Raw genomic sequence first — 57,671 nt, 5'->3', positions numbered from 1 at the left:
CAAGCGACAACAGCGGAGTTGACCCAACAGCTTGCAGAAGCCAAGCGATCCATTCCGCCAAGCGAAAGCACCGAAACAGGTGGTGAAAGAGAGAGCGAAGCGGGGATTGATGCTCAACCTAGCTAGGGCCTGGTAGCGCATCTACGAAAATTGAACTGCGGATGAGGCTTGAGCGCCTCCAGCTGCCTGCTATCCAGTCTGTTGTCGTGGTTGAGAAATATCTGTACGAAGGCTTGAGTCTCGCGATATGGCCACCATATTGACATTGCCCACCAACGGGTATGACGAGATGCGCAACCATGGCGAAGCTTCTTAAAAGTGACCTGCGGTATGAGTACAGCTGGAAAGCAACGGAAGGGGATAACCCTCATCTCATCCATGAAGATGCGAAGCACCTAAGCCGCAAAGAAGGCTACGAGATGCTCAGCTACCTGAATAACCTCGGCCTGTCGTCTGACAAAAAAGGAGTGGCATACGGAGAGGGGCCGGACTTGACGAAGGAAAGCCGCCTGTACGCCGAGTGGATGCTCAAAGAGCATTTCAAGTCGACCGCCCCCGGGCGTGGCAAGGTCACTGAATGGCTCAATGCCAACTGGTGGGAGCTGAAGAAGCAGTTCAAGGCTCTGAAGCCTGAGCGAAACGCAGCCAAGATCTAAGAGTCGCAGGTAGCCCGCTTTACAGGTGGGCTACCTCATCCTGTATCTCTTCATGTTCATCCAGCACGCAGCCGCTGTGCTTCTGTTGTCGCCGTTGCCATTCCTCACCCCTCACGACTGCCGCGATCGTAGTCATGGACGATCAAACTTGAAACTCCGGCAGGGGCTGACGATCTAGTCAGCCATGGTGGTTCACCGCAGAATTGGCTAACAAGGTAATGTTTGCTAAGGAGCCGGTCGAGCTGATCAGCCCTGTGCAGAGATTTGATCTGAGACCTGCATGGCTTCCGAGAGCGCTTCGAGCGCATCGAGCAGGCGCTGATCCTCTCTGGCATCCCCCGTATTAGGTCGATGCGATTGGCAATGTCTCATCAAGGCATCAAAATCGTTGCGGTTGGGGTCAAACTCAATAAACATCTAAATTCTCCAGGTTCTCGCTTCAGCGATCGCCAGTATAAACGAGCACCCGCAGCACTCTGATGCCAGGTCGAAACTTTCCGCACGACCTTTAGGAAAGGACAGTAATTGGACGTTAGCTTGGAGACGGCTGTGTGGGCACGCGCTTCTGAGCACTACGGTTCAGGCTTGGAGCGCATCTTGGACTCTGCAATTTTGAGCTACAAGAGAGCTCCTGGGCTTGAGCCGCCATCGCGCCTTTATGCACAAGATATTGGCATCCAGGGGGTGGAGGCGCTGCTCAGCGCGTTGCTTCGAAACCGGGCCGGCCGTTTTCACGTGCTCAGCCCTGGCATTGAAATACGACACTCCCTGCGATTACATCTGGTTCACAACTTGTGTCGCCGCCTTCTCGATGATGGCCAGGCCTCAGAGGCAATGCGCGATCGGTACTTTGCCATCGACTTAGGACTGTAGCTTGGTGAGGGCACCAGCTAGTTGCCCGATACCCCCTGCTGCTGACATCTGCGCGGAAATCCGTGGGTACTGTGACTGCTGTCATGCTGATGCGGTGACTGCGGCACTATTGGTCGAAGATCCACTGCTCACGGCATTGACCTTGTGCAGTGCAACTAGGAGTTAAGCTTGGATATCCCAGTTCCGTTCAACCTCGTCGTCAAGGCTGCAGACTGGATTTGGCAGCGGGTGACCAAGGCGTTGCTGTACAAGACCTACGCTGCGTCACATGAAAAATGGGCTATTCGTCATCGGCTGGGAGCGCGGTGGGATACGCTAGGAAATCACTTGGAGTACTCAGTACGGCTAGCAATGCCTACGGATCCTGAGCCACGGATCTCACGTCTGGCGCTGCGCTCCATCGGAGAGAGTCTCGCTAAGGTTGACCTGTATTTCGAGGCGATTGGCGCAGGCATCCGCTATCAGGAAAAAGTATCGGTATGCGATGTAGATGCTCGTCCCATCGTCTGGAACCTCACAAATATTCCCGTACAAGCATTTGTGGGCGGTGAGGAGGGAGGCATTGCATTCTCAGTAGAGGAGATCCAGCTGCGGCATTGTGTGATCCAGCCAGCAACTGGCTCTGAGTTACCTGCCCAGGACTCCGTGCAGTCCTTCATGACCCACAGCTGGCTCTTGAACGATCAGTGGAGGTTCCGCTGGAATAAGCGCTGGAATTGCAATGCGATCAAATTTGCCAAGAGCGAGATCTCGCTTTACTGGCGCTTCAGGTTCGGCCTACCCGGACACCGTGTCTATACGCCCTTCGCTTACCCCAAAAGGAAATTCAGCGTTCGCCCTGCATTGCAGGCGCTGGGTCGGTTAATGGCGCTGCCAACCATTGTGAGGGCGCAATTCTGGATGGCTATTTGGTCTGGTCTCTGGGTGATGGACGACGATGACAGACTTTGCTTACGGTGGCGTCACAACAAAGTCGAGAGCGAGTCCCAGGACGGTTGATGCTGCACTTGAAACGCTTTGTTCGGCCTCAGGCAATCAACTACTTCGGGAAAACGCTCGCGCCTGGCCAGACTATCGTCTGCTGATCACGATGGAGAACATGATGGAAAGCCCGACTGCTACACGAAAACAGTTGGAGGTGACGGTCAGCAACCCGTTCATCCCTCCTGCGGCATATCGCGCGAAATAGCGTGTGCGGTAGCAATGAGAACACACCCTGTTGGCCTCCGATAAGCGGCGATGACAAGGAAAGGGACGTCTACCCAGCAAGCGGTAAGATCAAGTAGCCTTCCGTTCACTTTCATGGCATACAGCCATCGCATACCGGAAAGGATGGTAGGGGTCATGCTGGCCGAGCTACCTCCTGTGATTAAACCAGAAGGGCAACGCTGTGCACCTATCAGCTTTCAAAATCAAACCTCTGCCATTCACATGTTGTGCCTGGCTATCCCGCAGAGCCGCATAGGGGAGGACGCCGCTCGGAAATTATACAATCCACGTTAACACACACAAGGAAGCACATTTGAAAATTGGAATTTACAATTACGAAGGCGCCGAGCTTGAGTTGATCCAAGACGAGGCACTGCTTAGTGAAAGCAACTCATTTACCCTAGTGGTAGGAAAAAACGGTATAGGTAAAAGTCGGCTGATTTCTGCGATTGCGAAGGAACTCATACAGCGCTATGACTATGATTACGACGATGAAGAAGAACCTTTGGTAATAGCTGTTTCAACAAGCCCGTTTGATAAATTTCCGATTATTTCCAGATTCAAGCTCAAAAACCATAGCAACTTTCGCTACATTGGCCTGCGCGGAGACGGCTCAGCTTTCACGTCATCTTCAATATCCTTAATGTCTTCAGCCGCTCGCGGCTTACTCGGTGGCGCTTTACACGGCAACCACGGCGTTAGCTTTCTGGAAGTTTTCGCCTCATTGCATTTCAGGCCAAGATCAACTTACATGCTGAAGCCTGTCTTTGATAAGGCTGCTGACGAGTTCAAAGCCACGAGTGAAAAAGAGTATTTTTTCGTCGAGCCCGTTGAAAGCACCGGCCCGATACGAGTTGACAAAAGATACCAGGCTATTTTCGAGGCGCTAGGAACTGAGGAGCAGTCCTCGGTTGAGTATGCGATGGATCATGTCGCCTCATACTATTACTCTCGCAAAGCTATAGAGCTTGAGTTTAACTTTGCAACCAGCACGGCTTACATCAACGGTAAAAAATTACCGCCTTACATTCTCAACTCGATAGTCATTCTTATGAAGCTCGGGCTAATACGGCTAATGGATCTTATCTTGGAGAAAGAAAACCATGGCCCAATCAGTCTGCGCCGAGCTAGCTCGGGTGAGCAGTGCCTGTTGATTATAATGCTAGGGATCGCAGGTCATATTAGAAACGGCTCAGTGATTTTGATTGATGAACCAGAAATCAGTCTTCACCCGCGTTGGCAAGAAGAGTTCATGCCAATGTTGATATCAGCTTTTTCGAAATATTCAGATTGCCAGTTCATCGTCGCCACCCACTCGCCACAGATCGTGTCTTGTGCCACGTCAGAATTTTCCTACGTTTTGGAACTGGAAAGTGGAGTGCTACACAAGTCTAAGGATTTCAATAACAAATCTGCCGACTTCCAGCTTGCGGAGCTTTTTGGAGCCCCTGGCAGGATGAACGAATATGTTTCTCGTTTAGGATTTGATTTGATTGCAAAAATAAGGAGTCGAAGCAAAATAGATGCTGAGATTTTGGACGGGCTAAATAGGTTGCTAGCTTTCAAGCCAAACCTATCAAGCGAAGATCCAGTCAAGAAACTCATCATATCAGTAGAGGAACTGGTTAGTCATTATGCCTCTCATTAATTCACCGGTAATCTTTAGTGCTAAAGTCGCTCTAAAAGTAGAAGAGATCAAGAAGGATAAGGAGCTCAGCCACACTCGATGGAGCGATGACGACCTCGAAGATATGCGTCGCGAAGTAAGAAACCATTACCGAAGAGAGCAGAAACTTTCTTGCGCCTATTGCCGCTCAGATATCGGCGCGATCGCTGCAGCCAATTCCCCAGTTGAGCATATTCTGCCCAAATCAAAATATATTCAGTTCATGTTCGAACCCAAAAATCTTTGTGTGATCTGTGCAGACTGTAATACATATAAAAAAGATAGTGAAAGCCTCCTGGATTCCCCGCTAGATAGGAATGCTATCAAAATCTACCCCCTGCAGTCGCACCGCTACAGGTTAGTGCATCCACACTTAGACGAATATGCTGAGCACATTAAGAAAGTCCAATACCTATATATTTCTATCTCCAAGAAAGGGCGCTACACGATATACGCGTGCAACCTAAATAGGATTCTCGAAGAGTTGGGCGTCTCTGAAGAGCTCTTTGAAGATTTGGGCACAGCCTTGGAACGAGCACGCTTTGGTGACTCCGGATAAGAACCTCCGTATGAACAGCATGCACTAGGGCGAAGATCATCTATGGACGCTTCCATTGATCTTTTCCGAAAAGGGGCTGTCATAAGGCCCCTTTACTCATGAGATTTTACCTAGTTAATCAAGTGCACCATCACGGGGGTTGCGTGCAAGCCTAGCCTCATGTCATGTTTGGGCTAGATCGACGCGGATACAGCGGATTTTCACTCATGGTTCTTAGCGACGAAGACTTTTGAGAGTGATGCAAGATTTCGACTCTGCAGGGTGGTGGATGAAGGCGCGTTTGGCGCTGAAGCGTGGAGCTCCTGGAGTCGCCGATTCGAAGCAGCAGTGCTGCCGACTCATCGCAAATGGCCGCAGATAATAGCCAACTAATCGACGATAATTCGAACTTTGCACAGCCACATGCCCGGCCTGAGAAACAACCAAAGCGGAGCGAGCCTTCAGATGAACGCCTTGTCCCCCGATCAACACGACCGTTACCTAGAAATACTCGACGAAGCAAAGAGGCTGTACAGCGGCGATTCTGATGCAGCCAAGCGCTGGATGTCGCGTCCGCTGCAAGCGTTTGGCGGCAAAGCTCCTGCCGCCATGATCACAACCAGGTTGGAAACTGACACGGTCATCGAGGCGCTTGGAGCACGGGTTTAGTGCTTGAGTTGCTTATACGATGCCCTCTAGGTGGAAGTTTGGAGATTGAGCCGGGGGGGGGGCAGAAATGGCTCGCTTCGAACCCCAAGCGCATCCGTCGCAAGCGAAGGTAAGTGGGTAATCTGTCGTTAGGGCTCTGGACTCTAGCTGCAGTCTTGATGGTTCTCTACGACCTAGCAAATGTTGAGCTCTGGGGGATCCTCGTACGAGATCGGCTGGGCAACGTACTGCCCAAGGTCGGTATCTAAAAACTAAGGTTTACCTTAGTTTTTGCGTTTTTTGTCACGGTTAGCTAGAGAATCTAAGCTATGGCTTAGTTTTTCCCCAGCTGCACCAAGGCGATCGAGTGAACGGATCGACCACGAGAGCCGTAGATTCCCATCTGCTTCGCCTTCGACCAGACCTCACGATACGCCCAGTGCAGAGGAAAGAATCAGGCCCAGTTGATCATTCCTCGGTGGGCTAAGATCATTTAGCCCAGGGCATAGTGAAGGGAGGACGGTTATGGCAGTGGTGTTCTTTCTGCCTTGGGTGGCGGCTACTGAAGAGCTGCGGATCGCTGACATGTGCTTGGTGCCTTACGAACGTGGGCGGCTACCTGGCGAGCTTCTAGGCATCCCGCAGGCAGCTTTCGACGGTGTCCTGGGCAACTACGGCGACCGGGGATTCGGTTCTCAGCCCTCTCATCCAGTCCATCAGGCAGCGCTTGTCATCTGGAACGATGACACACCTGGCATGGAGGTATCGGACGCTCAGATCCAGCAGCGCTTGGTGCAGAGTTCCTATCTTGCGTTCTCAGCTTTGGCAAGCCGATCGCTATGCTCAGCGTCCGAGTACTACAACGCAGACACACTCCAGGTTGTCGCGCAGCGATTTGATATCGCCTCACCGGCTCACTCCTGTATGACCACCCGCCGGCGTGACGGTGGAACGCAAAACATGCTGGCGGGGAGTGGAGGGCTCAAATTCATTCGGCCGTATCACGTCGACAATCGCGCGGGGATCTCGATCGACACGCCACTGCTCGAAGCACTGCTCAAGCTACCTGACGGGGAACTAAAGGAACGCATAGACGAGGCGATCGTGTCCTTTCTCAGGGCCAACACCGATGCCCCATCCATGGATGAGCGATCCGAGCTGATCCTGATGAGGGTTGCCATAGACACGCTGCTCAACGTCCCACATGACAAAGCTGCCTTCCGCAGGGCCATCAACGAACACTTCGATGAGCTACCGAACCCGCCTATCTGGCATAAAGGGAGTCTGGACGAATCTTGGTGGCGCGAGCACTGGGACAAAAACGTAAATCGTCCGCTCGACGCCTGGGTTCATGATTTCTGTGCCGCTCGCAACGCCGCAGCTCATGGCCCCGCAAATGGAGAGAAGGGAAGCATCTGGCCTCGCCATAATCACCTCATTTTCTCCACCTGGTTATTGCCCCTGATCGTCAAAAAGCTGCTTGTCCAAGCGGGGCTTTACGAGTTCAGTGCCGAGGACAAGGTCGCCCGGGCGGGGTTTGAAGTCTTTCTGGCCCACGATCTGCTGGCAGCCACCGACGAGCATGAAAACAAGGTCTGGTGGCAGGTAGCTGAATCCGCACTTTTCCTGCCACTCTTCGCAGAACGATTACGCCAAGCCTGTGAATGAGGGCTGCCTCAGCAGCGATCGCAATTCTGAAACAAGTGCTAATCCAGTTCACACCTCAATAGAGATCAATATGTCCTTCACTCATGCGCATCAGACAGCAATGGCGCAGCAACGCAACAGGGGGCGGTGCCTCCATTACGAAAATGGGGCCCGCTGCGACACTATCATCTCCGCGCATTCAATTCAGAAGGGTGGCCAGCTCAACCTGATCGTAGAGCAAGGTCATGTCTACCAGCTGTCCGCCGATCTCACCACGTTGAAATCCACCGGGGGTAAGCCTCAACTGAAGAAAGTGGGCATCAACAAGGTGTCCACTTTCCGCGGCATGTGCAAGCACCACGACAATAGGTTGTTCGCACCGATCGATGACAGACCACTGGCATTCGATCACGAACAGATAGCTCTCTATGCCTACCGCAGCATTTGTCGTGAGTATTTCGTCAAAGAAAATGCCGCACGCTCTCTAGCAGCGATGATCGACCACCCTGACGTACCTCAGGCAAACCGCCAATTGCTGGTGGACTCAGCTCAAGGGCAGGCATTTGGTTTTCAACACCTCCACCGACACAAGCTCATCTACGATGCGGCGATCTCACAAGGCAATTTCACGGAGTTTCGATTCATCGTTTTTCGGTCGAGCTCCCCTTGCTCGGTGCAGGCCTCAGGGCTGCTTTTCCCTGATTATGACTTTCTTGGTCGCAAGCTTCAGGATCTCGGGCCAGAGACCAAGGCGCTCGACTTACTGACATTCTTTACCGCCCCCACGCAGGACGGATGGGCGTATGTGCTCGCCTGGCATGAGTCGAGCGACCAATCCTGTCAGTGGGTGCGCGAGTCCATGCAGGAAGGCTTTAACAGAGGGGCAAAGCTTGAGGATATGTTGATGCGGCTTTCGCTGGCCTGCGAGAATCATGCTATTCGAATCTCCTGGTGGGACGGCTTACTCCCATCGGCCCAGGGCGCAGGGCTTGCCGCACTGTCAGTAGGGACTGATCCAAGTGTAGTAACACCACCAGACTATCTGGCTCATGGATGCGAGGGCCTTGCTGACTGGTCGTTCGATTATGTCCAGGACGGAGCAGGAATTTAGATCTCCATAGTGAGTATGTAGGTTCGGGCAGCGGATGCGATGCAGGCCTGAAAATCAAGTATTCTGCTCCCAACCTGTTCGTTACCTGCAGGCCTGTCAGCCCCAAGGCCGTGGGGGGCAGCTATTAGCTCCTGAACTCCAGTTGAGGCCGAGAAGGGCTCCCCACCACCGAGCAAATCTTAAATTCACAGCTAACATCGAACGCAGCCAGTTTAGCTACCCATTGCTCGACCTCGGCATCCCAGTCCGAGCTACAGAAATCTGTATTGGGCCAGTAATTATGCAGCTTGTTGTAATCAAGCTGCAGGGCTTTGGTTCTCTCGGCCGCACCGATCACGCACCAAGCTGCACGCATGCGGTCTTTCCAGGTCGGCGCAGACAGTATGTGCACCGGGTCGAAGGGCTCAAACCCTAACGCTGCGACCTCCGCATCGAAACCCAACATGGCCCCGATTGACCCTGCTAGATCTGCCGGATCTTCGGATAGCGCATCAACCCAGCGCAGCAGGTAACCGAGCGCTTGAAAATTACTGAGCTGGCGGCTCTCGTTCTTCTCGATGGCATGGTTACAGACCTCGCGACTACCGTTGGGGACTTGACTGTGCGAAAGGTGAATATTGCTTTTGGCATGGGGTGCGCTCCTTCTTGTTCTTATCGTTCTGGGTCTTTCCAGGATACGAATGGAGCAACGGGCGTGACTAGGCCTAGGTCGCGAATCAGATCAAAGTAGGGCTCGATTTGCGCAGGGTGAGTTGAACGAGCTACTGCTAGGCGAGCTGTCTTCGGCTCATGAGTCAAATCCAATCCTTGCCCGGGGCGCCTGCATGCCTATAATGGCCTTTTGCCGCATCCTGCTTCCATCCCAGTGCGCTCAAATTTCCAAAGGAGTAGGAGATGAGCATTTTCAACTGGCTGTTCAAAAGACCCAAAGCTTTCAAATCCGATACCGCAGCAAATCACCAGCCCGCTCAGGCTCAATCCCTCAAAGCTCGGTCAGAGCTGCGGGCTGCTCCTCAAATCCGACGAGATAAGCTTTTTCTCACTGTCGAATCGCTTGATTTTTCGGGCATCTATCAGCTGTCAAAGTCCAAGAAGTGGGCGATCGCCTGGCGAGACTCTGATCCGTCAGCGGGTCGGGGAGGTCACAGAGAATCCGGCTTAGGGGCCTACGCGCTTGCAGATGTGAGCAGCGGTTCCGTTGTCTGCCATGGGAGTATGCCTAGGCCAAACAATGGCCACGTTTGTGACGCCGGCGTGTTTTGCCTGGAAGATTGGCATTTTGGTAGCACCCTGTCTGGGACGTTCAACGTTTTCGATCCCAGCGGTTCTATGATCTTAGCTAAAGAGCTGACGGCAAATATTCTCACCAGCGGCATTTCTAGGCACGGGAAATACGCATTCTGCGCTACCGCCAACAGCCCAACCGAGCATGGTAACAAGGTGTTCCTGTTCGACTTGGTCAGTCGGGTCGAAATGTACTGCGTCTCTCCAGAAGCTGGATGGCCTGATAGCTACGAAGTGGACGAGGACAATGGGGAGCTCATGGCTGTCTTCGCAGAAATGGGAAGCTTCCGGTACGACATCGACGGTCGATTCTTAGATGCCGACCGACTGGGTAATGCCAAGCTCAACTCATCACGCTATGACCGCATCATTCTTGCAGCAGAAAGCCTCCTAGGGGAGGTCGGCCTGACGGATGAGCGCGCCCGAGAAGTATTGGCGGCGGTGCAGCGTGCCCGCTCACTCGGCGCAGATGAAAACCTAGCTTGGAAGCCTACAGCGCTGAAAGTCCAGGGGCTTGCGCACGAGCAGTTGGGCCAGTACCCCGAAGCAGCCCGGGTCTATGAGGAGGCATTGGCTTTGAATCCAAAAATTGGGGTTAAGCGAAGGCTGGCTTCGGTGAGTAAGCTGATGAAGGCTGGTTAGTCGGGATGCACAATTCTTGCGAGGCACATTTTTTCAACATGTAACGGGCTAGGCCAATCTCACTTCTGAAAATGGGTCAGCATGGCTTGGTTTTTCCCGAGTGTGGCCACTCTCACCGTTGCAGCGGCCATTATTAACTATTTAATTAAGGTTTACGGCATTGAGCAGTCTCCACACCAATCTCTCTAATGAACACAAAGCTAAAGATTCTGCCATTCGGGCTCTATTCGGCGTAACCCTTGTAATCCTTGTTATGTTTGTAATTGCAGTCACATACAATAGCAGCGACGACCCTCAGCCCGAAAAATTTGCCATTTTTATGTGCGGGGTTCTACTCGGCTCGATTTATGTATTCCTAGGCCTGGTGGAAGTAACCCTAATGAACCGCCTCATCAATCTTAAGTCCAGTCTATTGCTATGGGCATTCTTTGTGGCATGCCTAGGTTACGTCGCCAGAGCAAAGGCATCGGTGGACATCAATACTATTTTTCATATGGAATCTAGTACATTTCCGATGACCTTGATAGCAACTACTTTGCTGCATATGGTTAACTTCCTGTACTTGTTCTTTCTCATTTCTGGTATTGGGTGCCTTCTCCTGGCAATCAGTTCTATCGCGCAAAAGCTTTATCATGGCAGCGGAATTATGCTAATTTCCTGCCAGGTCGTGACAGGACTCGCATTTCTACTAATAACTTTGTTTGCGCACTTTAAGATTGACAAAGATGGCCAGAGATTTCAAATGATCTATAGGATCGCCCATTCCGTAGATTTCAATGCACTGTCTCCTTGTTCGAACATCGATAGTTCCACAACCACCATGGTATTTTTGGACGCCGACAAGCGCTTGGCTCTTGTCGCTCCAACCCTAGATGATTTTGCAGGGTTCGAGTGGAAAAAAGTATCTTATCTGCGATCGGTTGCTATCCCGGAAAACTTCAAGACCGTTACGTGTGAATATTCGATCTCAAGCGAAAACCCTACAACAGTTTGGGGTCATTGAACGGCATCAGTGACGCATTTTTTGGTTAGATCCTGGCTGGCCGGTCACTGCATCGACGACCGGCCAAATCCGAGAGCTTCAGCTCGCTGCAAGCAGGTGGGAGGGGTTAGCCTAGCCTCATTCGTGCTTCGTTAGGTTTTCATCGGGCGTCGCCGTTGTACCGCTATCGAGGGAAAATTGGAGGAGAGCGCACCTTCCTGGCAGACAACACTGAGCGGCCTCGTAGGCTATTCAGCAAAGCGCCGGCCTGGTCAATCCATAGTTTTCCAGCTTAGTTTCAGCAGCGGGAAAACTAAGCCGCTACCCTAGAAGATACCTCAACCTGTACGACAAGAGCCGCAGAGCCTTGACTGCGCTTATTGTTTTCTTCAATTCACAAGCCAACCGCAAAAGATTTACACTATAGCGCCAGTAAAAGCCCTCGGAGAGATATGCGCTCAGCAAGAAGTAAATACACTTAGTTGACTAATTCTTGCTGTTTCTGGGGCTCACTTTGCAACGCGTTGATTCTGAAAGAGGATTGCAGCCTCATCTATTAAATACACTTAGCATACTATTAATGAAATTGATGGCGCATTAACAGTATCTTATTCTTACATAGTTTCGCGCCGCGCCTTTAGTTGCAATGGCTATCCATTGACGAACGATGAGAATCACCTTGACAGGCTTGGCGGACGGCCTACTCTCAACCCCACGACGCCCAATGAGCAAGTCTGCTACATGGCTTCAATGAGTGCATGGAGAAGGTCAGATGAAAAATGATCCCATAGTTGTGGAGATAGACTTCACAGCTATAGATGCTCTGTTCGCCGACGCAGATTCCTCTGCGGCAGAGCAGAACTGCAAACTGATTACTTATCAAGACTCCAAAACAGGCGTCATCCTTGATTATAGCCTCGAACCCAGGAGTCCAGACGATCTGAGCGAAACGGATGAGGATGGGCAGCTCCCCAAATAGCTGCTTTATGAGTCATGTGAAGGCGGCACTGTAAACAACCACATCGGTAGTTAGCCGATTCCGTTTTTGTAGACAGAGGCAGCTATGACGACCCTTATTGCTCTGGCAACTAATTACGCCGCAACCATTCTCGCCCTACGAGATGCACAAGTGGACTACTCCGCGCTAAATGAAGTGATAGCGGGCTGTCTGGGGTATGAAACCTTTGCTCTATCAATTGAGGAGGAGGGTGTGGCTGAGCCCTGTCATAGTCTCGGAGATGCCGAAGCACTGGTGCTCAACATTAAACTGGGTGCTGAACGGGCAGTGAACATTTATGGCGCCTCAGAGCCCTTCCTGACGGCATGCCTAGATGGTCTTGAGCAAGCGGCCAAGATGATCATACGTGAGGGCAAAATGTCTCAGATGTCTGTCTATCATGGCTTCAAGGACTTTTATCACCGGCATGCGCATGACGATGTCCGCCGCCGTTTGATCGAAGAAGGGTGGGAAGAAAGCACCCTCAGCATGTTACATCCTACCGATGACGGCGAGCCTTCAACGTTATGGACTACGTCTGATCACTGGGTACTGGCGTGCCACGGCACATGCAAAGACGGAGACAGAAACACACTCGCCACCACTTGCAGCGTTAGGTACGCAAAAGCTGGTCGGGCTGGCCTTATTTTCGAAGCCTTCGAGTCCAATTTCAGCCAGCTCGAAACCTTATATGTCTCGCTTGAGGTGTTCGTGCCGGATATTCAAGTCTTGGCTGAAGATGGGTCGGTTTGTCGCCCCCGGGTGACATTGATTTTTGATAACACAAGCATGAGGATTTTAGGAAGCGCGGTTGGTGACACTGAAGACACCACTGAGTTGGCATTAAAGGCTTTGGAACAATCACTCGGTCAACCACTGCAAGTGCATACCACTTCGTATGTACACTGGGGTCAACCTCAACGGTACTTCGTTGACGCGGGCGAGGTAGATGGGAACGAATCATTCAAAGAATGTTGCGAGCGACTGAACTTGGTGGTGCAGCCATCCCGCAGGCCTCAGAGCAGAGGCTTGGTAGAGCGCTTTTTCGGGTCTCTCAGCACCAATCCTCTCCACCGTAGGCTCAATTTTTACGGGCAGGATGAAAATTGCGTCGTCACGATGGAGGAATTTATGCGATTGCTGACGGCTGAAATTGAACGCTATCACGATTCCGACAGTGAGCGACGCGGCCTTACGCCGGGTCAGCGGTGGGCTCAGTTTTACGGCGGCCTTAGTGGCAAAAACTGACACACCAAGTCTTCTGTTACTTACAACACAATCCTACCCGAACCTTCAGAGCCGTTCCCGTTTGAAGCATCGAACAGGAACGGCATGGCTGGACGACACCGAGCGTCCATTGAGGCTAACAGGCAGCAGGCCGAGAGCTGATCATGCGCCACACTCCTCAGTTTGCTGCCCATCCGAGCCTAACGCAGGCACCTCACTTCCGGTCTCTACCTGGGTGGCAGTCAACAGCGATGGGGCTACTTCTGACCAGAATGGGACTACGAAGGCGTAGGTGATCTCCGCATTCAGCTTAACCAGCTTGCAAGGACGCTCCGCTCGCTGTTCAGCCGCTTGCAGGCTTCGCTCTATGGCTCGACGAGCCGTGGGACTGATTCTGTATGTGTGGAATTTTAGGAAGACCTGCTCAATGGCCAACTGACGGAAGCCTTCTGGACAGTGCGGGTGCCTGAACAGCGGCTCGAAGCAGAACTCAATCAATTGGAGCATCACACCTAGGTTGCAGCGACCCTGCATGAACATTCCGCACACAAAATCTAAGAGCACGGGTACTGCAGTGTGGAACGCGAGGTGTTCTTCAGCTAGGTAGCTACGCAGGCGGTTGATGCCGAAATTCGCAAATGTCTCCCCCTGATTCATCATGATGATGAGATCCACCGCCCGAACCGAAACAAAGCTTCGCCTGGTCATGACGAGTCGCATTACGGCTCGTGAATACTCCTCCTGCGTCAGCCCGTCTGCCCGTAGAACTTCCCTCAGCAGCATTTGAGTGGACGCGCCAACGATACCCAGCATGCTGGCAAGATCGCGTAACCGAGCATCTATCGACAACAACCCTGCACCATACTCCTGGCAAGCGAGCAGGACTGCGTGGTCTTCATCGCCCAGGATGTCCTCAAGCATCTGCAACTGCTCGGACGCCTCTAGTGGCCCGTATGCCGGCACCACCTGGCAGAATGCTTCGATAGCCGTTTCGATTGATTCGAGATACTCACGATCCTTGCGCCAGGCGTCCTCAGTAAGCTCCTGCATGGCAAGTTGGCCATCGTGGGAAAAGAGAGTGCCGCTCTTTCGATAGTGGGCCGATTTCTCTAACTTTACGTCCAGGAGCTGCTTGGTGGCAGCTGTGACGTACAAACGAGGGAAAAGCTCCAGGACATCGAGCAACCCGAGGGTTGCAAGTTCCACCAGCATCGACAGGTCAATGAGCCATGCCTGATCCTGGGACGTGCCAGTTGGGAAGACATCGTGGGGGCCTAACCCCGTCGAAACCTGGAGAAGCGCCCCTTCATCAGGCCAGCCCCTCACCAGTTCAATGACATCCGTGCCCAGGAGACGGGCGAGCAGGGCCAGGGTGGCATGATGCTGACCGTACAGGCTGATGGTATTGAGGGCCTGAGATTTCTTTTGCTCTAGTTGATCGACGAAGAAAGACGCATCGATCTCGCCGTCTTCTCGCGTTGGAATACTCATTGCCACGACTGTCTTGCTCGGGACAACCGAATTGGACACACGCTCGTAAGAGAGGTCGATCAGGCGTCGATGGAGGGTGATGATCCGCTTCACCGTGAGCGTCTGCTCACCCACCACACTGCCGACGGTTGTGGTATCACCAACTTTCAAACCGAGCAGCTGAGCGGCCCGTGGCGAGTCCGCAGCAACGAACTCACCCGCAGTTGCCAGTGGCTGCTCGGAGGAAAAATCGATTGAGACATATCCAGTTTTGCCAGCGCTGTCTTCAAGTTCGACAGCGGTACCTTCCTCAACTGTGGAGGGAAGGGCATGGACGGCCTCAATCTCTTTCGATGCGAGGAACATGAGAGAAATGTGACCGGCTGCGGCTTCAACGTCCTCCCCACTCAATCGCATCGCACGGTAGATACGGTCAAGACCACGCTCCTGCAGACCTCTGCTGAGCTCTGCGTTGGCCAGCTTCAAGTGTTCTTGAGCGGAGCCGTTCAGCTGTGCAGGTAATCTGGCCAGAGCTTCATCCATTCTGCCAGTGCTCTCATTCGCCAGAACCTGAATTAGCAGTAGCCAACCGGCGGCCTCACCAGGGCTTTCAGCGACGAGCAACTCAGCCATTTCGTACATTCTTGGCCAGTCACAGGCCTCGCCGTAAACACTCAATGCCACCTGGCGTGCATCTGCTGAGTGTCGCCATTCCCCTGGAAGCGATTCCAAAAGGTCTCGAACCTTCGCTCTCTGACCACTGAGCGCGTAGCAGTGCAGCAAATCAACGTGCATGGGACTGAACGAGTCTCTTGGAAGGAGGCGTTCAAACATCGCGATGGCGTCACTGTAACGTCGCACATGAAGCATCCATTGGGATGCCATGGATAGATCCAGAAGGTCATTGCTATGCGGCGCGAGCCCAACGATGCGATCTTCGTATGCCTGGCGCATCGCCTCGTTACCCGCATACGCCCGGGCAGCAAACACGCCATCACAGATGCTGCTGTTTTGCGGGGTGATACCCAGATGGGCGAGCTCACCACGTACAGCCTCGTGCTGGTCTTGGCGTAGGAGCAACTCCCAGTGCATATGCCGCAGCATGCGGGTCGCTTTGCGAGAGTCATCCGAATCAGGCTGACTGATCTGAGCACTGTAAGCCGCGGCTAGCATCTCCGGATTGTTGGCGATCAGGCAGGCTTGCCCAAAGATCACCCGCGCTTCATTCGGGAGCTGTTGGATTTGATCAGCGCAGCAGGCAACAGCATCACTGTGACGCTGGAGATCGCAGAGCGCCTCTAACTCCACCCTGACCGTTAATTCATCCTCGGGAACGCCACGCTGTCTGGCAGCTTCAATCATGCTCAGCGCTTCAGCTGGCTCCCCCAGTAACAAATGCGCATAAGCCAGGTGGAAGACGATTACGGATTTTGTCCTGGGGCTCTGCTCAGCCCATAACACCCCTTCGCGATCATTGAATCTCGACATGGCATCGAGGATCAGTGCACGCCGATCTTCGGGCTGTGATCGTGTGTTTACGTGGAAAGGGTTGGCAGTGACCAATCGAAGGACAAATCGGAGATAGTTTTCGAGTATGAAAATGGAACTGTCTGACTGCTCCATTGCTGTCCGGATGGCATCCACAGCGCCTTCATCATCTCCGGCTCCAGCCATTGAACTGGCGAGCAACTGCCAAGCTCCCGACTTGTCACGGAATGCCTCAGGTATCTCCTCGGTCGTCAGCTGCTCTCTGTTCAGAAGCCTTGCATTGGTCAGCGCAACCCAGACCGAGTATGAGTCCGGGAAACGCGCGATGGCCTCCTGTCCAACCTGGATCGCAGTTTGCACGTCATCCTTGAGCATCGACGCCCGGACAAGGCCGGCTGCGATACGCTCATCATCCTGGTAAAGGCTGGCAGCCATTTCGAGGTCTGCCGCGGCTTTCACGTCCTCCGCCAAATGCCAGAAGCACATCCCTCGCAGGAAATACCAGCGGGCCTGTTGGTGCGCATCGTAAGTAGGGAGACCGTCTTCGAGCACCTCCAACTGCGCCAGCGCATCTCGGTATCGATGATCGTTGTGGAATTGACTGACGCGATCAAGCTGGCGAGAGGCTAGGGTGTTATCTGATGCCGGGCTCACCGGCGGAAGTTTATCCGCGAGGAGGGTACTCGTGGCAGGGCGGCTGCTTGAGAGCAGGGGCTCCAAGTACTCCGCTAACGGGGCAAGCTGTGTGCGACGCTCTTGGCTGACAACTACGGTGCCCAAGCTCAGGTCTTTGATAGCGTCACGCACAAGCCGCGACCTGTGAAAATCTTGAGCTAGCCCTTCCAAGTGCAAATGGATTGAGGTCAGGTCGATTTCTGCGCCACTACAATTCAGCTCAGCACAGACGCCGACCAGCTTCGCCCACACAGCGCCACTGTCCTTATGCGGCAACGCGTACTGGATCAGTTGCTTCTGCAATCCAACGTCTTGGCTACGATCCGAATCCAGGTCGTGAGGGAAGAACTTCAAGTGAAGCGCAAACTGTAGCAAGTCGTCGTCTGCGACAGGCGCTTCATTGTAGTGCTCAGCTGCGGCTTTAATGGCCGCGTACGCAGCCCTGTTTCGATCATTGCTCCCTTCAGCATGAACGCGGGTGTACCAGGTAGCGTGTGACAGCGAGCCAAGCGCAAGCCTCACAACCTCCACAGCGCTCTCCATATGCGATGAGCTGGCAACGTGATAAACAATCAGGTTGTCGTCGACACCGCGTTGGAACGTCGGTGCTTTAAAGTCGAGCCACGCGAGCCCCACAGATTCTCTGAATGCTTCGTTGCTGGCGGTCGCCCTAGGCGATCGCTTCATCTGCATCCTGATGGTTGCTTTCTGGCCGGTGCCAGGAGATACAGCCTGGATCACCAGATCGTCGGTGTTATGGCCGAACGTCCTGCCTTGGAACAGTAAGCCCTCGATGAAAAAGCCCTCGCGCAACCCTGCACAGTGATCGCCAAGGCACATAGCAAGTAGGCGCACCGCCTGGACACGGTGTTCGAACGCAACGCCTCGCGCCCCCGTAGAAATAGGGCTTGCGACCTGTTTCTGCCGGCTCTTCGATTTATAAGCGGGAGCTTTTGCTGCCTTTGTCCTTGGAGGCCGTGCCATACCTGGTTCGCGCAAATGAGATGCTGGCCATCTTATCATCTAGTGATTAGCTGGAGTGGACTGGCATCGAGATCCTGAATGCCCCTGGGCTTCAACCGGCGCCGGCGAGGTGAGGGGGGGGAGAGCTCGCTATCGAGGTCAGATAGGATGAGTTTCGATATCTGTATATTTATACAGCTGTCTTTTGCCCGCCGAGTTTTGCTGACCTTTCTAGCATCCAAGGGTAGGGCGCCACTAACCATAAACAACCACACATTCGTTCAATGAAGAGGGCTCGGAGCCCTATATTTCGGGCACTAAAGGCTTAATTACCTCTTGCTTAATGCTTCGCAGAGGCGGCAGGTTGTCGGTTTTTCGGGTTTTAGCATTATACTGTATATGTATACAGCATGTCGGGCCACGGGTACTGATACCCACATCAAAGGCAAGCTTTGCTAGGTAGCCGTAGTTTTTTACGTCGTGTACGGTAACTATTCTTTCGATCACGCTACGCTGTGGCCAGGCCATTTTTGGGAGACCAGTGGATGAGAAGGAATGGACGCCGACGCCGGGCAAGACTTGCCATCGCAGTCTGCGGCAACGCCTTTGGGAGAGCCTGACCGTCTTCCTCCGTGGGGTTAGCCGGAGCCAGGCCCGCCAGTGATCTGAGGTTGCAAGATCAGTCTTGAGTGTCTATTTCAACCATCCTCCTTAACGATCCGCCTTGCCGCGCAGCGGTGATGTATCCCTGCGCGTAATAGACTCGTTGGGGAGATTGAGTGACCTGAGCAACCAAGGCAAGTGGAGCGCGCAGGCATGAGGATGGAAGCCCGCCAGGGGCAAGACGCACGCTCAGCGGGCGGCTTGATTCACGACAGCCGTGCTCCTAGAGCCACGCTCATACAAGCTCTTTTTGTGCAAGGCAAGCTAAGAGGAGGAGGGAAGCGATGGTGCAATCACTCGCTCACCTAATCGTCAAGGCACGCATCGACCGCCGCACCTGGCTGAACGTTAAATGCTCGATTTTCAGGGCGGTTTCTGAGGCATTCGGAAGCACTTTATCGCCCCTAGCTGCCTCAGCAATTGCGCCACGTAGCCGTCGAATCATTGCCTGGACAGTTCCTGTCGGCATTCCTTTCGATGATCGATTTTCCGGTAGTGTGTAAGCATCAGGAAGTGCCTCCCCGATCGAAATCCCTCGTGATTGAACGTAGTCTTTCAGGATCAAGACGAATTGAAGGCATAACGGCCTCTGGGTTTCCAGAGGTGCTCCAGGGTTGTCGATGAACACCCAGGGGCTGCAGCGAGGCGGATCCCCAGGCTCAGGTGATCGCGGATAAGTCATAAATTGACTCAACAAACCGACATGCTGGGCATCTGGCGACAAATCGGCCAAAGGAATCGTCGTGTATCTGGCCACAGCCAGTACGAACCTGCAGAGCTGGAGTTCAACATCAAACTGGCTCTTGCTCTGAAGATGTGCGAATAACCAATCAATTTCGTGGGACAAAAGGTTAGCGGATTCCAAGCCCTTGCTATCGGGGACTTCCGGAGATCTAGCCATAGCGGGCGCTGGCTGTGCCCGGACGCCAATTCGATTCAAGTAACTGAGGAAGCCGTAGGTAATGCCGCGCACTTGTCGCATCACCGTGCTCACGATCGGTGCGTCAGGATCGCGCCGATAACACGGGCGCCAGGCTGGATTAATGGACTGGGCAGTGAGCACGGGCTGTCCAGCGGAATTGAATCGACTGCCTGCCGGACTGCGACTGACCCAGTTGTAATCCGGTTGGCTAATGAAGCGCAGGAATTCCGTGAAGGTAACATTATCCCATTGGGTGATTGGGCGCCGGTCTACGAGAAAGCTCCAGTTCAGGGCCATCTGGAGGACGGCTGAGTAATCCGAGTATCGGCCAGGCCAAGGCGTACGCTTGATACGCATCGACTCCAGAATGAAGTCCGCTGCGTGACGGCACATCTCAACAGGGAGACAGGACTCATCAACCCTCGATAAACGCTCCAAAACGTGAATGTTTGCAGGGAAGTCCAGGCCGTCGTTTATACAGCGCACGAACGTCGACATGGTAGGAAAGATCGGAAACGGGCTCAGCGTCCGGGTCATGGGCAGTCATGGTTCTGATTTGTCGGAGTCAGTGTAGACAATGAATGCTAACGGCCGGCCAGCTCAGAATCCCGGTGGTCATTCGAAGGCGGATGGCACGCTTCGGACGTCGTTTGTCGGCAGGCAGGACGCTCCCGATGGGAGGCGCTTGATGGATCGTGAAGAGGAGTATGCTAGGGAATCAGTTGGCTCTGACAGCTGGGATTTTCACGCCTAGATCGTCCAGCTTCAAAAAATGGGTCAGAGAAGCGCTGGGTTAGGCGATGGAGGGCAAAGCCTTGATTTTCCGATGGTCACGGTTTCCAGGTTTAGAAAATTTCCGTCCAGGGATTACGAAACGCTGACATTTCTACCGAGGCATCATAATGTATAGTTTAACATAATATACATTACACGTAACAAAATATTACAACGCTAGCCTGATTGCGCGCACCATTTCTATCTCCTGCGGCGCTCTCAAATGGCCTGATCCTTGATGCTCGCAGATTGCTCTATTTGAAATATGCTGCGCTCAATCCCCGTCACGCGTCAGTTTTTCAATCAGCGCTCGATGCTGTGGATACTGCGTTGTGAGTTTCTGCCGGTTCCCCATTTCCATATCGGCGAAATCAAATCCTGGTGAAACCGCTTCGCTGATCAACCCGAATCCATTCTCGCCATTCAGCAATCTGGATGCTTTCCAGATTCCGCCCGGTACGTGGAACTGCAGTTGCTGTCCAGCCAGGACGTCACTACCCATCACCAATGTCTGTAGTGAACCGTCTGCATGAATCAGGCTGTATTCGATGGCGTCGCCCAGATGGAAATAATGCAGGATGTCGGAATGATTGAAATGAAACTGGCCCACCGGCGATTCCTCGGTCAGCAAGTAGTAAATCGACGTCATCAGATACCGCGGACCGCCGATAGTTTCGAGCATGTCCCGGTGGTCGGCCTGATAGGTTCTGCGAAAAAAACCGCCTTCAACGTGCGGTTCCAGATCCAGAGCAGTGATCACGTCCTTGGCGGTCATATGACTTAGTTTCATAGGCTTTCCCAGTCATTTTCGATGTGCTTCGTGTATAGCTCAACTAAACATCTATTTACTTGAGCTAACTATAAGCGCTCCTCGAGCAGGAGGATTTGCTGTCACATCTGCCCTCCTTTGGCTCAAAGCTATGCGTCCGCAGCTTGTGAAACCGACGCCCTCAGCTTTTTCCCTGCAGTTGATTTTAATCAAACACACATGCGCGCTTCTCGACGAAATTAATCCTCGACGTTCGCGGTCAATGCCGACCATTCCGTCTCGTGGAGGTACGTCATGGCTACTCAACTACAAGACATCCAACCGGGCGCTACCCCCGCCCAACATCCCCCACTGGCCGGCAGCTTACCCAAAACCGAGCCCAAGCGACTCACTCTGAGCCTTCTGGTCGCTTTGGTGGTGGGATCGATGATCGGCAGCGGGATTTTCAGCCTTCCTCAAAACATGGCGGCGAGCGCCGGGGCCGGGGCGATCCTTATTGGCTGGCTGATCACCGGGGGAGGCATGCTATCGCTGGCACTGGTCTATCAGTCCCTGTCCAACCGCCAGCCGGCATTGGATAACGGTGTGTTTGCCTATGCTCGGGCACTCGGTGGTGACTTTCTCAGTTTCAACTCTGCCTGGGGCTACTGGATCAGTGCCTGGATCGGCAACGTCAGCTATCTGGTGATTCTGTTTGCCGCGCTCAGTTACTTCTTTCCAGCATTTGGTGAAGGCAATAACAAAGCAGCGATTGCCGGCGCGTCAGTAGTGCTCTGGTCCTTGCACTGGATGATCTTGCGGGGCATGCGTACGGCGGCTCGTGCCAATGCCTTGAGCACCGCGGCCAAGATTGTGCCGCTGTTGCTGTTCATCGGCTTCGTGATCGCGGCGTTCCGGCGCGACACGTTCGCCATGGACTTCTGGGGAACACCGGGGCTGGGCAGCACTCTCGACCAGGTCAAAAGCACAATGCTGGTGACGGTTTGGGTGTTTATCGGCATCGAAGGCGCCAATGTGTTTTCTGCCCGCGCGGCAGAGCGCGCCGATGTCGGACGCGCCACTGTCATCGGTTTTATCATCACCTTATTGTTGTTGATCGCGGTTTCCCTGCTGTCACTGGGCATACTCAAACAACCGGAACTGGCCGCCCTTAAAAATCCTTCGATGGCCGGCGTACTGCAGGCCGCCGTCGGACCATGGGGTGCCGTGCTGATCAGCATCGGTTTGATTGTTTCGGTCGGTGGCGCCCTACTCGCCTGGACACTGCTGGCGGCTGAATCGGTGTTCACACCGGCGAAAGAAAAGGTCATGCCACCGTCGCTTGGTAAGGAGTCCGCCCGGGGCGTGCCTGCCCACGCCTTGTGGCTGACCAACGGATGCATCCAGCTGTTTTTGCTGTTGACGCTTTACTCGAGCGCCAGTTACCTGGCACTGATTTCTCTTGCCACCTCGATGATCCTGCTGCCCTACCTGCTCAGCAGTCTGTATGCATTGAAAATGACCTGGCAGGGCGAAACCTACGCCGGTCATCGCGCCTTGCAAGTGCGAGACCTGGCCATCGCGCTGGTCGCCACGCTGTATTGCGTCTGGTTGCTGTACGCCGCAGGCCCCAAATACTTGCTGCTCAGCGCGTTGCTCTACGCCCCTGGCTCACTGATCTACCTGGGCACACTGAAAGCCCGTGAGGGTCAGCCTCTTGGCGGTCCCGAGACAGGTTTGCTGATCATCATCTGGATCGCAGCGGCCTATGCGGGCTGGATGCTGTGGTCCGGGACGTTGACGCTGTAAGGAGTTCTTTCAGTCTGCGCGGTTCGCCGACAGGACGTCCGACGCTGCGCCTTCAATCCGAGAGGAGTACCGAAAATGAGCAATTCCTTGAAAAAGATGCAGGAACATGCGGAAGCAAAATCCAGTCAGGTGCCCGTGACGACCGATATCTGGCGCCCACTCGAAAAGCTGCGGCAGCAGGTTGATCACCTGTTCGAGGATTTTCACCGTGGATCATTGATGTCACCCTTCAGCCGCGGGCTGTTTGATGTAGAACCGTTCTTCTCGCGTGACGTCTTCTCCCCCAGCATGCCGGCCGTGGATATCACCGAAAAGGATAAAAGCTTCGAAATCACGGCCGAACTGCCCGGCATGGACCAGAAGAACATCGAAATCAAACTGTCCAACGGCAGCCTGATCATCAAGGGCGAAAAGAAAGAGGACAAGGAAGAAAAACGCAAGGGCTATTACTTGAGCGAGCGTCACTATGGTTCCTTCGAGCGTGTGTTCAACCTGCCCAAAGGGGTCGACGCCGAGAAGATCGATGCGCACTTCAGCAAAGGCGTATTGAGCATCTCGCTGCCGAAAAAGCCCGAAGCGATGAAAGCGGACAAGGTCGTGCCGATCAAGGGCGAATGAATCCGCAGATGTATGCCCCTTGCCGGAAAACTGGCAAGGGGCTTTTTCTTGGGCCTCAGCCTCTGAAAATGTCGAACGGCTCGATCTTCAGCACCTTGCGAATGCCCAGGTAGCTGGAAAACCCGGCAATCAACAGCACCAGACCAAACGCCAGTCCCAGATTCCAGAAAGTGACGATCGCAGCGTAGTTGGGAAGATAGGTTCGTGCGATGACGATCATCAGAGTCACCAGTCCGATGCCCAGACCATAACCGGTCATCGCGGTGAACATGGCCATGAAGAAGATCATGTAGACCATCTCCCGGTTCTTGGCGCCGATGGCTTTCAAAGCGGCAAACTTATCCAGGTTTTCCAGAATGAAACTGTAGAACGTCTGACCGGAAATCGACAGGCCGACCAGAAAACTGATGACTGTCATCATCAGAATATTGGTCCCGACACCGGTCTGATAGATGTAGAAGTCGGCAATACGCCGGTTGAACTCATCCCTGGTCAGGGCGATAGCGAATATGGCATGAGCGTGCGCTGGTCCCGTGAGGAATAACCCGGACAGCGCAGTTGTTGTACATCCCCGACTCGACTACCTGTCTGCTCAAGGTCAGCGGCCATGCCCATCAATGAATCAACGAACCCTTATGTGGCCGACAGCGACGCCATCAAACACTGCAAGGCGCTGTTTCTTGAAGCTGATCGTCTCACCGATCAAGCCTACTCCGTTCTGGATGAACCCTTTTCCTCACAGACCATGCTCAAGTTCTCGATCGCCAAAAAATGTGCAGATGAGAAATACCGGCAGGCTTGGCAAGCATGGCTGCTCGCAAGAGGACACGCTCAATAGGCTGCTCGATCTGCACGAAGCCTGGCGGTCGCGGCATGGTCTTCAGCGGCGTTCAGTCGGGCGTCGAACGGACATTGTTGATATTCCTCAAGGATTTTTTGCCACTCAGGTGTAGAAAAAAACAAGGCGACCGTGCCCTGCTCTCTTGCATCGTGGCCACCGTCTTCGTTGAGACAAGACCATGAAAAACAACCACCAGTGGAACCTTTCGTACTTCCTGATCGCCTTCATTGTTCTGGCACTCGTGCAGTTTTGGTTTGCCGAACGTCATGCCGTGCAGAGCATTCCGTACAGCCAGTTCCTGCAACTGGTGAACGACCAGAAGGTCAACGATCTGCGGGTCGAGAAAGACCAGATCAGCGGCAAGTTACTGGAGCCCATCGACGGCCGCGAACTATTCACTACGTTCCGGGTGGATTCGACGCTGGCGGCGGACCTGGCGCATTCGGGGGTCAGATTCAGCGGCGCCAATGAAGACACCTTGCTCAGCGGGCTGTTGGGCTGGTTACTACCGTTGATCCTGATCACGGTGGTCTGGCACTTTGCGTTCCGCGGTTTCGCCGAAAAGCAGGGCCTGGGAGGGTTGATGAGTATCGGCAAGTCACGGGCAAAGGTGTTTGTCGAACGGGATACAGGCGTCACATTTGACAACGTTGCCGGGATCGATGAAGCCAAGCTCGAACTGATGGAAATTGTGTCGTTCTTGAAGGATAAGGCCCGCTATGCCCGTCTGGGCGCACACATACCCAAAGGGACGCTGCTGGTCGGCCCGCCCGGCACCGGAAAGACGCTGGTGGCCAAGGCCATCGCGGGTGAGGCCGGTGTGCCGTTTTTCTCGATCTCTGGTTCTGAGTTCGTCGAAATGTTCGTCGGGGTCGGTGCCGCCCGGGTCCACGATCTGTTCGAGCAGGCACGCCAGGCCGCGCCCTGCATTATCTTCATTGATGAGCTGGATGCACTGGGCAAAATGCGCGGAGTTGGCGCGTTCGGCGGCAATGACGAGAAGGAGCAGACCCTCAATCAACTGCTCTCGGAACTGGACGGCTTCGACCCTCGCGAAGGCGTGGTATTACTGGCTGCGACGAACCGACCTGAGATTCTCGATCCGGCGCTGTTACGCGCTGGAAGGATCGACCGCCAAGTGCTGATCGACCGACCGGACCGCAAAGGCCGACAAGCGATCCTTAAGGTACACCTGCAGAAAATCACCGTGTCACCGACTATCGATAGCGAAAGGATCGCTGACATCACTACAGGATTCACTGGCGCGGATCTGGCGAACCTGGTGAATGAGGCGGCAATTGTTGCGACCCGCCGCGGCGCGGACGTGGTGGAACTCGTCGACTTCACCGCCGCCGTGGAACGACTGGTTGCCGGCATCGAGCGCAAGAGCAGCATCTTGCGTCCCGAGGAACGCCAGATAGTGGCCTATCACGAGATGGGCCATGCGCTCGCCGCGAGTCACTTACCGGCCATGGATCCGGTGCACAAAGTCTCGATCGTTCCCCGGGCCATCGGCTCGCTGGGCTACACCTTGCAGCGACCGACCGAAGACCACTTTCTTATCAGTTGCCAGATGCTCAAGGACCGGATGGTCGTGCTGATGGCGGGACGCGCGGCGGAATTTCTGGTGATCGGGGAGATTTCCACCGGCGCTGCCGATGATCTGGCCCACGCCACGGACATCGCCCGTCAAATCGTCACGCGTTTTGGTATGAGTAGCGAACTCGGCCAAGCGGTTCTGGAGCGGCGCAATGCGACCTGGCTTGGCGAGCGAGTGCCCGAATCCGGCGAAAAGGACTATTCGGAGCAGACCGCGCGGGAAATCGACCTCGCTATTCGCGCACTGCTGGACGACGCGTGGCAACGAGCCAAAGCCCTGCTCGAGAGGTTGCGTCCCGAGCTGGAGGCCGGCGCCCGCCTCTTGCTGCAAAAGGAAACCCTGACTCCCGAGGAGTTCGCCGCGCTAAGGCCGCTTGAGCGCACTGCGCAACCTGCACGGACTGACGCGGCATCGTCCTGACAAGGGAGGCTGGCGAATGCTGGCAGTCACGCTGATCAACACGTTGGTGGTGATCGTCACCGTGGTGATTCACTACGAATGCCTGCTGCGTCTGAATGATTGGTTGCCGCGCCTGAAAATGTGGCGCCGCTTCAGAATTGTCGTTGGCGTGTTCGGCAGTCTGCTGGCCCATGCCATCGAAGTCTGGGCATTTGCGCTGGCTTATTACCTGATGGAGCATTCCGGCCAGTGGGGCTATCTGACAGGCAACTTCGACGGCACCTTCATGGACTGCGTGTACTTCTCCTTCACGACCTACACGACCATCGGTTTCGGTGATATTTCCCCGGTCGGCCACCTCAAGTACCTGACCGGCCTTGAAGCGCTGACCGGTCTGGTCCTCATTACGTGGACCGCTTCGTTTCTGTTTCTCGAAATGCAGAAGTACTGGAAGGGTAAGTAGCCGTTTACGGGACCGGTGGAGACGTCCATTGCCAGTTGCGCACCTCGGGCAGATCCTCGCCATGCTCGATGAGATGGAGCTTGTGCCGCTCCATTTGCGACCAGTAGCGCGTCCGCGCCTCATGCACCAAGTCCTGCAGCCGAGGTACGCGCTCGAACACATCGAGCATTAATCGATAGCGATCCAGACCATTGATTACAGCCATGTCGAACGGGGTGGTGGTCGCGCCCTCCTCCGTAAAGCCGCGGACATGGAAGTTGTCATGGTTAGCGCGCTTATAAAGCAACCGATGGATCAGCGCCGGGTACCCGTGGAAGGCAAAAATCACCGGTTTGTTGACGGTAAACAGCGCGTCGAACGCACTGTCCGACAAACCGTGGGGGTGCTGATACGACGGTTGAAGCACCATCAGGTCCACGACATTCACCACCCGCACTCGCAGGTCCGGTACGTAGTCGCGCAACAATGTCACGGCTGCGAGGGTTTCCAGGGTCGGTACGTCTCCGGCGCAGGCCATGACCACGTCCGGTGTCTCGTCATCGCGGCAGGCCCAGGCCCAGCGGCCGATGCCGGCCTGGCAATGGCGCTGCGCCGCGTCGATGTCCAGCCACTGCCATTCCGGTTGTTTGCCGGCCACGATGACGTTGATGTAATGGCGGCTGCGCAGGCAATGGTCGGCCACCGACAGCAGGCAATTGGCATCCGGCGGCAGGTAGATTCGCGCGATGTCGGACTTTTTGTTCGCCAGCAGATCGATGAACCCCGGGTCCTGATGCGAAAAGCCATTGTGGTCCTGGCGCCACACATGGGAGGTGAGCAAAAAATTGAGCGACGCCACCGGCTTGCGCCACGGTACTTCGGCAGCGGTCTTGAGCCACTTGGCGTGCTGGTTGACCATCGAATCGACGATATGGATGAACGCCTCATAGCAAGATAGCAAGCCGTGGCGGCCGGTCAGCAGATAACCTTCCAGCCAGCCCTCGCATACCTGCTCGCTGAGTATTTCCATCACCCGGCCATCAGCGCTCAGGTTGAGGTCGTCAGGATCCAGCGGGTCGAGCCAGGTTTTGCCGGTCACTTCATACACCGCATCAAGTCGGTTAGAGGCGGTTTCGTCGGGTCCGAACAGGCGAAAATTATGCGTCGCCAGGCTGTTTTTCATCACGTCACGCAAGTATTTCCCCAGCACACGCGTCGCTTCGGCACGCACGCTGCCGGGCGTTTCGACCGGCACGGCATAGTCGGCGAACCGCGGCAGATCCAGTGCCCGTAGCAACAGGCCGCCATTGGCGTGGGGATTGGCACTCATGCGCCGCTGCCCAGTGGGTGCCAGCGCTGCAATTTCCGGCACCAGAGTCCCTTGGGCGTCAAACAGTTCTTCGGGACGATAGCTTCTTAACCACTCTTCCAACTGTCGCAGGTGAACCGGCTGACTGAAGTCGGCCAGAGGGACCTGATGAGCTCGGCAGGTGCCTTCAACCCGGTGTCCATCGACAAACTGGGGCCCTGTCCAACCCTTGGGGGTGCGCAATACCAGCATTGGCCAGACGGGCCGCTGCGACACGGCGTGGGCCGGCCGTCGACGCGCCTCACGCTGGATCCGACGAATCTTCAACAGCATCGTATCCAGGGTTTGCGCCATGGCCTGGTGCACCTGCACCGAGTCAGTGCCTTCGACGAAATAGGGATCGTAGCCGTAGCCACGCATCAGTGCCGAAAGTTCATCCTCGGGGATTCGGGACAACACCGTGGGGTTGGCGATCTTGTAGCCATTGAGGTGCAGGATCGGCAGCACCGCCCCGTCACACACGGGATTGAGAAACTTGTTCGAATGCCAGCTGGCGGCCAGCGTACCGGTTTCAGCCTCGCCGTCGCCGATCACGCAAGCGACGATCAGATCCGGGTTGTCGAACGCAGCGCCATAGGCGTGTGCCAGGCTGTAACCCAGTTCGCCGCCTTCGTGGATGGAGCCGGGAATCTGCGCCGACACATGACTGGAGAGGCCATACGGCCAGGAAAACTGCCGAAACAGACTCAACAGGCCATTAGCGTTGCGCTCGACCGTTGGACAAATTTCGGTGTAAGTGCCTTCCAGATATGTTTGCGCAACGACCGCCGGCCCGCCATGGCCGGGGCCGGCAACAAACAGCATGTTCAGGTCATACGTGGTGATCAGCCGGTTGAGATGGGTGTAAATCAGGTTCAACCCCGGCGTCGTGCCCCAGTGCCCTAACAGGCGCGATTTGATATCACTACGACGTAGAGGCACCCTGAGCAAAGGGTTGTCTTTGAGGTAAATCTGCCCGACGGCCAGATAATTGGCCGCTCGCCAGTAAGCATCCAGACCTTCCAATTGCTCGGCACTGAGAAAATCGCTCATGAAATTGCCCGCCAGACCATTCAACGCCAGTTCCCAGATTCTGAAAGGCTGAAGCTCTCGGGACTTGATATAAATCAAGCGTCACCCTCGGCGAACACCCCCACAACGGGCAAGCGCCCGGTCCATTCAGCATCATGCTTCCACAGAGCATTGATGCAGGCTTCTGCATCTTGCTCTGTTACGGGCTCAAGTGACTGCGGAGCCAGTAAGTGGCTGTCGACCAAGGCAAGTCGCACAACTCCGTTTTTTTTGAGCAGCGCTTTTGCCTGACATTCGCACAAGGATCGCGATAGAACTTCGAGCGGAGGCTCTACTTCGGCCTGTTCGAACTCTACTTCAAAACGCGCGGTACAAACGTTCACCAGCTCCCTCAACGTATGGGCAGCAAAGTGATACGCAGTGAAGTATCCAACCGGCAACAGCAGCAAGATTATCAACAGGTGGGTTGCGTCACGTATCCAATGCCTTTTGCCCGGTCGGCGCAGATTTCCAGCTGTTGCTCCCCTGCTCCGCCGCCAGCCTTGCACCGCTTGACTCCCTATTGGTTTGTTGGTGTTCATGACCCGGCGCCAATCTCCGCATGTGACCAGAGCATGGAACCGTTCACCGGCTGCCCATTGATTTAGATCAACCTGGCTGCATGCAGCTTACTCATGTTCCGTAATCTGCAGGTTTAAGCACTTCGGGTTATTAATAACAAAAGAAACATGTGCTTTTGATCAATGAAAGTAACGCTGTTGAACAACTGTGGTTGCACGCGAATGGGGCCAGACGTCAATCAGCAAACGCTCGACTTAAAATTGATAAAAATCAATGTTGGCCCCAATAAGTTGCCTCTCAATACAGTCGAGGAGTCGGTCGATAGTCCGTTCCAGTTGTCTTCCTTTGCACTCAATTGAGTCTGATGGGGATCGAGCATGCACTTCCTTGCCTTGGCAGTAGACTACGACGGGACCATTGCCGAAAACGGTAGCGTTCCTGCTCAAGTCTGCGCATCGCTCAGCGAAGTGAAAAAAAGCGGTCGCAAGTTATTGCTGATTTCAGGCCGGGAATTGCAAGCGCTTAAACATCATTTTCCGCATCTGGATCTTTTTGACAGGGTGGTTGCCGAAAATGGCGCGCTCTTGTACGACCCGAGTACCGATACCGAGGAGCTTATTGCAGATCCCGCTTCAACCGAGCTGGTGGGTCACCTGCGCGCCAAAGGGGTGTCACCGTTGTCGATCGGACAGTCGGTCATCGCTACTTGGCAGCCATTCGAAAATGAGGTGATCAGTAGCATTCACGAGTTGGGGCTTGAACTGCAGATAACCTTCAACAAGGACGCCATCATGATCCTGCCGCCTGGCGTGAACAAAGCGTCCGGTCTTGTTGCAGCGTTACGAGATTTAGGCATATGCGAATTGAACGTGGTCGGAGTGGGCGATGCGGAAAACGACCATTCCTTTCTGTCGATCTGCGGCTGTGCCGCAGCGGTCAGCAATGCCATAGCCTCCATAAAATCCAGCGCTGACCTGTGCCTGACGCGTGACCATGGTCAAGGCGTGTGCGAGCTGGTCGAAATGCTGCTGGAAAAAGATGCCGCGCTGGTTGGCGTCGAACGCATCGGGGTTCAGTTGGGGCAGTCCACCGATGGGCACCCGTTATGGCTGCCTCCAGAATCGGTGATGTTGGTAATTGGCAATTCCGGGGCCGGAAAATCCAGTTACATCACCTGGCTGACGGAAAGAATGGTCCAGGCTCATCAGGGATTCTGCATCATCGATCCAGAGGGCGACTACCTCACGCTGGAAGACGCGGTGACCATCGGCGGCCTCACTGCGCCCCCGACGACAGAAGATGCCGTGCACTATCTTTTGCAGGCGCAGCTCAATGTGGTGGTCAATGCCCTTGCCCTGGATCTCTCGGCGCGCGTGCAGTTGTTTGGCGACCTGCTGCCTTTTCTTCAGCATTTGCGCAGCACTTCAGGTCGCCCCTACTGGTTGATCGTCGACGAAGCGCATTACATGCTTCCCCACTGTTCAAGTTGGCCGCCCGGCTTTCTCAAGGACATCGGCGCAATCATCGTAGCCCTCGACTTCGACCAGGTCTGCCCGGAGCTACTTGATGGGGTCGACGTGCTGGTAACGCTTGGCAGCATTGCTCGGGAACTGGTCGAGCAATTCGCCAAACGCATGCAGCGACCTTCCCCTCGGTTTCCCGAGCGGACGCCAGGTCTGGAGCATGCCTGTCTCTGGAGTTTGCACGGAGACGACGAGGTATACCTGATCGAACAGATGCAGCCGCATCAAAAGCACCATCGCCACAGCGGCAAGTACGTTGCGGGAGACGTCGGTGCATGGCGATCATTCTACTTTCCTGCGCTTGGCCGGAGTGCCGCCAACCTGACTGAGTTTTTATCCTGTTTAACGCAAATTGAAGAACCCGCCCTTCGCGAGCATCTCGATGCCGGGGATTTCTCCAATTGGTTTCGCAAAGTGATCCGGGACGATGTGCTTGCCAATAAGACCCGCCTTATCGAAATGGACAAAAGCATGGTCCCCAAAAAGGCGATGGATCAGATCAGGCGCATCGTCCAATCGCGCTATCACCTCTGAATCGGCCGGAGTCAGACGCTCAGCCGGTATGCACAACGTTCGTTCAGCGTGAGTCAAGGAAACGGAACAGCTCCTCCTCTTGGTCAAAGTGCAGGCGCGCCAGGGTATCGAGCCTGATCAATTGATGCTGAATTTCGTCGGCATCGGCCCCGGCCGGTTCGGCATTGAAATCACGACTCATGCGCGCCAGCAAATGGATCAGGCGGAAGATCTCTCGGTGGGCGTGACTCATGGCTGACATCGGGTCCTCGCCTGGCAACCGTTGCGTTAAAAGCGGGTAAAGCAGCTGTTCATCATCATGCTCGTGGTGCGCCAATGAGGTTTGTAACCTGTCGACCAGCTCCTGCAGTTCGGTTCGTGCCTGTACAACCGGGCGCCGGGCGAAGTCAGCGGCCAGGTGGTGCAGGTCACTCAGCACGCTGGACAGTTGCCGGTGTTCATCCTGCAGCCGATCAATATGCTCTGCAGTCAGCATGCCCTTTCGACGCCCCCACAGTGGCCCCAATGCCCGCAACGCATTGAGGATAATCAGCACATCAATGCCCTCCTGCACCACAGCGCCGATGAGTGGCGCAAGAAAGCCGAGCGCCGCCGCGACCATGGCCAGCAACGACAGGCCCATGCCGGCCAGCACACCGACGACAGCGATATGGCGGGTTCGCTGAGCGATGTCCAGGGCCTCGACCAGACGATCCAGGCGATCGACCAGCAGAACGACGCCCGCGGCTTGTGCCGAAGCGGTTGCACCGCTGGCCCCCATTGCCACACCAACGTTAGCCGCCGCCAATGCGGGCGCATCATTGATGCCGTCACCGACCATCAGCGTGGGGCTGCGCAAACAGCCCTCCTGCACAGCCCGCACCTTATCCTCGGGTGTCAAACCCGCGCGCAGCTCGTCGATTCCGGCAGACATTGCGATCATCTCGGCAGTTTCCGGGCGATCGCCGGTGAGCATGACGATTCTCTCGATCCCTTTGCAGCGTAACCGGCGCAGCGTTTGTGGAGTTTCGCGCCGAACAGTGTCAGCGAGGACCAAAAGGCCCGCCAGTTTTCCATCCACTTCGATAAAGCTTCCGCTACAGGCCAGATAATCCATGTGGCGAAGCATGGCGACAGCCCAATCGGTTTCGTAAGCATCCTGATGAGCAAAAGACAGTGTGCCCAATCGCACCTGCTTACCGTCGATGAGCCCGCAAAGCCCCTCGCCCGGACTCTCCTGCACCTCGGTTGGCAGGCTGAGGGACACCCTGCGCTGTTGCGCTGCCTCGACAATGGCCTGAGAGATGGGATGCGTCGAAGCCTGTGCGAGCGAGGCCGCCAGGCCAAGCAATTGCTGCGGATCGGCCAGTCCATTGACTTCGATCGACTGCAGGCGCGCGTGTCCACTGGTCAGCGTGCCGGTTTTGTCGAAAAACACTTGTTTGATCCCGGCCAGCGCTTCCAGGGTGGCGCCATCCTTGATCAATATTCCGCGCCGCGCGGCTCGGGATATACCCGACATGATCGAAATGGGCACTGCCAGAATCAGAGGACAAGGCGTGGCCACCACCAGCACCGCCAACGCTCGCAAGGGGTCGCCGCTCAGATGCCACGCCAGCGCCGCCACCAACAAAGTCAACGGGATAAAAAACAGTGCATAGCGGTCAGCCAGGCGCACAAAAGGCGCGCGTGAACGGCGCGCCGCTTCGGCCAGCCGCACGATGGCAGCGTAGGTGCTTTGCGCAACCGTTCGCGTAGCGACCAGCAGAATGGGGGCGCCAACGTTGGAGACTCCGCTGGGCAACTGCTCACCTTCTCTTCGGGTCACGGGCAAGGATTCACCGCTGAGTGCCGACTCGTCCAGAATCGCTGTCGGGCTGAGCAAGCGACCATCGACCGGTACAACCTCTCCTAGCCGTACCAGCAATGTCTGATCTGGATGAATCTGTTCAACGGGAATCTGGCGTAAGCCCCCCTTCTCCTGCAACCAGGCAAAACGCGGTGCCCGATCGATAAGCGCACGCAGTTCACGCTCGGCTCGTTGACGGGTAAAGAATTCCAGCGTGCGACCGGTCGCCAGCATCAGAGCGATCACTGCTGCGACCAAAGCCTGCTCGAAAAACAGGGCGGCGCTGATCGACAACAGTGCGATCAAATCCACTCCTGCCTCACGTCGGGCCAATCGCCCGGCAATCTCGACGAGCAGAACCAATGCCATCGTCAGGCTGCCTGCGGCCCAGCAATACGATGCCCAATCATTCTCTTGCGCACGATGTGCAACGACACCAGCCAGCAACGCCAGCGTTGTAAGCAGCAAAAGCATGGGGTCCAGCCATTTACTGAACATTGCTCTTCACGCCTCTGAACCGAATGTAGCCCCGCCTGTTACCGGAGCTCTGCACCCGGGAGTTGTGGTCTTTTTGATTTAGCTCAAAGTCTTTCTATCGCTCCAGCGTAGAAAAAAGACATGGGCTTTGCCGGCCCATGCATTTCAGTCACCTGGAAGAGGACAAGATCATGAGCGACATCACCCTGCGCAATACCATTTTGGATGAGCTTGACTTTCAACCCGACATCGATGCCGCCCACATTGGCGTCAGCGTGGAAAATGGCATCGTCACACTGTCCGGCCACGTGAAAAGCTACGCTCAAAAAATCAGCGCCGAGCGCGCGGTCAAGGCGATCAAAGGAGTACGTGCCGTGGCTGAAGAAATACAGGTTCGCCTGGATAAGGGTGCAGGTACGGACGATGACACCATCGCAAACCGTGCCGTCAATATCATCTCGTGGCGTTCCGACACACCCGCCGGCGACATCAAGGTCGTCGTGCAAAAAGGCTGGGTAACCCTGGAAGGCCAGGTGGACTGGCAGTATCAGAAAGAAGTCGCTGAAAGTGCGGTGCGCAAATTGTCAGGCGTTGTCGGGGTGGATAACAGAATCACCCTGCGCCCGAGAGTGAAGGTCGTCGATATCCAACAAAGTATCGAAGAAGCCCTCAAGCGCAATGCCGAAGTTGATGCCAAGGGCATACGGATCAAGGTCGATGGCAGTGTTGTAAAACTCGAAGGCAAAGTGCATTTCTGGCGTGAGCGTGAAATCGCCGAACGAGCAGCGTGGTCGGTGCCGGGCGTCAGCAAAGTGGAAGACCAGCTATTGATAGCCTGAATCACGGCCCCGGAAATTCCCTGAATATCCGGGGCTGTCCATGCTACGCCGCCTCCATCGGGGAATCGTGTGTGATCACGACATGCTGATGCTGCCGGGCAACATGAATGAGGAAATTGGCATCTACGTGGACCTGTTTTTTTAAGTCCATATGCAGATCAAGTCCGGTGACGGCCAACAGCGCAAGAAAGAACTTGAGCGTTTGGGATTTCTTCGCGTCAAGTGACCGCCCGATGGAGGGCTGAACGGTGAACGCCCCTGAAAATTCCTGGATTGATATTCTCAGCAACGGCCGCCCGGTGTTGATCAGATATGTCACGCAAGCAGATCAAGTTCGTGAATACGCTCTGGTCCGGCATTCGGCGCCTGAGTCCCGGCATGCGCTGTTACTCAGGCAGCAGCACGCTCCCCACCAGACCCAAGCCTGTATCGCGCTGGCCCACGAGAATGGCCGCTTGATCGAAATCGGCGCCAGTCGCTATGCCGCGACGGGCAAATACCAGTGCGAATGCGCCGTGACCATCGCATCTGGCTGGAAACGCCTCGGTCTGGGAACGTTATTGCTGGAGTACTTGATCGACGCTGCCCGCGCCAATGGCGTCCACCACTTGTACTCGGTCAGCACCTCCAGCAACGCGCCCTTTCGTGAGTTGGCCAGATGTCTGGGTTTTGAAACCCACGACGATCCTTTCGACCCCCATAAGGTCATTCATCGCCTGTACCTGTAACGCCTATGCAAAGTTTCAAGCCGACGCATCAACTTCTGGTATGACCCGAGCGCCTTGCCGCCACAAGTTGCTCGCCATTCGGAGGACGACACTCATGAACTCTCATACGCACACATTGCTGGACAAATTAATCGGCCAGCGACACTTCCATGACACATCGCACATACCGCCAGTGTTGCGTCAATACGCCGAGCCGCTACCAGACCTGGACTCCCCCGCTTTCGGGGACCTGTTTGATCGCTACGCTGACGCGAGGGTGGTGATGATTGGCGAAGCAAGCCATGGGACCGCCGATTTCTATCGAGCCCGGGCAGTCATCACCCAAAGCCTGATCGAGCGACACGGTTTTAATATCGTCGCAGTGGAAGCCGACTGGCCGGACGCCGGCCACGTAGATCAGTATGTCCGAGGTCTGGCGCACACGGCGTGGACGCGCCACATTTTCAGCCGTTTCCCCACCTGGATGTGGCGAAACGGCGAAGTAAAAGCCTTCGCCCACTGGCTGCATCAATTCAACCATCGGCAGAGCCCTCAACATCGCGTCGAGTTTCGCGGCCTGGATGTCTACAGCTTGCGCAACTCCATCCATGAGGTACTGAGTTATCTGGATCGGATTGACCCGAAATTGGCCCAAGAAGCGCGTCGGCGCTATGGGTGTCTGACCCCATGGCAGGATGATCCTTCTTTGTACGGTCATTTCGTCGAGCGTGGCGGCGTGATGCCCTGTGAGCAACCGGTGATCGAGCAGCTCAGTGCCATGCTGGCTGACCAACTGACGGGGCTTATCCAAAACAACGAAGCATTCTTCAATGCGACGCAGAATGCCCGCGTAGTGATAGCGGCCGAGCAATATTACCGCGCGATCTATCGGGGTTCGGCAGCCTCCTGGAACCTGCGAGACCGACACATGTTCGATACGTTGCGCGCGGTACTGGAACATCGGGGGCCGCAGGCCAAGGCTGTGGTCTGGGCCCACAACTCCCATATCGGCAATGCCGCCGCCACGGAAATGGGCTGGAAGGGGCAGTTCAATATCGGCCAACTGTGCCGCAATGCCTTTGGACGTGATGTGGTCCTGATTGGTATGGCCACCGACCGTGGTCAGGTCGCAGCGGCCGATGACTGGGACGGCGAGATGTTGATCAAGGACATTCGCCCTTCTCGACCAGACAGCTGGGAACATCAATTTCTCAAGGCCGGGGTTGCAGCATCATTGACGGACTGGCGTGCTCCGCAGCAAAAGGAGCTTCGCAGTGCTCTGTCCGCGGTCTTGCTGGGACGCGCCATCGGGGTGATTTACCGTCCCCAGACTGAACGCTTCAGTCACTACTTCGAGTCGATGCTGGCGGAGCAATTCGATGCCATGATCTGGTTCGAGCAAACCAGGCCGGTCACCGCGCTGCCGCTGCCGAAAAACCAGCGACTGGAAGCAGAAGATGAAACCTATCCGTTTGGCGTGTGATGAACCTGAAACGATGTCCAGCGTTATGGTTGACGACTATCGCGAGCAATTGAGTGTTGGCAATCTGCTGCGACAGTAAGAACGACCCACTACGTCGTCCGCAGGTGCTGCTCAAACCAGTCGCCGGCGAGCCTGGCGACTTCTTCCAGCGTGCCAGGCTCTTCAAAAAGATGCGTGGCACCCTCCACGACTTCCAGCCGTTGCTCACACCGCAGGATTTGTGAGCTCCGGCGATTCAAGGCCAGTGTCATTGGGTCTTGTGCGCCAACAATCTGCAACGTTGGCGCCTTCACTCGGGCCAGGGCCGGCCCGGCCAGATCGGTTCGCCCACCCCGGCTGACCACTGCCCCTACCACCGACGCCCGCTCGGCGGCAGCCACCATTGCTGCCGCCGCACCGGTACTGGCGCCGAACAGACCCATGAGCAAAGAACACAACTCACGGTCCCGCCCGACCCAATCGATCACATCGATCAACCGTCTAGCCAGCAGGGAAATATCGAAGCGCAGGACCCCGCTAAGATTATCCAGGCGCTGCTCCGGTTCCGTCAGCAAGTCGAACAGCAGCGAGGCCAAGCCCCGAAGGGCTAATACATCGGCCACGTATTGATTGCGCGGGCTCAATCGACCACTCCCGCTGCCGTGTACGAAGATGACCAGGGCGCGCGCGTTCTCCGGCAAACGCAAATCGGCGGACAATTCAACGCCAGGCAGATCCAGGCATCTAAATTCAGCTTCAGGCATCGCGATGTTCCGTGCAGGAGACGCTCGGCAATTTTCGCTCCCAAGCGCGTTGCAAGAGATCGATGACTTCTTCGTCCGAGGTCTGGGGAAAATCCAGATACCAGTAGCCGATCGACATCATCCAGTCAGGAATGAGCGGACAGATCACTTCGTCCACTTGCATCGATAAATCCTCGACTGTTTCCCGAGGAGCAACCGGTACCGCAACGATGACGCGCTCCGGCGCCTGCATCTTTACCGCCTGGATCGCAGCCATCATCGAAGAACCTGTGGCAAGACCGTCGTCGATCAGGATGACCACCTGGCCCCTTACTTTCGGTGGCGGGCGGGTTCCCCGATACGCTTTTTCACGTCGCGACAGCTCCTGCGCTTCCCGGGCGACCACCGCCTCGAAACCGGCTCGATCGATCGGGTGCGCCCGCAGCGCATCCTCGTTGAGGATTTGTACACCGCCACTGGCTATGGCGCCCATGGCGTATTCGGGGTGCGAAGGGACGCCGAGCTTGCGTACCAGCATCAGGTCCAGCCGCACACGCAGGGCGGTGGCGACTTCATAGGCCACCGGGACACCGCCACGGGGCAAGGCCAGGATGATTACCTCAGGCCTGTCAGCGTATTTGAGCAAGGGTTCGACCAAGCGCCGACCGGCTTCGGCGCGGTTAGGCAAGGTCGTTTGCAGTGAGGGACTGTGGATCACGTTAACCTCCTGGGAAGTTGAAGAAGGAAGTTGAACAATGGCGATTCATGACCGCGCTAAACGGCCAGGATGCTGCACGTCACCTGGTACAGGACATGTTCGGTGGTGCTGCCCAACAGTTTGTCCATGCCGTGACGCTCGACTCTGCCCATCACAATCACGTCCATCTCTCGCTCATCGGCGAACGCTTGCAGCACGGCTACGGGATGCCCCTCGATGAAATGCCGCCGGTCAGCCGGCACGCCATACCGACCAGCCAGGTCGAGGAAGGATTTTTCATGGCCTTGGCGCAACTGACTGAAGAGATCCGGGAGGGTCAGGCCCCCGCCGCCCATATCACCCAGGAACAGCGCAGATGCGTCGCAGGCATACACCAGGTGCAACTCGGCCTGACACTGGATAGCCAGGCTGGACGCCTGCTGGATGATCCGCTCATTGAGCCCGTCCTCCTGTTCCAGGGTGTCGGCCACATCGACCGCTGCCACTACCTTGCGCGGCAAAGGATGATCACCTTCGCCAGGCAGGTACACCGGTACCGGACAATGACGCAACAGACGCCAGTCCAGTGGGGTAAAGAAACCGCGCTTGAGCGCGGGCTCGCGTTGCACCTGCTTGATCAACAGGTCGGGCTGCATTTCCGCGACATAATCGAGAATGTCTTGCTGCAGGTCATCGGCCCATTTCGCCTCCGCCGTCACCTCAAGCCCCCTGCTGCGCAGGTGACCGGTGTGGTATTCGAGCCAGTTGCGCTGGTCTTGCAGGTACTCTTCGCGTGCTTTTTCCCGATCGCCTTCTTCGAGTAGCGACAAGAGCTTCCAGGTTGGGATCAAGGCGGCGACGTGCAGGCTGGCACCACTGGCCTTGGCCAGCGCGGCGGCATGGTCCAGGGCTTTGGACTGGCGCAGGGCCGGGTTGATGATCAGCAATAATCGTTGATACTGGCTCATGATCGGACTCCACGAAACTTGCTTGTCGCTGCCCGCCACCCTGAACGAACCGCTTGCTGTCCGGTGACCAGGCACCTGTATGGATTTCAGAATCCACCGTGAAGGCGGCCTTGACGTTGATTTATGTCAAGTGCCTGTACGAGCAGGCGACTTGTGGTCAAGCGCACGCTTCGCGCCTTCGGCACACACCGTGTACAGCAGACTGATCGCCAGCACCGATGCCAGGATCGGTAACGGCAAAGGCGCCAATCCCAGCGAAGCGGCGATTGAGCTGTACGGCAGCCCGATCGCCAGCAGCCCGACCGCCAGGGCACTGACCATCAGTAGCGTTGCCGGGCGACTGCGATAGAACGGTTTGTAGGTACGCACAATGAAAATCGTCAGCAGCTGGGTCAGCAGCGACTCCACGAACCAGCCGCTGCGAAAAACCTCGGGCACCATCTGCGACAGCAGGTACAAAGCCACGAACGTCACGATGTCGAACAACGAGCTCACCAGCCCGAAGACCACCATGAAATTGCGGATCTGAATGATGTCCCAGCGATGCGGGGTACTTTGCCATTCCCGGTCAACGTTATCGCTGGCGATACCCATGGAGGGAATGTCCGACAGGAAGTTGTTAAGCAGGATCTGCTTGGCGAGCAGCGGCAGAAAGGGCAGCGCCAGCGACGCGAGGGCCATGCTGATCATGTTGCCGAAGTTGGCGCTGGAAACGATGGAAATGTACTTCAAGGTGTTGGCAAACGTGTGCCGCCCCTCTTCGATACCCTCGCGCAGCACGTCCAGGTCGTGCTCCAGCAGCACAAAGTCGGCGGCCTGCTTGGCCACGTCGGCAGCGTTGTCCACGGAGATCCCGATGTCCGCCACTTGCAGCGCCGGGGCATCGTTGATTCCGTCCCCCATGTACCCCACCACATGACCGGTCTTCTGCAGGGCGCGGATGATGCGCTCCTTCTGATTGGGGTCGACTTCGGCGAACAGGGTCGTGCGCGCCGCCAGGTGCATCAGCGCCTCGTCCTTCATTACTGCCAGCTCGGCGCCGGTAATGATGCGCTCCACAGGCAGGCCGACTGCCGTGCCGACATGCCGCACCACCAGGTGATTGTCGCCGCTGATGATTTTCACCTGCACTCCGAGCCTGTCGAGGGTGGCGATGGTTTGCGTGACTCCCGGTTCCGGCGGATCAAAAAACAACAGGAAACCGCGAAAGCTCATGTCTCGCTCATCCTCGCGGCCATAATGCATCTGCTCCGGCAGCTCACGCGTGGCAAGTCCCAGGACGCGGTAGCCCTGCTCGCTCCACTCGCCGAAGCGTTGCGCGATCAATGCCCGTTCAGCGGTGTCCAGTGCCACGCTCTGGCCCCCATGCCGCACCTGCGTACAGACCTGCAACACGTTGTCCAACGCTCCCTTGGTAATCATCAAGCGGGGAGCCGGCGGCTTCTGGCTGACCACCACACTCAGGCGCTTGCGCACGAAGTCATAAGGGATTTCATCGATTTTCCGCACCCCGTCGTCCGTCCCCAGGTCTTTGCCCGCGAGGGTGATGGCATCGTCCATGGCGTTGCGCATGCCGGTCTGCAGGCTCGCGTTGAGCACTGCCAGTTGCAGAACGCTCGGTGCTGCGATGCCTTCGACATCCATCGCTGCGTCCAGAACCACAACCCCGCGGGTCAGGGTTCCAGTCTTGTCGGTACACAGAATGTCGATGGTCCCGAGATTTTCAATGGCATTGAGGTGACGCACGATCACCCCCTTGCCGGCCATGCGCTGCGCACCTTTGGCCAGGGTGATACTGAGGATCGCCGGCAACAGTTCCGGCGACAGTCCGATGGACAGGGCAATCGCAAACATGAGCGTGTCGAGGGGGGGACGATGCAGCAGGATGTTGATGCCGAACACGACGATGGTGATCACCAGCATTACGCGCAGCAGCAGGCCGCCAAAGTGCCGCAGGCCTCGCTCGAACTCCGTTTCCGGAGGGCGTAGCGCAAGAGTTCTGGCGATATGACCGATTTCACTGTCCTGGCCGTAGCGGGTCACCAGAACTTCGGCCGAACCGCTGCGCACCGACGTGCCCATGAACACACAATTGTGACGCTGCGCGAGGGTGGCTTCCGGGGCGCAATCCCCCGGTGTTTTCTCCACCGGGTAGGTTTCGCCGGTCAGCAGGCCCTCGCCGATGAAACAATCGAGTGCCTGCAGGATACGACCGTCGGCAGCGATCAGGCTGCCGGCGGTGAGCACCAGAATGTCCCCGGGCACCACATCGCTGGCGGCAACATCCAGCAAGTGGCCCTCTCGCCGCACGGTCGCTCGCAAGGCAATCTTGCTGCGCAACTGCTCAACCGCACGGCTGGCACGATTCTCGTACCAGGCACTGAGCACCGCGCTGATCAGCACAATGCAACCGACGATTGCCGCATCCAGCCAGTCCCCCACCCACACGGCAATACCGGCGCCGGCGATCAGAATCAATACCAACGGCGTACGCATCTGCTCCAGCACCAGCCTGCCCAGTCCCTTGGGTCGATCCTTGATTGGGGTGGGGGCTCGACGCCGTCGTGCCCTGGCTTGAGCGTGACTCAATCCCGCTGGCCCACTGTGCAAGCTAATGAACAATTGACTGACCGCCGGACTCCAGTAATCCGGGTTTGCCGCAAGGCCGTGCCCGTGAGCGGAGGAATGCCATTCCCGGTGCGCCAGCCAAAGGCCGGGAAGCATCGGCAACCAGAACGTCAGGCCGCGAAACAGCAAGGTTGCGGAAAGCGCCACCGCCACGTCGATACCGGCCCAGTGCATGGTGACGACGGCAGCCGCCTCGAACGCCCCAAGACCACCCGGCACAATGCCAATACTGCGCAAGACGCTGGCGAGCATGAACCCGGCAAACAGGCCCAAGGGCGGCGCCGAAACACCTAGCGAGCGCACCAGCACCCACAGGGTTGCACTGTCCAGAAGGATGATTGCCAGTTCCAGCAAGGTGATGCGCAACAGCAGAAGGCGGCTGCGCACCAGACGCCGGTCCGCGCCGGTCAGCAAGGCAAGGCTTCTGGCAACGATCGCCAACCGTTGGCCCGGCACATGGGTCATCAGTCGTGCATTGCCCGCCAGCCCCGGAGTGACAAGCGCCAGCAGCAGGCTGAATGCGACGAAGATCACGCAGGTGGTCAGCACGGCGGTGGTACCGTGCCCCTGAACAATGATGACCGGCAACGCCAGGCCCACCGACAAGGCATAGGCCAGAAAATACCCCGACAGGTCCAGTACCAGACACGCCAGCACCACCGGCCTGACAAAGCCCAGACGAACAAACGAGGCCACGACAGCGAACGCCCCGCTGATCCCGGAGGATGGCAGCGCCTGGTCGACAAACAGCTTCATCACGCTGAGCTTGCCCGCGACCCACAGGGACAGGTCCTGGCCCCCGGCCTTGAGCACTACGCGAAAGACCTGGCCCTGGGCGACGTATGTCAGGGCCTGCAGAACGAAAGCAACGATGAGCCATTGCGGCTGCGCCTGCGTCAGCAAGCGGCTGAAGGATTCGACATCGGTAAAATGCAGAGCAACCCCTACCACCGTCGCAAACATCGCGGCGCCCAGCAGCCAGGTCAGCCACAGGGCCGACCGGCTGTAATGCCGGCCACGTTCCAGTGCTGGCTGTCGGTCGATCTCTGAAACGGGTGGTTTTAACGACATGCGGTGCCCCTGCGCAAATGAAGGCACCCGGGTACTGGCGCTGCCATCAGTCGAAACCGGAAGTGGGCTTGACGATCATCAGGCTGCAGGGTGCCCGGTTCGTCAACGTTTCGACCGTACTGCCGACAAAACCATCGACATCGCGTTGATAGGCCGCCCCCAGCACCAGAATATCAAAAGCATTCTGGCGGGCGAACAGTTCGATCACCTTGTGGGGAATGCCGGTCAGTTGATGCCGCCGAGGCTTGTCGATGCCGTAGCGTTCGGCGAGCGCATCGAATGCCTCTTGTTGGGTATCGGTAATCGCCTCGCACAAGCTGCGGTCCAGACTTGGTGTCGGCACACTCATCGCGGCGTCCCCCAGCACCGACCAGTTACAGACGTTCAACAGCTGCAACGTCGCGCCGGTTGCGTCTGCCAGGGTTTTGGCGAGATCAAGAATCCGGTCGTTGAGGCCCTGGGTCAGTTCTTCCAGATGAGAAAGGTCGATGGCTGCCAGTATTTTCGCAGGCACGGGATTGGCGCCTTCGCTCACCAGGTGCAGATGAGCCGGACAGTCGCGCAGCAATACCCAGTCCAGCGGCCGATGAAAGGCACGCTCGAGTGCCGGCACATACTGCATGTCCTTGATCACCAGATCGGCATGGAAGTCATTGATGTATTCGAGTACATGGGCGGGCGTGGTCCTGGCCCACACCACTTCGGTGCTGACTGGCAGTCCGGCGCTGCGCTGAAACCGCGCTTGCTGTTCCAGCCACTGCCGGTGCACTTGCAGATAGCCCTCCCGCGCCTGAGTCATGGCATTCGGGTCCAAGAGACCCGCTACCGCCAGCGCCTGGACATAATCGAATGCCACGATATGCAAAAGCGCTCCGGTTGCCCTGGCCAGCGCTTCGGCACGTTCGAAGGCCGGAGAACGATTCATCTCGGGGCGAGCGATCAACAAAATGCGTTTGAGTTTGAGCATCACTTTTCCCCGGCAATGCTTGGCTGATCCTGCCAGCCTGACGTCCCTGTTCCGACTCGTGACCGATCTCGATTACTTGCGCACCGCTTTTTCGGCCATGCGTCTTGCGCGCTCGTACGCCTCTTCAGCCGCTCGCTGCGCCTGCTCTGCCTTGAGCAACGCCTCATCGGCCCGAAGCCTGGCGGTTGCGGCGTTGTCCTCGGCGGACTCCAGCCGAGCGTCGAATTCTTCGGTCTGGCGATGACCGCAACCGCCAGTCGCCGCCACCAGCAAACCGAGCACGACGATGACCAAGCGCCTGTTCATGGTTTTCTCCTCAATGGATCAATGCTGAAGGCCGTGTTGGCTTGAGTATCTGGCGTTGGGCTCCGCCGGCTCTGATCTTTGTCAAACAAATCGCTCGATTGCGGCCGCTGCGGCCCGAAGCGCCATTGTTGATATTCCTCAACGAAATTTTGTCGGCCAGGCGTAGAAAAAAGACCTGGCCAAGGCTATTCGCGTCAAGGTCGAAGGTCCCGATCAAATGATCGATTCTGGAGGGCGGCCCCCGCCGTAACTTGATTTAAATCAAGCGTCACCCTCAGCGCACAGGTTCAATTGACGACTCGCCCTGAAGCGAAAGTAGATGATGAGTGACATATTCCATTGGTCGTTTTTTTTCTTTGCCGACGCCGGTTTGAGTGCCCCTGACAGACGGGCAACTATAATTAAACGCCCGTGTGATGGGGATCACATTCATGTCCGACACCAAAGCGTTGCAATTTCGTCGCCTCAAGTCGGCCTGCTCCAACTGCAGTGTGCTGGAGCTGTGTTTGCCGATCGGCCTGTCCGGGCCGGAGGTAGAGCGGCTGGATGCACTCATCGCCCAGCGCTTCAAAGTCAGGAAAGGCGCGGCCCTTTACCGTGAAGGTGATCCGTTGCGATCCCTGTATGCCGTCCGCCTGGGGTCATTCAAGACCAATTTGCTGTCCCTCGACGGGCGTGAGCAGGTCACCGGTTTTCAAATGCCGGGAGAAATGCTCGGCCTGGACGCCATCAGCACTGACTCCCATACCTGCAACGCCTTTGCACTGGAAGACAGCGAAGTCTGCCCGATCCATTTTTCCCATCTGGAAAAACTCGCGCAGCAACTGCCCTCGCTGCAACACAACCTGACCAAGCTGCTGAGCCGGGAAATCGTGCGCGACCACGACATGCTCATGTTGCTCGGTACGATGAACTCCGACGAACGCCTGGCAGCCTTCCTTCTGAACCTCTCGCAACGCCTGAACCAGCGCGGTTACTCGGCGAAAAACTTCGTACTGAAAATGCGCCGCGAGGAAATCGGCTCGTACCTGGGTTTGCGCCTGGAAACCATTTGCCGGGGCATCGCGCACTTGCGCGACAAGGATCTGGTGGAGATCTCCGGGCGTGACGTAAAAGTCCTCGACCTGGAAGGGCTCAAGCAGATGATCGCCGGTTGCCATCGCCCTGTCGGGCATTGATCTCGTCCAATCTGGAGCCTGCCTGTGCGCGCCATGGTTCTGCACTCGCCCGGACAGCCGCTGCAACGGGAAGAACGTCCGGTTCCCGTTCCCGGCGAACGGCAACTGTTGATCAAAGTCCTGGCCTGCGGTGTGTGCCGTACCGATTTGCACCTGTTGGACGGCGAACTGCCGCAAGCGGTGCTGCCTCGGGTGCCGGGGCATGAAATCGTCGGTGAAGTCACCGCTGTGGGTAGCGACGTCGCCTCTGAGTGGATCGGACGACGGGTCGGTGTTCCCTGGCTGGGCTGGACCTGTGGCGAATGCACGTTCTGCCGATCGGGCCGAGAAAACCTCTGCGATCAGGCGCAGTTCACCGGCTGCCAACTGGACGGCGGCTACGCCGAGTACACCGTTGCCGATCCGCGATTCTGCTTCCCGATTCCCGATGCCCTGAGCGATCTGCAGGCCGCGCCCCTGCTGTGTGCCGGACTGATCGGCTTTCGTGCGTTGCAAATGGCCCGTGACGCCCGCCACCTCGGTCTCTACGGGTTTGGCGCGGCAGCCCACCTGGCGATCCAGATCGCCCGGGGCCGCCACCAACAGGTGTACGCCTTCACCCGGCCCGAGGATCACGAAAGCCAGGCCTATGCCCGCAAGCTGGGGGCCGTATGGGCCGGCCCTTCGGATCAACTGCCGCCTCATCCGCTGGATGCCGGCCTGATTTTCGCTCCGGTCGGCGCGCTGGTGCCTCTGGCGCTGTCGGCAACAGTCAAGGGCGGTTGCGTGATCTGCGCCGGAATTCACATGAGCGACATCCCCGCTTTCCCCTATCGTCTGCTCTGGGGCGAACGCATCCTGCGCTCGGTAGCCAACCTGACCCGTGAGGACGGCACTGCGTTTTTCACCGAGCTGCAACACACGTCAGTGCACTGCGACGTCACCCGGTTTGCGCTGGATGAGGCCAATCAGGCCTTGGCCTGTTTGCGCAGTGGTCGGTTCAACGGCGCCATCGTGCTCACTCCCTGATGCTTGATCGACCACATTGTTGACGTGACCACAGGCATCGTTGTCATGCCAACGCGTAGTGATCTGGTTGAATAGTGATCTGGGTGAAGTTGCGGTAGCTGGCACCAGACCGCGGATCGCTCATCACCAAGCCGCCCTGTAAATGGCCAAAGCATCGTCATGGCTGACTTCGCGCGGATTGTTCACCAACAGTCGTTGCTGCAGCATCGCGTCACTGGCCAATTGTTCGAGGCAATTCCCGGGGACGTTGATATCACGCAGGCGAGCCGGCAGGCCGCAGCGCTGCGACAGTTGCTCCAGTTCCGTAATCATCTGCTCGGCGAGGCTGCTGCGATCACCTGCCTGCAACCGGTCCCCAAGCAATGGCGCGGCAAGTTCGGCGTAATCCGCTTGGGCCATGGGCAGGTTGAAACGCAGAACGTGCGGCAGCACTAACGCATTGGACAAGCCGTGGGGAATATGGAAGTGCCCGCCCAGCGGATAAGCCAGGGCATGCACTGCGGCAACCGGTGCGTTGGCAAACGCCTGCCCGGCAAGGCAGGCGCCGAGCAGCATGGCCTGACGTGCAGCGAGATGACCGCCGTTATGTACCGCTTGATCAAGGTTCGTCGCCAGCAGTCGCAACGCCTCGCGAGCGAGCAGGCTGGACAGCGGGTTGCGTTTGATTTTGCTGGTGTAAGCCTCGATGGCGTGGACCATCGCATCGATACCCGTAGCGGCCGTGACCTGTGGTGGCAGCCCCAGGGTGCAGACGGCGTCGAGGATGGCGAGATCCGGCAGCAGCAATGACGAAACGATGCCCATTTTGCTGGTTTCGCCGGTGGTGACGATGGCGATCGGCGTGACTTCCGAACCGGTGCCCGCCGTGGTCGGCACCTGAATCAACGACAGGCGCCTGCCCTTGGCCTGATCGACGCCGTACAACTGGTTGAGTGTCTGGGCATTGTCGGGGTGGGCGAGCAACGCGACCAGTTTGGCGACGTCCATCGAGCTGCCGCCACCGAAACCGACAATCAGGTCGGCACCGATGTGCCGGGCGCGCTCGACCGCCGCCAGTACGCAGTTTTCATGGGGGTCGGCGGATACATCACTGAAAATCGCCACAGCGACTTTCGCAGTACTGAACCCTGGCAGCAGGTCGTCAAGTAAACCGAGCCGGGCAATTCCCGGATCGGTGACGATCAAAACGCGCCGGGCACCGCGTTCCCGGCACAGGTTGGCGAGTCGTTGCACCGCGCCGGCTTCGCAGAGAATCTGCGCGGCGGTGGCAAAGCTGAAGGACTGCATCGACACGATTCCTTGTTTTTATGAGTGACAGGCCTGATCAGGCGTTGAAATCGCCGGCCGCAATTGCCATCAGGCAATTCGCTCCGCCCAGTAACGCTTCGCGATGAGCGCCGGCGCGGGGCAGCAGACGTCGCCAATAGAAGTCAGCAGTGTGCAATTTGGTTTGATAAAACTCGCGATCAGGACTTCCTTGCGACAAGGCCTGCTGCGCGCAGACAGCAGCCTGCAGCCAAAGAGCGGCCAGCAGGACGTATGCCGAGTAGGCAAGAAAATCCACCGACACCGCGCCGATTTCCTGCGGATCGCGCTGACAGGCTTCGATGACCGAGGTGCCGAGTGCGCGCCATTCGGTCAACCGCAGGCTGACTACCCGGGCCATTTCCTGCAGCGTTTCATGGGATTGGGCGGTATCAAGCCCTGTTGCCAATTCATCGATCAGCGCATCGAGCTCGGCACCGCCGTCGGCCAGCAGTTTGCGGCGTATCAGATCCAGCGCCTGGATACCGTTGGTGCCTTCGTAGAGTTGAGTGATGCGGCTATCGCGCATTAACTGCTCCATGCCCCACTCGCGGATATAGCCGTGTCCGCCATAGAGCTGCACGCCAAGGCTGGCGACTTCCTGCCCCACGTCGGTAAAGAACGCTTTGACAATCGGAATCAGCAGCGCTGCACGGCGCTTCGCCGCGTTATGTTCCTCGCCCATTCCCCCTTCCTGGTCCAGCTGCCGCGCGGTATAGGCAGCGAGCATCCGGCAACCTTCAGTCAGCGCTTTTTGCGTCAACAGCATGCGGCGCACGTCGGGATGAACAATGATCGGATCGGCGGCCTGATCAGGCGCGACCGCACCGGCCAGGGAGCGGGACTGTAAACGCTCACGGGCGTAGCTCAGGCCACCCTGAAACGCCGCTTCGGCAATACCCAGGCCTTGCAGGCCCACCTGGAAACGCGCGTCATTCATCATGGTGAACATGCAGGCCAATCCCTGATTCGCCTCACCAACCAGCCAGCCTTGCGCACCGTCGAAATTCATCACGCACGTCGAGGTGCCCTTGATGCCCATCTTGTGTTCCAGCGCACCGCAACCAAGACTGTTGCGCTGGCCATCGGGCAGAATTTTCGGCACAAGAAACAGGCTGATCCCCCTCACCCCCGGCGGCGCGCTCGGCAGACGGGCGAGTACCAGGTGGATGATGTTATCGGTCAGATCCTGCTCGCCACCGCTGATGAAAATCTTGGTACCCGTGACCCGGTAACTGCCATCACCTTCAGGCTGAGCACGGGTGCGCAACAGGGCCAGATCGGTGCCGGCATGAGGTTCGGTGAGGCACATGGTTCCGGTCCATTCACCGCTGACCATTTTCGCCAGATACGTTTGTTTGAGCGCCGGGCTGCCGTGTCGATGCACGGCCAGCACCGCGCTTTCAGTCAGACCTGAGTAAATGCGAAAGGCCAGGGAAGCCGACATCAGCATTTCGTGAAAACATGCCGCAACCATCTGCGGCACGCCCTGCCCCCCGAACGCCAGCGGCCCGGTCATGCTGGCCCAACCGTTAGCAACGTATTGTCGATACGCCTGGCGAAACCCTCGTGGCGTGCTGACTTCACGGCCATGCATCTGACAGCCCTGCTCGTCACTGTTGCGATTGAGCGGAGCGATGACTTCGCCGGCAAAACGCGCCGCCTCCTCGAGGATGCCATCAATCGTGTCGCGGTCGAGCTCAGTGCGCATTTGCTGACAATGTTCAGTGACGTTGAACAGTTCGTGCAAAACAAAGCGCATTTCACGCAGTGGCGCCTGGTAAGTCATACCTCACCCTCCTGGACATTGAAGAAGTGCCTGCCGTCAGCAATCAATTGGCGGATCAGCGCTGCCGGTCGCCAGCACTCACCGAACAGGCTTTGCAAATGTTCGAGCCGTGCGGCAATCAGGGGTAAACCTTGTGCGTCAGCCCAGCGCATCGGGCCACCTGTGTCCTTGGGAAACCCGTAACCGTTGAGCCAGACTTGATCGATGTCATGGCTGTTGGCAGCGATCTTTTCTTCGAGGATTTTCGCGCCCTCATTGATCAAGGCCAGCAGGCAGCGCTCGAGGATTTCCTGTTTGGAGATCTCGCGGCGGCGATAACCCAGCCCATGAGAGATTTCGAGCACCAGCGCGTCGACCTGAGGATCGTGTTCGGCGTGACGGCTGTCCTCCGGGTAGCTGTAGTAGCCATGGCCGGTTTTCTGACCGAAGCGGCCAAGGTCGCACAGCGCGTTATCAACCTGTACCAAAGGTGCCTCCATGCCCTCCCCGGCCAGTTGCCGCGCGCGCCACTCCAGATCGATACCGACCACGTCATACATGCGGAACGGGCCCATGGCGAAACCGAATTGCTGCAATACCGCATCGACCTGATGGGGTAATGCGCCCTCAAGCAACAACTTGCGCGCTTCGGCCACGTAGCTGGCGAGCATGCGATTACCGATGAAGCCGGGACAGTTCCCTGCGACGACCACAACCTTGCCGATCCGCTCGCCCAGCCTGCACGCAGCATCGAGCACCCCGCTGTTGGTGCGTGCACCACGGATGACTTCCAGCAGCTTCATGACGTGCGCCGGGCTGAAGAAATGCAGTCCCAATACTTGCTGCGGGCGAGCCGTGACGGCGGCAATGGCGTCGATGTCCAGCGCGGACGTATTACTGGCCAGAATGGCCTGCGGCTTGAGTTGGCGGTCGAGTGCGCGAAAGATTTCCTGTTTGAGCTCAAGGCTCTCGTACACCGCTTCGATCACCAGATCGACCTCGGCCAACGCCGCATAATCGTGAACGGCCTGGACACGCTGGCGGTTGGCTTCAGCCTCAGGCTGGCTGATGCGCTGCTTGACGACCTGCTGCGACCAGATCTGCTCGATCGCACTCAACCCTGCGTCGAGAGTCGGTGTATTGCTGTCCAGCCAAAGCACTGGCAGTCCGGCGCTGGCCAGGCTGATGACGATGCCGCGGCCCATGGTGCCGGCACCAATGACAGCAACCTGTCTGATATCCAAAGAGGTACTCACACGCATGCTCCAGAGACGAAAAGAACAGCCGCCACCCTAAGCACGCATCAGATATTTTTGAAATTTAGATTAACCATGGAATATATTTTCCCCATGAATATGTCGAACTTTGATCTGAATCTATTGCGCGTCCTTGACATGCTGTTGCGCGAGCAAAATGTCTCGCGCGCAGCTGAGCGGCTGGCATTGACGCAACCTACGGTCAGCAATGCACTGGCGCGGTTGCGTGACCTGCTTGACGATCCGCTGCTGGTGCGTGTCGGCCGTCGCATGTGCCCGACGCCTCGCGCACTCGCCCTCGAAGGGCCAATTCGCGCGGCACTCGGGCAAATTGAGCAGACGCTGGCTATCGGCGATGTCTTCCAGCCGCTGCTCAGCCACCGCCAGTTGCGCATTGCGTTGACCGATTTTGTCGAACAGCTGTGCATGCCACCCTTGCTGGCGCATCTGCAGACAGCGGCGCCGCACCTGCGCATCGACGTTGTGCACCTGGCACCCAATCTGCCGGCCGATGCGCTGGACCGCGGCGATCTGGACATGGTGCTCGGGCGCTTCAACGAGCTGCCGGCGAGGTTCACCCGGCAACTTTGGCGCCGGGAAACGTTGCGGGTTGCCGTGCGCCGCAATCATCCGCAGGTCAACCACTCTCTGGATCTTCAAACCTTCTTGCGGTTGCGCCACCTCTGGGTGCACGGCGGGCAAACCCGCGGAATGGTCGATCAATGGCTGGCCGAACAGAATCTGCAACGACAGATCGTGTACACCACACCCAATTACTTGCAGGCCGCGCACCTTGTAGCAGCCACCGACCTCTGCGTTGTCCTGCCCACTCAGCTCGCCCAGCAGTTCGCCGAATTGCTGCCACTGGACTTGCATGATCTGCCGTTTGCGCTGGATCCTTTCGAACTGGATCTGGTGTATCTGAGCCATCGCCAACATGACCCGGCGCTGGCCTGGCTGTCGGAGCAGATCCTCGCCATCGCGCAGCCTTGAAAGCATCGAAAAATGAGATGGCCACCATGCCGCTCTGGTATTGGCTGCGCTTTGGCAGGCTACTTAGAGTGATTGGCCCTCAACAATAACAAGGAACACCCCATGCGTTTGCGACCCTCATTGCTGGCACTGGCCGTGCTTGCACCGTTGTCCGGCCTGGCAGCTACGCCAGCCAAGGATGCAACGGCCATCACCCTCGACAGCAACGCGCAATGGCTGCAACGTCTGCCATTTGCCGACCGTAGTGATTTCGAGACCGCGAACCGTGGCCTGATCGAGGGTTATGACGCAGTGGTCAGCAATGGCGCGGGCAACAGTGTCTGGGACCCAGGTCAATACGCGTTTCTCAACAACGCTGACGCGCCTGGCACGGTCAATCCGAGTCTGTGGCGGATCGCCCGACTCAACAGCATCGCGGGGCTCTTCAAGGTCACCGAAGGCATTTATCAGATCCGCGGCCTGGACCTGGCGAACATGACTATTGTCGAGGGCGACAGCGGGCTGATCGTGATGGATCCGCTGCTGTCGGTCGAGACGGCAAAAGCTGGCATGGCGCTGTATTTCAAACACCGACCGCGCAAACCGGTCAACACAGTGATTTACACCCATCCGCACGTCGATCATTTTGGCGGCGTGCGCGGGGTGATCGATGAGGCCGACGTCAAGGCGGGCAAGGTTCAGGTCATTGCACCGCAGGGGTTTTTCGAGCACGCCATCGGTGAAAACGTATTGGCCGGGCCGGCGATGAAGCGTCGCGCCCAATACATGTACGGCGCCGCGTTGCCGCGCAGTGAGCGCGGTCAGGTGGATGCGGGCCTGGGCAAAGGAATTCCGGCCAATGCCACCATCAGCCTCATCGCCCCCACACGGGAAATCACCCAGCCGCTGGAACGGCTGATACTGGACGGCATTGAGGCCGAGTTCCAGCTCACCCCCGGCACCGAAGCCCCAGCAGAAATGAACATCTATTTTCCAGGATTCAAGGCATTGTGCATGGCCGAAAACGCCACGCACGTTCAGCACAACGTGCTGACCTTGCGTGGCGCGTTGGTACGTGACCCGAAAATCTGGGCACATTATCTCGATCAGTCATTACGCCAATACGGTGATCAGGCGCAGGTCGTTTTCGCCCAGCATCACTGGCCGACCTGGGGTGGCCAGCAAATACGCGACTACCTGGCCGATCAACGTGACATGTACGCTTTCATCGACAGCCAGACGCTGCGCCTGATCAACCAGGGCCTGACGCCAATGGAAATCGCGGCGACCCTGACAAGTCTGCCGCCGCAATTGGCGAGCAAGTGGTATAGCCGTGACTACTACGGCTCGTTGAGCCACAACGTACGCGCGGTCTACCAGCGTTACATGGGGTTCTATGACGGTAATCCCGCCAATCTCGACCCGCTGACGCCACGCGATGCCGGCAAGCGTTACGTGGCGGCCATGGGCGGTGCCGATCAGGTACTCAAGCAAGCGCATACCGCGTTCGACGCAGGCGACTATCGCTGGGTGGCGCAGTTGGTCAACCACTTGGTGTTTGCCGAACCGGACAACGTTCAGGCGCGACAACTGCAGGCCGACGCACTGGAACAATTGGGTTATCAAAGCGAAAACGCCACGTGGCGCAATGCCTACCTCAGCGGCGCACAGGAATTGCGCGATGGCGTAGCTGCGGCAAGCGGTGCCGGTGGCAACGCCGATGACATGGTGCGAGCCCTCACACCCACCCTGTTTTTTGATTACCTGGCGGTGCGCATTGATGCGTTCAAGGCCGCTGATCGCGACCTGACCATCAACTGGCGCTTTACCGACCTGAACGAGGATTACGCCCTGACCCTGCGCAACGGTGTATTGACCCACCGTGACCGAACCCGCCACGAGCACGCCGATGTCGAGGTCAGCATGGCCAAGTCAACGCTCGACCGCATTGCCCTCAAGCAGACCGGTTTTCTCAAGGAAGCCACCCTGGGCGACATTTCCATTCAAGGCGAACGTTTGAAGTTTTTGCAGTTCATGGGCGGTCTCGACGAAGCGGATGCGCGATTCAACATCGTCACCCCTTGAATAGGCCGAGCGGTGTGTCAATCACCGCTCAACAATCCCGCCACGCCAATGACTGCCATGACACATACGCCAGCGCCGAGGCTCAATATCGAACCCGGCGCCGGCATTGCACGCTCCGCCTCCAGCATCGCCAGGCCCTGCCGATATCGCCGTCCGGGCCGACACATCATGACCAGCACCGGCACCATTGCGACGGCGGACTGCAGCCAATCGCCCGCCCGGAACGCCAGCACCGCTACGACCAGCAGCGAGACGGTCGTGCGTCGCCACGCCAGCTCAGTACGTTCGGCCTGCAAGCCTGGATCAACCATGCCAACGCGGCCACAACACTACCGTGAGCATCAATGCCGCAAAGACGCAAGCGAGGGTCAACAAGGGCACCAACGTCGGCAGTGGCAGCGCCCGGCGCTGTCGCAATGCTCGCTCCACGCGCAGCCAGCGCAAGCAAGCCCCCGAACTGATCAACAGGCTTACGAGCATCAGGCTCAGCGCCATGCCCATGCGCAATGGCGGCGCGAAGGCGTTCACCGCCAGGGCTTCGACTGCGATGCCCCCTCCGAGCAATGCCAGGGAGGTGCGCATCCAGGCAAGAAAGGTTCGCTCGTTGGCTAATGTAAAGCGTGGGTCCGGCGGCTCGCCCTCGCCCAGCAGCCGTTCGGTCCAGCAACGGGTTGATCGCTCGCTCATCAACGCACTCCGAAGCTGCGCAATGCGCCGGGCGAAAAGTACGAGAGGCTGGTGGCGAGGTTGAACACAAACGGGCGCTGTTGTTCGTTGATCAATCCGGAGACGTGATAGCGCGAGCTCTTGAGGTCATAAGTAACCTCCAGCGCGTTCACTGCCACCTGCCCGACCGGGTGATAAAAACTGTGTGCCGCAGTGGTGCGCCACAGCTCGCCGTGCTGATCGTAGACGTCCGCCTCCAGAATCGCCCAGGTGTCTTCATCAACGTAGAAATGGCGTTGGGTGTAGATGTGCCTGGCGCCGGGCTTCAGGGTAGCGACCACTTCCCAGACACGGTGCAGTTCGTAGCGCGTCGGCCCCGGGTCGAGATGACCACGCTGGATCAGCCCGCTGTAGCGCAAGTCCGGGGACGCCAGCCGGTAGCTGTTGTAGGGCACATGCAGCAGTTTTTTGCCGAGCAATTTCCACTCGTACCGGTCGGGTGCGCCATTGAACATGTCGCGGCTGTCTGCGGTACGCAGGCCTGCCGTGCCGGGGCCGGTGGTGTCATAGTCGACTCCCGGGGCGCGGCGCACCCGTCGCTGGCCGGCACTGTAGACCCAAGAAAGGCGTGGTTGGGCGACTTGATCGAGCGTCTCGTGCACGACGATGGCATCGCCGGCCACACGTGACGGCGCGGTCATCCGGTAGGTGAAGTAGTACAGGATATTATCTGTCGCATCATCTGAGACGGGTTGCGGGAGAGCGACGTCCTGACGCGAGCTCATGCGCACGAAGCGACCGTTCTTCAGCGGCGTCACGCTGTCGGACATCAGGCTGTAACTGGCGTTGCGTGGGCGTGTCAGATGGTTCCAGATCACCTGCAGGCCGTTGGCGGGAATGGGAAAGGCAATCGCCCCGGAAAAACCCTTCAAGCCATTGCCACCATCCACCAGCGTTGCATTGGCAGCATTGCGTGCTGCCGACAGGGCCACCGCTGAAGGTACGCCGGCACTGCGATGGGTCGGGTAGACCGGCAATCGCATTGTTTCGGGAAACCGCTTGAGCATGGCGATCTGGCCTGGTGTCAACTGATCCTGATACTGCTGCGCATTCGCGGCGGTGATCTCATAAAGCGGTTGTTCATCGGCGTATGGGTCAAGCGGCGTACCATTGCTGGCCAACCGAAACTGCGCGGTGTCGAGTCCGCCCTGCCAGGCTGGAATTCTGCCATCGGCGCTGGCGGCACGTTCCGCTCCCGCCGGGGTCAGGTGTTCGCCAAGGCCGTCCGCCGCCATCGCACCGGTGATCCAGAGCAAACCGAATAGCATCATGCATGTGGTCTTCATCGTCGTGCCCTTCAGAAAGTGACGCCCAAGCTCAGTGAGAGAAAATCGCGGTCGCCGCGCGTGCCGTAATCGCCGTCGATGTAATCGGTGTAAGCGAGACTTACGCTGTAGGTACTGGCGAGCGTCGCGTCCAGACCGACGCTGATGGCTTTCGAGCCCTCACTGAATGCCGAGCCTTCCACCGGCCCTGTGCCGTGCACGTCATGAGCCCAGGACAGGTTCGGGCGAAAATCGAAACCGGCCAGAACATTGGGATAGGTCCACGTTGCGCGCACGCGGTAACCCCAGGAAAACGGCGTGAGAAACCCTTCGTTGTTGCAGTGCTGCGGCGTTTTCGAGATGGCCTGACAAACGCGAGGATCGGCCAGTTCTCCGCTGTTGAATGTGCCCGAGCGTCCATACCGGGGGCCGCCGCGCCCCTCCAGACCGCCGACATACGTGGCGCCGATTTCGCCCACCAGCAGCAGCTGACTGGCCCCCATCATTTGACCGAACGAATGCAGGGCGGTGATTTGTGCCTGGGTCATTTCCTTGCGCCGGTAGCCATCGAACAGCGCACTGTCGCGGTCGGTTCGCAAACCTTCGCCCAGCAATGGCGAGCGACCTTCGATATTGAGCAGTGACTGAATAATGTCCGTGCCGTTGAGTTGCATCGGCATGTTCGGCCGATAGCTCAGTTCGCCCTGCAGCGCCGTTCCAGTACGCAGGGTGGTGGCGAACGAAAGCCCATACAGGCGAATGTCTTCCGGGTACTGGACCTGATATTGCGAAGTCCCCAGACGCAGTGCGCCAGTCAGCGACTGGCCTGCGGCCGAGGCCACAAATGCCCCGCACCCGGCAGCGCCAATACCCAGGTTGGCGCATAACTTTGGAGCGAACGCGGTGTTGTTGAAATACGGGCTGCTGACGGTGCCCATGTAAGGCGTGCGGCTGTGATAGTTGGCCGCGTAGGCGCCGAATTCGGTGTCCAAAGCGCTGACGTACCAGCGCAGCGACAATCCCCATTGCCCGCCGTTGCGTGCGTCATCGTCTGCTGCGCGGGGAATGCGCACGCCCTCTTGCGTCAGGTTGACCCCCAACGGCGTCAACCCGGCCACGGCGGCAGGGTTACCCAGCAATTTGGCGCCGACATCAAGGCCATCGCAGCCGTCAGGCAGAAAATCGTTGTTGGAGAAAAACGTCGCGCAGTTGTCGAGTTGAGTCTGCTCCCAATCAAGTTGATAGAAAGCGTCGAACGACAGTGCCTCGGTCAGGTTTTGCGTGACATAGAACAGGTTGACCGGCACCAGCGCATCCTTGACTTCGGAACCCGGACGGCGCAGCGCGGACAGGTTGAACGGGTTGATGACGTTGAGCCCGCCCTGAATGAAGGTGCTTTCGCCCCAGTTCACCACTTGCTTGCCCAGGCGCACCGAGCCCGGCTGGCCGTCGATGTCGTAGAGGTAGTAGCCAAAAGCATCGAGCAACTGAGTGCCCGCGGTTTTCGCCGATCGCTTGCGGTTGT

Annotated in this window: 49 protein-coding genes (2 of these 49 only partly in view); 25 read left to right on the top strand and 24 right to left on the bottom strand. The window is 57.1% G+C overall.

Features of this window, described 5'->3' with window-relative positions:
* On the top strand, window positions 1-126 hold the end of the coding sequence (locus CAF79_RS01710) for a DNA-binding protein (protein WP_085696147.1). The gene continues 894 nt to the left of window position 1, outside the view; the window shows 126 of its 1,020 coding nt (coding positions 895-1,020); its start codon lies beyond the left edge, outside the window; the stop codon is at window positions 124-126.
* 173 nt (window positions 127-299) lie between these two features.
* Window positions 300-656, top strand: coding sequence for a hypothetical protein (locus CAF79_RS01705; RefSeq protein ID WP_085696146.1), 357 nt, complete (start codon window positions 300-302; stop codon window positions 654-656).
* A 246-nt stretch (window positions 657-902) separates the two neighbouring features.
* On the opposite strand, the gene CAF79_RS29065 is transcribed toward CAF79_RS01705, so the two are convergent.
* The gene (locus tag CAF79_RS29065; RefSeq protein ID WP_170929680.1) at window positions 903-1,073 is read right to left on the bottom strand and encodes a hypothetical protein; all 171 of its coding nucleotides are present in this window, start codon (window positions 1,071-1,073) and stop codon (window positions 903-905) included.
* Between the two features lie 624 nt (window positions 1,074-1,697).
* Between CAF79_RS29065 and CAF79_RS01695 the strand changes: the two genes are divergently transcribed.
* From CAF79_RS01695 to CAF79_RS01670, 6 genes are all read left to right on the top strand, one after another.
* Window positions 1,698-2,528: a hypothetical protein gene (locus CAF79_RS01695; protein WP_085696144.1), complete on the top strand. Its 831-nt coding sequence runs from the start codon at window positions 1,698-1,700 to the stop codon at window positions 2,526-2,528.
* A gap of 523 nt (window positions 2,529-3,051) precedes the next feature.
* On the top strand, window positions 3,052-4,386 hold the full coding sequence (locus tag CAF79_RS29390) for an AAA family ATPase (protein WP_256579214.1): 1,335 nt from the start codon (window positions 3,052-3,054) through the stop codon (window positions 4,384-4,386).
* A complete protein-coding gene (locus CAF79_RS01685; protein ID WP_085696143.1) occupies window positions 4,373-4,963 on the top strand; it encodes an HNH endonuclease domain-containing protein in 591 nt (196 codons plus the stop codon). The genes CAF79_RS29390 and CAF79_RS01685 overlap by 14 nt, the downstream gene beginning before the upstream one ends.
* Before the next feature lie 444 nt (window positions 4,964-5,407).
* Window positions 5,408-5,611, top strand: coding sequence for an MbcA/ParS/Xre antitoxin family protein (locus tag CAF79_RS01680; RefSeq protein WP_256579213.1), 204 nt, complete (start codon window positions 5,408-5,410; stop codon window positions 5,609-5,611).
* A gap of 504 nt (window positions 5,612-6,115) precedes the next feature.
* On the top strand, window positions 6,116-7,258 hold the full coding sequence (locus CAF79_RS01675; protein ID WP_085696142.1) for a hypothetical protein: 1,143 nt from the start codon (window positions 6,116-6,118) through the stop codon (window positions 7,256-7,258).
* A 70-nt stretch (window positions 7,259-7,328) separates the two neighbouring features.
* A complete protein-coding gene (locus CAF79_RS01670; RefSeq protein WP_085696141.1) occupies window positions 7,329-8,348 on the top strand; it encodes a hypothetical protein in 1,020 nt (339 codons plus the stop codon).
* A 124-nt stretch (window positions 8,349-8,472) separates the two neighbouring features.
* On the opposite strand, the gene CAF79_RS29385 is transcribed toward CAF79_RS01670, so the two are convergent.
* On the bottom strand, window positions 8,473-8,793 hold the full coding sequence (locus CAF79_RS29385; protein ID WP_256579212.1) for a hypothetical protein: 321 nt from the start codon (window positions 8,791-8,793) through the stop codon (window positions 8,473-8,475).
* 449 nt (window positions 8,794-9,242) lie between these two features.
* Between CAF79_RS29385 and CAF79_RS29380 the strand changes: the two genes are divergently transcribed.
* The 4 genes from CAF79_RS29380 to CAF79_RS01640 all read left to right on the top strand — a co-directional run bounded on the left by CAF79_RS29380 (window position 9,243) and on the right by CAF79_RS01640 (window position 13,501).
* On the top strand, window positions 9,243-10,274 hold the full coding sequence (locus CAF79_RS29380) for a M48 family metallopeptidase (protein WP_256579211.1): 1,032 nt from the start codon (window positions 9,243-9,245) through the stop codon (window positions 10,272-10,274).
* Window positions 10,275-10,434: 160 nt separating this feature from the next.
* Window positions 10,435-11,277, top strand: a complete 843-nt coding sequence (locus CAF79_RS01650; RefSeq protein ID WP_085696140.1) for a hypothetical protein — start codon at window positions 10,435-10,437, stop codon at window positions 11,275-11,277.
* 751 nt (window positions 11,278-12,028) lie between these two features.
* Window positions 12,029-12,235, top strand: a complete 207-nt coding sequence (locus CAF79_RS01645; protein WP_085696139.1) for a hypothetical protein — start codon at window positions 12,029-12,031, stop codon at window positions 12,233-12,235.
* An 84-nt stretch (window positions 12,236-12,319) separates the two neighbouring features.
* A complete protein-coding gene (locus CAF79_RS01640) occupies window positions 12,320-13,501 on the top strand; it encodes a hypothetical protein (protein WP_085696138.1) in 1,182 nt (393 codons plus the stop codon).
* Between the two features lie 141 nt (window positions 13,502-13,642).
* On the opposite strand, the gene CAF79_RS01635 is transcribed toward CAF79_RS01640, so the two are convergent.
* The 3 genes from CAF79_RS01635 to CAF79_RS01625 form a co-directional block, all read right to left on the bottom strand.
* Window positions 13,643-17,926, bottom strand: a complete 4,284-nt coding sequence (locus CAF79_RS01635; RefSeq protein WP_139832542.1) for a lipopolysaccharide assembly protein LapB — start codon at window positions 17,924-17,926, stop codon at window positions 13,643-13,645.
* 1,114 nt (window positions 17,927-19,040) lie between these two features.
* A complete protein-coding gene (locus CAF79_RS01630; protein WP_085696137.1) occupies window positions 19,041-20,198 on the bottom strand; it encodes a hypothetical protein in 1,158 nt (385 codons plus the stop codon).
* Between the two features lie 511 nt (window positions 20,199-20,709).
* Entirely contained in the window at window positions 20,710-21,210 is a 501-nt protein-coding gene (locus tag CAF79_RS01625) for a cupin domain-containing protein (RefSeq protein ID WP_256579210.1), read from the bottom strand.
* A 288-nt stretch (window positions 21,211-21,498) separates the two neighbouring features.
* Here CAF79_RS01625 and arcD point away from each other — a divergent pair, with 288 nt between their 5' ends.
* Window positions 21,499-22,992 (top strand): arginine-ornithine antiporter, encoded by a 1,494-nt coding sequence (gene arcD, locus CAF79_RS01620; RefSeq protein WP_085696135.1) that lies wholly within the window; start codon window positions 21,499-21,501, stop codon window positions 22,990-22,992.
* 9 nt (window positions 22,993-23,001) lie between these two features.
* Here arcD and CAF79_RS29375 read toward each other — a convergent pair whose 3' ends face one another.
* On the bottom strand, window positions 23,002-23,199 hold the full coding sequence (locus CAF79_RS29375) for a hypothetical protein (protein WP_227235645.1): 198 nt from the start codon (window positions 23,197-23,199) through the stop codon (window positions 23,002-23,004).
* Here CAF79_RS29375 and CAF79_RS01615 point away from each other — a divergent pair.
* On the top strand, window positions 23,122-23,610 hold the full coding sequence (locus tag CAF79_RS01615) for an Hsp20/alpha crystallin family protein (RefSeq protein ID WP_256574627.1): 489 nt from the start codon (window positions 23,122-23,124) through the stop codon (window positions 23,608-23,610). The genes CAF79_RS29375 and CAF79_RS01615 overlap by 78 nt on opposite strands.
* Before the next feature lie 55 nt (window positions 23,611-23,665).
* Here the strand turns inward: CAF79_RS01615 and CAF79_RS01610 are convergent, their stop codons facing one another.
* Window positions 23,666-24,031 (bottom strand): FtsX-like permease family protein, encoded by a 366-nt coding sequence (locus CAF79_RS01610; protein ID WP_256579209.1) that lies wholly within the window; start codon window positions 24,029-24,031, stop codon window positions 23,666-23,668.
* Window positions 24,032-24,217: 186 nt separating this feature from the next.
* On the opposite strand from CAF79_RS01610, the gene CAF79_RS01605 reads away from it, so the two are divergent.
* From CAF79_RS01605 to CAF79_RS01595, 3 genes are all read left to right on the top strand, one after another.
* The gene (locus CAF79_RS01605) at window positions 24,218-24,448 is read left to right on the top strand and encodes a hypothetical protein (RefSeq protein ID WP_085696133.1); all 231 of its coding nucleotides are present in this window, start codon (window positions 24,218-24,220) and stop codon (window positions 24,446-24,448) included.
* Window positions 24,449-24,629: 181 nt separating this feature from the next.
* The gene (ftsH, locus tag CAF79_RS01600) at window positions 24,630-26,471 is read left to right on the top strand and encodes an ATP-dependent zinc metalloprotease FtsH (RefSeq protein ID WP_085696132.1); all 1,842 of its coding nucleotides are present in this window, start codon (window positions 24,630-24,632) and stop codon (window positions 26,469-26,471) included.
* Between the two features lie 16 nt (window positions 26,472-26,487).
* Entirely contained in the window at window positions 26,488-26,913 is a 426-nt protein-coding gene (locus CAF79_RS01595; protein WP_085696131.1) for a potassium channel family protein, read from the top strand.
* Window positions 26,914-26,917: 4 nt separating this feature from the next.
* On the opposite strand, the gene CAF79_RS01590 is transcribed toward CAF79_RS01595, so the two are convergent.
* Window positions 26,918-29,293, bottom strand: coding sequence for a phosphoketolase (locus CAF79_RS01590; RefSeq protein ID WP_085696451.1), 2,376 nt, complete (start codon window positions 29,291-29,293; stop codon window positions 26,918-26,920).
* Window positions 29,294-29,367: 74 nt separating this feature from the next.
* Complete coding sequence (locus CAF79_RS01585; RefSeq protein ID WP_085696130.1) at window positions 29,368-29,853, bottom strand: hypothetical protein; 486 nt, start codon at window positions 29,851-29,853, stop codon at window positions 29,368-29,370.
* A 357-nt stretch (window positions 29,854-30,210) separates the two neighbouring features.
* Between CAF79_RS01585 and CAF79_RS01580 the strand changes: the two genes are divergently transcribed.
* Window positions 30,211-31,890: an HAD-IIB family hydrolase gene (locus CAF79_RS01580; RefSeq protein WP_085696129.1), complete on the top strand. Its 1,680-nt coding sequence runs from the start codon at window positions 30,211-30,213 to the stop codon at window positions 31,888-31,890.
* A 43-nt stretch (window positions 31,891-31,933) separates the two neighbouring features.
* On the opposite strand, the gene CAF79_RS01575 is transcribed toward CAF79_RS01580, so the two are convergent.
* Entirely contained in the window at window positions 31,934-34,216 is a 2,283-nt protein-coding gene (locus tag CAF79_RS01575; protein ID WP_085696128.1) for a heavy metal translocating P-type ATPase, read from the bottom strand.
* Between the two features lie 170 nt (window positions 34,217-34,386).
* On the opposite strand from CAF79_RS01575, the gene CAF79_RS01570 reads away from it, so the two are divergent.
* Window positions 34,387-35,034 (top strand): BON domain-containing protein, encoded by a 648-nt coding sequence (locus CAF79_RS01570; RefSeq protein WP_085696450.1) that lies wholly within the window; start codon window positions 34,387-34,389, stop codon window positions 35,032-35,034.
* A gap of 43 nt (window positions 35,035-35,077) precedes the next feature.
* Here CAF79_RS01570 and CAF79_RS29060 read toward each other — a convergent pair whose 3' ends face one another.
* Window positions 35,078-35,353, bottom strand: coding sequence for a hypothetical protein (locus CAF79_RS29060; RefSeq protein ID WP_170929672.1), 276 nt, complete (start codon window positions 35,351-35,353; stop codon window positions 35,078-35,080).
* On the opposite strand from CAF79_RS29060, the gene CAF79_RS01565 reads away from it, so the two are divergent.
* Both CAF79_RS01565 and CAF79_RS01560 read left to right on the top strand, forming a co-directional pair.
* Window positions 35,283-35,762 (top strand): GNAT family N-acetyltransferase, encoded by a 480-nt coding sequence (locus tag CAF79_RS01565; protein WP_085696127.1) that lies wholly within the window; start codon window positions 35,283-35,285, stop codon window positions 35,760-35,762. The genes CAF79_RS29060 and CAF79_RS01565 overlap by 71 nt on opposite strands.
* A 94-nt stretch (window positions 35,763-35,856) precedes the next feature.
* Window positions 35,857-37,224, top strand: coding sequence for an erythromycin esterase family protein (locus tag CAF79_RS01560; RefSeq protein ID WP_085696126.1), 1,368 nt, complete (start codon window positions 35,857-35,859; stop codon window positions 37,222-37,224).
* Window positions 37,225-37,313: 89 nt separating this feature from the next.
* Here the strand turns inward: CAF79_RS01560 and CAF79_RS01555 are convergent, their stop codons facing one another.
* The 6 genes from CAF79_RS01555 to CAF79_RS01530 form a co-directional block, all read right to left on the bottom strand.
* On the bottom strand, window positions 37,314-37,967 hold the full coding sequence (locus tag CAF79_RS01555) for a dienelactone hydrolase family protein (protein ID WP_085696125.1): 654 nt from the start codon (window positions 37,965-37,967) through the stop codon (window positions 37,314-37,316).
* Window positions 37,960-38,664, bottom strand: a complete 705-nt coding sequence (locus tag CAF79_RS01550) for a phosphoribosyltransferase (RefSeq protein ID WP_085696124.1) — start codon at window positions 38,662-38,664, stop codon at window positions 37,960-37,962. Before CAF79_RS01550 ends, CAF79_RS01555 begins: the two co-directional genes overlap by 8 nt.
* Window positions 38,665-38,720: 56 nt before the next feature.
* On the bottom strand, window positions 38,721-39,611 hold the full coding sequence (locus CAF79_RS01545) for a universal stress protein (RefSeq protein ID WP_085696123.1): 891 nt from the start codon (window positions 39,609-39,611) through the stop codon (window positions 38,721-38,723).
* 126 nt (window positions 39,612-39,737) lie between these two features.
* Window positions 39,738-43,310 (bottom strand): magnesium-translocating P-type ATPase, encoded by a 3,573-nt coding sequence (gene mgtA / locus CAF79_RS01540; RefSeq protein ID WP_085696122.1) that lies wholly within the window; start codon window positions 43,308-43,310, stop codon window positions 39,738-39,740.
* A 46-nt stretch (window positions 43,311-43,356) separates the two neighbouring features.
* Window positions 43,357-44,277 carry a universal stress protein gene (locus CAF79_RS01535; protein WP_085696121.1) on the bottom strand — a complete coding sequence of 307 codons (921 nt, stop codon included), beginning with the start codon at window positions 44,275-44,277 and terminating at the stop codon, window positions 43,357-43,359.
* A 72-nt stretch (window positions 44,278-44,349) separates the two neighbouring features.
* Entirely contained in the window at window positions 44,350-44,583 is a 234-nt protein-coding gene (locus CAF79_RS01530; protein ID WP_085696120.1) for an Lpp/OprI family alanine-zipper lipoprotein, read from the bottom strand.
* Between the two features lie 431 nt (window positions 44,584-45,014).
* Between CAF79_RS01530 and fnr the strand changes: the two genes are divergently transcribed.
* Complete coding sequence (gene fnr, locus CAF79_RS01525; protein ID WP_085696119.1) at window positions 45,015-45,761, top strand: fumarate/nitrate reduction transcriptional regulator Fnr; 747 nt, start codon at window positions 45,015-45,017, stop codon at window positions 45,759-45,761.
* 24 nt (window positions 45,762-45,785) lie between these two features.
* The gene (locus tag CAF79_RS01520; protein WP_085696118.1) at window positions 45,786-46,769 is read left to right on the top strand and encodes a zinc-dependent alcohol dehydrogenase family protein; all 984 of its coding nucleotides are present in this window, start codon (window positions 45,786-45,788) and stop codon (window positions 46,767-46,769) included.
* Between the two features lie 123 nt (window positions 46,770-46,892).
* Here CAF79_RS01520 and CAF79_RS01515 read toward each other — a convergent pair whose 3' ends face one another.
* From CAF79_RS01515 to CAF79_RS01505, 3 genes are read right to left on the bottom strand one after another with little or no spacing between them, the layout of a single operon-like run.
* Window positions 46,893-48,056 carry an iron-containing alcohol dehydrogenase gene (locus tag CAF79_RS01515; RefSeq protein ID WP_085696117.1) on the bottom strand — a complete coding sequence of 388 codons (1,164 nt, stop codon included), beginning with the start codon at window positions 48,054-48,056 and terminating at the stop codon, window positions 46,893-46,895.
* Window positions 48,057-48,093: 37 nt separating this feature from the next.
* Entirely contained in the window at window positions 48,094-49,863 is a 1,770-nt protein-coding gene (locus CAF79_RS01510; RefSeq protein ID WP_085696116.1) for an acyl-CoA dehydrogenase C-terminal domain-containing protein, read from the bottom strand.
* Window positions 49,860-51,104, bottom strand: coding sequence for a 3-hydroxyacyl-CoA dehydrogenase NAD-binding domain-containing protein (locus CAF79_RS01505; RefSeq protein ID WP_371917907.1), 1,245 nt, complete (start codon window positions 51,102-51,104; stop codon window positions 49,860-49,862). Before CAF79_RS01505 ends, CAF79_RS01510 begins: the two co-directional genes overlap by 4 nt.
* Before the next feature lie 69 nt (window positions 51,105-51,173).
* Between CAF79_RS01505 and CAF79_RS01500 the strand changes: the two genes are divergently transcribed.
* On the top strand, window positions 51,174-52,091 hold the full coding sequence (locus CAF79_RS01500; RefSeq protein ID WP_085696114.1) for a LysR family transcriptional regulator: 918 nt from the start codon (window positions 51,174-51,176) through the stop codon (window positions 52,089-52,091).
* Between the two features lie 102 nt (window positions 52,092-52,193).
* Entirely contained in the window at window positions 52,194-54,155 is a 1,962-nt protein-coding gene (locus CAF79_RS01495) for an alkyl/aryl-sulfatase (RefSeq protein WP_085696113.1), read from the top strand.
* A gap of 17 nt (window positions 54,156-54,172) precedes the next feature.
* Here CAF79_RS01495 and CAF79_RS01490 read toward each other — a convergent pair whose 3' ends face one another.
* The 4 genes in view from CAF79_RS01490 to CAF79_RS01475 are tightly spaced (at most 26 nt apart) and all read right to left on the bottom strand, a layout consistent with a single transcriptional unit that may run on beyond the window.
* Window positions 54,173-54,466, bottom strand: coding sequence for a DUF202 domain-containing protein (locus tag CAF79_RS01490; protein ID WP_085696112.1), 294 nt, complete (start codon window positions 54,464-54,466; stop codon window positions 54,173-54,175).
* A complete protein-coding gene (locus CAF79_RS01485) occupies window positions 54,459-54,842 on the bottom strand; it encodes a YidH family protein (RefSeq protein ID WP_085696111.1) in 384 nt (127 codons plus the stop codon). Before CAF79_RS01485 ends, CAF79_RS01490 begins: the two co-directional genes overlap by 8 nt.
* Complete coding sequence (locus CAF79_RS01480; RefSeq protein ID WP_085696110.1) at window positions 54,842-56,152, bottom strand: DUF1329 domain-containing protein; 1,311 nt, start codon at window positions 56,150-56,152, stop codon at window positions 54,842-54,844. Before CAF79_RS01480 ends, CAF79_RS01485 begins: the two co-directional genes overlap by 1 nt.
* Before the next feature lie 26 nt (window positions 56,153-56,178).
* Window positions 56,179-57,671: the 3' portion of a DUF1302 domain-containing protein gene (locus CAF79_RS01475; RefSeq protein ID WP_085696109.1), read on the bottom strand. Its footprint extends 361 nt past the window's final position; only the last 1,493 of its 1,854 coding nucleotides appear in the window; the start codon falls outside the window, past its right edge; it ends in the stop codon at window positions 56,179-56,181.

The sequence above is a fragment of the Pseudomonas sp. B26(2017) genome, assembly GCF_002113045.1.
Lineage (GTDB): Bacteria > Pseudomonadota > Gammaproteobacteria > Pseudomonadales > Pseudomonadaceae > Aquipseudomonas.
This window is presented reverse-complemented; position numbering and strand designations above follow the sequence as displayed.

What these genes read in the sequence shown, in the direction of transcription:
- CAF79_RS01705 (WP_085696146.1), top strand. Translation starts at nt 300, where the DNA reads ATGGCGAAGCTTCTTAAAAGTGACCTGCGGTATGAGTACAGCTGGAAA.
- CAF79_RS29065 (WP_170929680.1), bottom strand. Translation starts at nt 1,073, where the DNA reads ATGTTTATTGAGTTTGACCCCAACCGCAACGATTTTGATGCCTTGATG.
- CAF79_RS01685 (WP_085696143.1), top strand. Translation starts at nt 4,373, where the DNA reads ATGCCTCTCATTAATTCACCGGTAATCTTTAGTGCTAAAGTCGCTCTA.
- CAF79_RS01680 (WP_256579213.1), top strand. Translation starts at nt 5,408, where the DNA reads ATGAACGCCTTGTCCCCCGATCAACACGACCGTTACCTAGAAATACTC.
- CAF79_RS01675 (WP_085696142.1), top strand. Translation starts at nt 6,116, where the DNA reads ATGGCAGTGGTGTTCTTTCTGCCTTGGGTGGCGGCTACTGAAGAGCTG.
- CAF79_RS01670 (WP_085696141.1), top strand. Translation starts at nt 7,329, where the DNA reads ATGTCCTTCACTCATGCGCATCAGACAGCAATGGCGCAGCAACGCAAC.
- CAF79_RS29385 (WP_256579212.1), bottom strand. Translation starts at nt 8,793, where the DNA reads ATGTTGGGTTTCGATGCGGAGGTCGCAGCGTTAGGGTTTGAGCCCTTC.
- CAF79_RS29380 (WP_256579211.1), top strand. Translation starts at nt 9,243, where the DNA reads ATGAGCATTTTCAACTGGCTGTTCAAAAGACCCAAAGCTTTCAAATCC.
- CAF79_RS01645 (WP_085696139.1), top strand. Translation starts at nt 12,029, where the DNA reads ATGAAAAATGATCCCATAGTTGTGGAGATAGACTTCACAGCTATAGAT.
- CAF79_RS01640 (WP_085696138.1), top strand. Translation starts at nt 12,320, where the DNA reads ATGACGACCCTTATTGCTCTGGCAACTAATTACGCCGCAACCATTCTC.
- CAF79_RS01630 (WP_085696137.1), bottom strand. Translation starts at nt 20,198, where the DNA reads ATGACCCGGACGCTGAGCCCGTTTCCGATCTTTCCTACCATGTCGACG.
- CAF79_RS01625 (WP_256579210.1), bottom strand. Translation starts at nt 21,210, where the DNA reads ATGACCGCCAAGGACGTGATCACTGCTCTGGATCTGGAACCGCACGTT.
- arcD (WP_085696135.1), top strand. Translation starts at nt 21,499, where the DNA reads ATGGCTACTCAACTACAAGACATCCAACCGGGCGCTACCCCCGCCCAA.
- CAF79_RS01610 (WP_256579209.1), bottom strand. Translation starts at nt 24,031, where the DNA reads ATGATGACAGTCATCAGTTTTCTGGTCGGCCTGTCGATTTCCGGTCAG.
- CAF79_RS01605 (WP_085696133.1), top strand. Translation starts at nt 24,218, where the DNA reads ATGCCCATCAATGAATCAACGAACCCTTATGTGGCCGACAGCGACGCC.
- ftsH (WP_085696132.1), top strand. Translation starts at nt 24,630, where the DNA reads ATGAAAAACAACCACCAGTGGAACCTTTCGTACTTCCTGATCGCCTTC.
- CAF79_RS01595 (WP_085696131.1), top strand. Translation starts at nt 26,488, where the DNA reads ATGCTGGCAGTCACGCTGATCAACACGTTGGTGGTGATCGTCACCGTG.
- CAF79_RS01590 (WP_085696451.1), bottom strand. Translation starts at nt 29,293, where the DNA reads ATGAGCGATTTTCTCAGTGCCGAGCAATTGGAAGGTCTGGATGCTTAC.
- CAF79_RS01585 (WP_085696130.1), bottom strand. Translation starts at nt 29,853, where the DNA reads ATGAACACCAACAAACCAATAGGGAGTCAAGCGGTGCAAGGCTGGCGG.
- CAF79_RS01580 (WP_085696129.1), top strand. Translation starts at nt 30,211, where the DNA reads ATGCACTTCCTTGCCTTGGCAGTAGACTACGACGGGACCATTGCCGAA.
- CAF79_RS01575 (WP_085696128.1), bottom strand. Translation starts at nt 34,216, where the DNA reads ATGTTCAGTAAATGGCTGGACCCCATGCTTTTGCTGCTTACAACGCTG.
- CAF79_RS01570 (WP_085696450.1), top strand. Translation starts at nt 34,387, where the DNA reads ATGAGCGACATCACCCTGCGCAATACCATTTTGGATGAGCTTGACTTT.
- CAF79_RS01560 (WP_085696126.1), top strand. Translation starts at nt 35,857, where the DNA reads ATGAACTCTCATACGCACACATTGCTGGACAAATTAATCGGCCAGCGA.
- CAF79_RS01555 (WP_085696125.1), bottom strand. Translation starts at nt 37,967, where the DNA reads ATGCCTGAAGCTGAATTTAGATGCCTGGATCTGCCTGGCGTTGAATTG.
- CAF79_RS01545 (WP_085696123.1), bottom strand. Translation starts at nt 39,611, where the DNA reads ATGAGCCAGTATCAACGATTATTGCTGATCATCAACCCGGCCCTGCGC.
- mgtA (WP_085696122.1), bottom strand. Translation starts at nt 43,310, where the DNA reads ATGTCGTTAAAACCACCCGTTTCAGAGATCGACCGACAGCCAGCACTG.
- CAF79_RS01535 (WP_085696121.1), bottom strand. Translation starts at nt 44,277, where the DNA reads ATGCTCAAACTCAAACGCATTTTGTTGATCGCTCGCCCCGAGATGAAT.
- CAF79_RS01530 (WP_085696120.1), bottom strand. Translation starts at nt 44,583, where the DNA reads ATGAACAGGCGCTTGGTCATCGTCGTGCTCGGTTTGCTGGTGGCGGCG.
- fnr (WP_085696119.1), top strand. Translation starts at nt 45,015, where the DNA reads ATGTCCGACACCAAAGCGTTGCAATTTCGTCGCCTCAAGTCGGCCTGC.
- CAF79_RS01515 (WP_085696117.1), bottom strand. Translation starts at nt 48,056, where the DNA reads ATGCAGTCCTTCAGCTTTGCCACCGCCGCGCAGATTCTCTGCGAAGCC.
- CAF79_RS01510 (WP_085696116.1), bottom strand. Translation starts at nt 49,863, where the DNA reads ATGACTTACCAGGCGCCACTGCGTGAAATGCGCTTTGTTTTGCACGAA.
- CAF79_RS01505 (WP_371917907.1), bottom strand. Translation starts at nt 51,104, where the DNA reads ATGCGTGTGAGTACCTCTTTGGATATCAGACAGGTTGCTGTCATTGGT.
- CAF79_RS01500 (WP_085696114.1), top strand. Translation starts at nt 51,174, where the DNA reads ATGGAATATATTTTCCCCATGAATATGTCGAACTTTGATCTGAATCTA.
- CAF79_RS01495 (WP_085696113.1), top strand. Translation starts at nt 52,194, where the DNA reads ATGCGTTTGCGACCCTCATTGCTGGCACTGGCCGTGCTTGCACCGTTG.
- CAF79_RS01490 (WP_085696112.1), bottom strand. Translation starts at nt 54,466, where the DNA reads ATGGTTGATCCAGGCTTGCAGGCCGAACGTACTGAGCTGGCGTGGCGA.
- CAF79_RS01485 (WP_085696111.1), bottom strand. Translation starts at nt 54,842, where the DNA reads ATGAGCGAGCGATCAACCCGTTGCTGGACCGAACGGCTGCTGGGCGAG.
- CAF79_RS01480 (WP_085696110.1), bottom strand. Translation starts at nt 56,152, where the DNA reads ATGATGCTATTCGGTTTGCTCTGGATCACCGGTGCGATGGCGGCGGAC.